The 48,791-nt window shown below is 71.8% G+C and carries 45 protein-coding genes and 1 tRNA gene; 29 read left to right on the top strand and 17 right to left on the bottom strand.

Annotated features, from left to right (window positions below; genetic code table 11):
- Nucleotides 1-61 precede the first annotated feature (61 nt).
- The 3 genes from BIV01_RS04505 to argG all read left to right on the top strand — a co-directional run bounded on the left by BIV01_RS04505 (nt 62) and on the right by argG (nt 2,786).
- A complete protein-coding gene (locus BIV01_RS04505) occupies nt 62-1,165 on the top strand; it encodes an epoxide hydrolase family protein (RefSeq protein ID WP_071302075.1) in 1,104 nt (367 codons plus the stop codon).
- A 13-nt stretch (nt 1,166-1,178) separates the two neighbouring features.
- Nucleotides 1,179-1,253, top strand: a tRNA-Arg gene (locus BIV01_RS04500).
- A 90-nt stretch (nt 1,254-1,343) separates the two neighbouring features.
- Nucleotides 1,344-2,786 carry an argininosuccinate synthase gene (gene argG / locus BIV01_RS04495; protein ID WP_070417830.1) on the top strand — a complete coding sequence of 481 codons (1,443 nt, stop codon included), beginning with the start codon at nt 1,344-1,346 and terminating at the stop codon, nt 2,784-2,786.
- A 193-nt stretch (nt 2,787-2,979) separates the two neighbouring features.
- Here argG and BIV01_RS04490 read toward each other — a convergent pair whose 3' ends face one another.
- Complete coding sequence (locus tag BIV01_RS04490; protein WP_071302074.1) at nt 2,980-4,119, bottom strand: AI-2E family transporter; 1,140 nt, start codon at nt 4,117-4,119, stop codon at nt 2,980-2,982.
- A 406-nt stretch (nt 4,120-4,525) separates the two neighbouring features.
- Here BIV01_RS04490 and BIV01_RS19655 point away from each other — a divergent pair, with 406 nt between their 5' ends.
- Nucleotides 4,526-4,693 carry a hypothetical protein gene (locus tag BIV01_RS19655; RefSeq protein WP_156794831.1) on the top strand — a complete coding sequence of 56 codons (168 nt, stop codon included), beginning with the start codon at nt 4,526-4,528 and terminating at the stop codon, nt 4,691-4,693.
- Nucleotides 4,694-4,802: 109 nt separating this feature from the next.
- On the opposite strand, the gene BIV01_RS04485 is transcribed toward BIV01_RS19655, so the two are convergent.
- The gene (locus BIV01_RS04485; protein ID WP_071302073.1) at nt 4,803-6,236 is read right to left on the bottom strand and encodes an MATE family efflux transporter; all 1,434 of its coding nucleotides are present in this window, start codon (nt 6,234-6,236) and stop codon (nt 4,803-4,805) included.
- Nucleotides 6,237-6,377: 141 nt separating this feature from the next.
- On the bottom strand, nt 6,378-6,821 hold the full coding sequence (locus BIV01_RS04480; protein ID WP_070417833.1) for a MarR family winged helix-turn-helix transcriptional regulator: 444 nt from the start codon (nt 6,819-6,821) through the stop codon (nt 6,378-6,380).
- Nucleotides 6,822-7,238: 417 nt separating this feature from the next.
- Between BIV01_RS04480 and BIV01_RS04475 the strand changes: the two genes are divergently transcribed.
- From BIV01_RS04475 to BIV01_RS04465, 4 genes are all read left to right on the top strand, one after another.
- The gene (locus BIV01_RS04475; RefSeq protein ID WP_071302072.1) at nt 7,239-9,335 is read left to right on the top strand and encodes a choice-of-anchor G family protein; all 2,097 of its coding nucleotides are present in this window, start codon (nt 7,239-7,241) and stop codon (nt 9,333-9,335) included.
- Between the two features lie 194 nt (nt 9,336-9,529).
- Nucleotides 9,530-9,709 (top strand): hypothetical protein, encoded by a 180-nt coding sequence (locus BIV01_RS19255; protein WP_070417835.1) that lies wholly within the window; start codon nt 9,530-9,532, stop codon nt 9,707-9,709.
- Between the two features lie 39 nt (nt 9,710-9,748).
- On the top strand, nt 9,749-10,576 hold the full coding sequence (gene nadE, locus BIV01_RS04470) for an ammonia-dependent NAD(+) synthetase (RefSeq protein ID WP_139199207.1): 828 nt from the start codon (nt 9,749-9,751) through the stop codon (nt 10,574-10,576).
- A gap of 145 nt (nt 10,577-10,721) precedes the next feature.
- On the top strand, nt 10,722-12,170 hold the full coding sequence (locus tag BIV01_RS04465) for an SPFH domain-containing protein (protein WP_070417837.1): 1,449 nt from the start codon (nt 10,722-10,724) through the stop codon (nt 12,168-12,170).
- Nucleotides 12,171-12,203: 33 nt separating this feature from the next.
- Here BIV01_RS04465 and BIV01_RS04460 read toward each other — a convergent pair whose 3' ends face one another.
- Both BIV01_RS04460 and BIV01_RS04455 read right to left on the bottom strand, forming a co-directional pair.
- Entirely contained in the window at nt 12,204-12,623 is a 420-nt protein-coding gene (locus BIV01_RS04460) for a hypothetical protein (protein WP_070417838.1), read from the bottom strand.
- A gap of 25 nt (nt 12,624-12,648) precedes the next feature.
- Nucleotides 12,649-13,629: a phosphotransferase gene (locus tag BIV01_RS04455; protein WP_083413759.1), complete on the bottom strand. Its 981-nt coding sequence runs from the start codon at nt 13,627-13,629 to the stop codon at nt 12,649-12,651.
- A 184-nt stretch (nt 13,630-13,813) separates the two neighbouring features.
- On the opposite strand from BIV01_RS04455, the gene BIV01_RS04450 reads away from it, so the two are divergent.
- The 9 genes from BIV01_RS04450 (at nt 13,814) to BIV01_RS04410 (ending at nt 24,105) form a co-directional block, all read left to right on the top strand.
- Nucleotides 13,814-15,874, top strand: a complete 2,061-nt coding sequence (locus tag BIV01_RS04450) for an MDR family MFS transporter (RefSeq protein ID WP_071302069.1) — start codon at nt 13,814-13,816, stop codon at nt 15,872-15,874.
- Nucleotides 15,875-15,933: 59 nt separating this feature from the next.
- Nucleotides 15,934-16,518 (top strand): TetR/AcrR family transcriptional regulator, encoded by a 585-nt coding sequence (locus BIV01_RS04445; protein WP_070417841.1) that lies wholly within the window; start codon nt 15,934-15,936, stop codon nt 16,516-16,518.
- 260 nt (nt 16,519-16,778) lie between these two features.
- The gene (locus BIV01_RS04440; RefSeq protein ID WP_071302068.1) at nt 16,779-18,113 is read left to right on the top strand and encodes an enolase C-terminal domain-like protein; all 1,335 of its coding nucleotides are present in this window, start codon (nt 16,779-16,781) and stop codon (nt 18,111-18,113) included.
- Nucleotides 18,114-18,242: 129 nt separating this feature from the next.
- Complete coding sequence (locus BIV01_RS04435) at nt 18,243-19,481, top strand: ABC transporter substrate-binding protein (RefSeq protein WP_229085756.1); 1,239 nt, start codon at nt 18,243-18,245, stop codon at nt 19,479-19,481.
- A gap of 105 nt (nt 19,482-19,586) precedes the next feature.
- Nucleotides 19,587-20,555: a carbohydrate ABC transporter permease gene (locus tag BIV01_RS04430; protein WP_070417844.1), complete on the top strand. Its 969-nt coding sequence runs from the start codon at nt 19,587-19,589 to the stop codon at nt 20,553-20,555.
- A complete protein-coding gene (locus BIV01_RS04425; protein WP_070417845.1) occupies nt 20,548-21,468 on the top strand; it encodes a carbohydrate ABC transporter permease in 921 nt (306 codons plus the stop codon). The genes BIV01_RS04430 and BIV01_RS04425 overlap by 8 nt, the downstream gene beginning before the upstream one ends.
- Nucleotides 21,469-21,500: 32 nt before the next feature.
- Nucleotides 21,501-22,826, top strand: a complete 1,326-nt coding sequence (locus BIV01_RS04420) for an alpha-L-fucosidase (RefSeq protein WP_071302066.1) — start codon at nt 21,501-21,503, stop codon at nt 22,824-22,826.
- Nucleotides 22,826-23,152: an L-rhamnose mutarotase gene (locus BIV01_RS04415; RefSeq protein WP_071302065.1), complete on the top strand. Its 327-nt coding sequence runs from the start codon at nt 22,826-22,828 to the stop codon at nt 23,150-23,152. Before BIV01_RS04420 ends, BIV01_RS04415 begins: the two co-directional genes overlap by 1 nt.
- Entirely contained in the window at nt 23,149-24,105 is a 957-nt protein-coding gene (locus BIV01_RS04410) for an aldo/keto reductase (RefSeq protein ID WP_071302064.1), read from the top strand. Before BIV01_RS04415 ends, BIV01_RS04410 begins: the two co-directional genes overlap by 4 nt.
- A 137-nt stretch (nt 24,106-24,242) precedes the next feature.
- On the opposite strand, the gene BIV01_RS04405 is transcribed toward BIV01_RS04410, so the two are convergent.
- From BIV01_RS04405 to BIV01_RS04380, 6 genes are all read right to left on the bottom strand, one after another.
- Nucleotides 24,243-24,521, bottom strand: coding sequence for a GlsB/YeaQ/YmgE family stress response membrane protein (locus BIV01_RS04405; protein WP_071295836.1), 279 nt, complete (start codon nt 24,519-24,521; stop codon nt 24,243-24,245).
- A 96-nt stretch (nt 24,522-24,617) separates the two neighbouring features.
- Complete coding sequence (locus BIV01_RS04400) at nt 24,618-25,253, bottom strand: FadR/GntR family transcriptional regulator (protein ID WP_070419373.1); 636 nt, start codon at nt 25,251-25,253, stop codon at nt 24,618-24,620.
- 114 nt (nt 25,254-25,367) lie between these two features.
- On the bottom strand, nt 25,368-26,114 hold the full coding sequence (locus BIV01_RS04395) for an SDR family NAD(P)-dependent oxidoreductase (RefSeq protein ID WP_071302063.1): 747 nt from the start codon (nt 26,112-26,114) through the stop codon (nt 25,368-25,370).
- On the bottom strand, nt 26,111-26,980 hold the full coding sequence (locus BIV01_RS04390; protein WP_071302062.1) for a fumarylacetoacetate hydrolase family protein: 870 nt from the start codon (nt 26,978-26,980) through the stop codon (nt 26,111-26,113). The genes BIV01_RS04395 and BIV01_RS04390 overlap by 4 nt, the downstream gene beginning before the upstream one ends.
- Nucleotides 26,981-27,021: 41 nt before the next feature.
- Entirely contained in the window at nt 27,022-27,861 is an 840-nt protein-coding gene (locus BIV01_RS04385; RefSeq protein WP_071302061.1) for an amidohydrolase family protein, read from the bottom strand.
- Between the two features lie 84 nt (nt 27,862-27,945).
- Nucleotides 27,946-28,209: a glutaredoxin family protein gene (locus tag BIV01_RS04380; protein ID WP_071302060.1), complete on the bottom strand. Its 264-nt coding sequence runs from the start codon at nt 28,207-28,209 to the stop codon at nt 27,946-27,948.
- Between the two features lie 73 nt (nt 28,210-28,282).
- Here BIV01_RS04380 and BIV01_RS04375 point away from each other — a divergent pair, with 73 nt between their 5' ends.
- The 7 genes from BIV01_RS04375 to BIV01_RS04345 all read left to right on the top strand — a co-directional run bounded on the left by BIV01_RS04375 (nt 28,283) and on the right by BIV01_RS04345 (nt 35,473).
- Nucleotides 28,283-29,275, top strand: a complete 993-nt coding sequence (locus BIV01_RS04375; RefSeq protein WP_071302059.1) for a PrsW family intramembrane metalloprotease — start codon at nt 28,283-28,285, stop codon at nt 29,273-29,275.
- 90 nt (nt 29,276-29,365) lie between these two features.
- A complete protein-coding gene (locus tag BIV01_RS04370) occupies nt 29,366-31,054 on the top strand; it encodes an adenosylhomocysteinase (RefSeq protein WP_071302058.1) in 1,689 nt (562 codons plus the stop codon).
- Entirely contained in the window at nt 31,051-32,421 is a 1,371-nt protein-coding gene (locus tag BIV01_RS04365; RefSeq protein WP_254791777.1) for an amidohydrolase family protein, read from the top strand. Before BIV01_RS04370 ends, BIV01_RS04365 begins: the two co-directional genes overlap by 4 nt.
- A complete protein-coding gene (locus BIV01_RS04360; RefSeq protein WP_254791776.1) occupies nt 32,418-32,915 on the top strand; it encodes a cupin domain-containing protein in 498 nt (165 codons plus the stop codon). The genes BIV01_RS04365 and BIV01_RS04360 overlap by 4 nt, the downstream gene beginning before the upstream one ends.
- An 83-nt stretch (nt 32,916-32,998) precedes the next feature.
- Nucleotides 32,999-33,823, top strand: a complete 825-nt coding sequence (locus tag BIV01_RS04355; RefSeq protein ID WP_071302057.1) for an ABC transporter substrate-binding protein — start codon at nt 32,999-33,001, stop codon at nt 33,821-33,823.
- A gap of 4 nt (nt 33,824-33,827) precedes the next feature.
- Complete coding sequence (locus BIV01_RS04350; protein WP_071302056.1) at nt 33,828-34,706, top strand: amino acid ABC transporter permease; 879 nt, start codon at nt 33,828-33,830, stop codon at nt 34,704-34,706.
- Nucleotides 34,703-35,473 carry an amino acid ABC transporter ATP-binding protein gene (locus BIV01_RS04345; protein ID WP_071302055.1) on the top strand — a complete coding sequence of 257 codons (771 nt, stop codon included), beginning with the start codon at nt 34,703-34,705 and terminating at the stop codon, nt 35,471-35,473. Before BIV01_RS04350 ends, BIV01_RS04345 begins: the two co-directional genes overlap by 4 nt.
- Nucleotides 35,474-35,512: 39 nt before the next feature.
- Here the strand turns inward: BIV01_RS04345 and BIV01_RS04340 are convergent, their stop codons facing one another.
- Nucleotides 35,513-36,955, bottom strand: coding sequence for a DHA2 family efflux MFS transporter permease subunit (locus BIV01_RS04340; RefSeq protein ID WP_083413758.1), 1,443 nt, complete (start codon nt 36,953-36,955; stop codon nt 35,513-35,515).
- Between the two features lie 80 nt (nt 36,956-37,035).
- On the opposite strand from BIV01_RS04340, the gene BIV01_RS04335 reads away from it, so the two are divergent.
- Nucleotides 37,036-37,707 (top strand): TetR/AcrR family transcriptional regulator, encoded by a 672-nt coding sequence (locus tag BIV01_RS04335; protein WP_083403387.1) that lies wholly within the window; start codon nt 37,036-37,038, stop codon nt 37,705-37,707.
- On the opposite strand, the gene BIV01_RS04330 is transcribed toward BIV01_RS04335, so the two are convergent.
- Complete coding sequence (locus BIV01_RS04330; RefSeq protein WP_071295825.1) at nt 37,704-38,669, bottom strand: NAD(P)H-quinone oxidoreductase; 966 nt, start codon at nt 38,667-38,669, stop codon at nt 37,704-37,706. The two genes, BIV01_RS04335 and BIV01_RS04330, sit on opposite strands and share 4 nt — an antisense overlap.
- 85 nt (nt 38,670-38,754) lie before the next feature.
- Here BIV01_RS04330 and BIV01_RS04325 point away from each other — a divergent pair, with 85 nt between their 5' ends.
- Entirely contained in the window at nt 38,755-39,651 is an 897-nt protein-coding gene (locus BIV01_RS04325; RefSeq protein ID WP_071295824.1) for a polysaccharide pyruvyl transferase family protein, read from the top strand.
- Nucleotides 39,652-39,759: 108 nt separating this feature from the next.
- Nucleotides 39,760-40,224 (top strand): hypothetical protein, encoded by a 465-nt coding sequence (locus tag BIV01_RS04320; protein ID WP_071302054.1) that lies wholly within the window; start codon nt 39,760-39,762, stop codon nt 40,222-40,224.
- Between the two features lie 65 nt (nt 40,225-40,289).
- Here BIV01_RS04320 and BIV01_RS04315 read toward each other — a convergent pair whose 3' ends face one another.
- Genes BIV01_RS04315 through BIV01_RS04300 form a run of 4 tightly spaced genes read right to left on the bottom strand, consistent with a single transcriptional unit; the run spans nt 40,290 to nt 43,865 of the window.
- Nucleotides 40,290-41,168, bottom strand: a complete 879-nt coding sequence (locus tag BIV01_RS04315; protein ID WP_070417861.1) for an aldo/keto reductase — start codon at nt 41,166-41,168, stop codon at nt 40,290-40,292.
- A gap of 40 nt (nt 41,169-41,208) precedes the next feature.
- On the bottom strand, nt 41,209-42,459 hold the full coding sequence (locus BIV01_RS04310) for an FAD-dependent oxidoreductase (protein ID WP_071302053.1): 1,251 nt from the start codon (nt 42,457-42,459) through the stop codon (nt 41,209-41,211).
- 34 nt (nt 42,460-42,493) lie between these two features.
- Complete coding sequence (locus tag BIV01_RS04305) at nt 42,494-42,964, bottom strand: DUF6264 family protein (protein WP_070417863.1); 471 nt, start codon at nt 42,962-42,964, stop codon at nt 42,494-42,496.
- Between the two features lie 10 nt (nt 42,965-42,974).
- Nucleotides 42,975-43,865: an HpcH/HpaI aldolase/citrate lyase family protein gene (locus BIV01_RS04300; RefSeq protein WP_229085773.1), complete on the bottom strand. Its 891-nt coding sequence runs from the start codon at nt 43,863-43,865 to the stop codon at nt 42,975-42,977.
- A 130-nt stretch (nt 43,866-43,995) separates the two neighbouring features.
- Here BIV01_RS04300 and BIV01_RS04295 point away from each other — a divergent pair, with 130 nt between their 5' ends.
- Together BIV01_RS04295 and BIV01_RS04285 are read left to right on the top strand one after the other, a co-directional pair.
- Nucleotides 43,996-47,862 (top strand): ATP-binding protein, encoded by a 3,867-nt coding sequence (locus tag BIV01_RS04295; protein ID WP_071295819.1) that lies wholly within the window; start codon nt 43,996-43,998, stop codon nt 47,860-47,862.
- A 315-nt stretch (nt 47,863-48,177) separates the two neighbouring features.
- Nucleotides 48,178-48,765, top strand: coding sequence for a CDP-alcohol phosphatidyltransferase family protein (locus tag BIV01_RS04285; RefSeq protein ID WP_071295818.1), 588 nt, complete (start codon nt 48,178-48,180; stop codon nt 48,763-48,765).
- The last annotated feature ends 26 nt before the right edge of the window (nt 48,766-48,791 follow it).

Raw genomic sequence — 48,791 nt, 5'->3', positions numbered from 1 at the left:
CGGACCAGGACCGTGTCGGCCGTGGCGACCGGCTGTCGGTGGGCGGGCGTAGCGTGCCGCAATGACGGAGACCCCCGAGATCGACGACGCGACGATCGACGACCTGCGTGCGCGCCTGCGCGCGACCCGCTGGCCGGACGCGCCCGCCGGGACCGGGTGGTCGCTCGGCATCGACGTCGACGAGCTGCGCCCGCTCGTCGAGTACTGGGCGGACGGGTTCGACTTCGACGCGCACCGGGCGGCACTCGCCGCACTGCCGTCCCGCCGGGTCGAGGTGGACGGCACCGGCATCCACGTGCTGCACGCCCGCGCGGCGACGCCGGGTGCGCTGCCCGTGCTGCTCGCGCACGGCTGGCCGGACTCCGGGTGGCGGTACCGCAAGGTGCTGCCGATGCTCGTCGACGCCGGGTTCGACGTGATCGTGCCGGACATGCCCGGCTACGGGTTCTCCGACGCACCGCCGCAGCCGATCGACGCACGGGCCGTCGCCGGGATGTGGGCGAGGCTGATGACCGACCTCGGGTACGAGCGGTTCGCGGTGTCCGGCGGGGACATCGGCACGCACGTCGTGCGGTACCTCGCGCTCGACCACCCCGAGCGGGTCGTCGCCGTGCACCGGATCGACGGCGGGCTCGCCTGGCCCGGGCTCGACCCGTCGACGCTGTCCGAGGCGGAGCGTGCCTTCGTCGCCGAGACCGAGCGGTGGCGCAACGACGAAGGCGCCTACGCGATGATGCACCGGACCAAGCCGCAGACCGCGGCGGTCGGCCTGAACGACTCTCCCGCCGGGCTCGCGGCGTGGATCGTCGAGAAGCTCCGCTCGTGGAGCGACTGCGACGGGGACCTCTGGTCGGTGTACACGCGGGACGAGGTCCTGGCGTTGCTCACCGAGTACTGGGCCACGGCGACGATCGGGTCGGCGATGCGGATGTACCACGCGAACGCGGCGGTTCCTGCAGCGCAGCTCGAGCGTCGGGTCGAGGTGCCGTCCGGGTTCTCGATCTTCCCAGGGGACCTCGTGCGGGCGCCGAAGGAGTGGCTCGAGCGGACGACGAACCTCGTGTACCACCACGAACTCGACCGGGGCGGGCACTTCGCGGCGTTCGAGCAGCCGGGGCTGTTCGTCGACGAGCTCCGGGCCTTCCTGGAGCCGTTCCGCCGCTAGAGTGGGAGGGCCAGCCTCTGTAGCTCAATGGAAGAGCAGTTCCGTCCTAAGGAAACGGTTGGGGGTTCGAGTCCCTCCAGGGGCACCAGCAGGTCGCAGGGGTTCGAGTCCCTGCGGCGCCGGCCAGGGGCACTTCTCACGTCGATGTACCGGCTGGACTCCCCGTACGATTGACGTCGTGTCCAAGGTCCTGAGCAGTCTCCCCGTCGGCGAACGAGTCGGCATCGCGTTCTCCGGAGGTCTCGACACCTCCTGCGCGGTCGCCTGGATGCGCGAGAAGGGAGCGGTGCCCTGCACGTACACGGCCGACATCGGCCAGTACGACGAGCCGGACATCGACGCCGTCCCCGGTCGTGCCCACGAGTACGGTGCCGAGATCGCCCGACTCGTCGACGCGAAGAGCGCCCTCGTGGAAGAGGGCCTCGTCGCCCTGCAGACCGGTGCCTTCCACATCCGCTCCGGCGGCAAGACCTACTTCAACACGACGCCCCTCGGTCGTGCCGTGACGGGCACGATGCTCGTCCGCGCCATGAAGGAGGACGGCGTCGACATCTGGGGCGACGGCTCCACGTACAAGGGCAACGACATCGAGCGGTTCTACCGCTACGGCCTGATGGCGAACCCGCGGCTGCGCGTCTACAAGCCGTGGCTCGACTCCGAGTTCGTCGAGGAGCTCGGCGGCCGCAAGGAGATGAGCGAGTGGCTCGTCGCCCGGGGCTTCCCGTACCGCGACTCCACCGAGAAGGCGTACTCGACCGACGCGAACATCTGGGGCGCCACGCACGAGGCGAAGAGCCTCGAGGAGCTCTCGAGCGGCCTGGACATCGTCGAGCCGATCATGGGTGTCGCCGCCTGGCGTGACGACGTCGAGGTCGCCACCGAGGTCGTGAGCGTCCGCTTCGAGGCCGGTCGCCCCGTCGCGATCAACGGTGTCGAGTACGCCGACGCCGTGGCGCTCGTCTACGAGGCGAACGCGATCGGTGGCCGCCACGGCCTCGGCGCGTCCGACCAGATCGAGAACCGCATCATCGAGGCGAAGAGCCGCGGCATCTACGAGGCGCCGGGCATGGCACTGTTGCACATCGCCTACGAGCGCCTGCTCAACGCGATCCACAACGAGGACACCGTCGCGTCGTACCACACCGAGGGTCGCCGTCTCGGTCGCCTCATGTACGAGGGTCGCTGGCTCGACCCGCAGTCCCTCATGCTGCGTGAGTCGCTGCAGCGCTGGGTCGCCTCGGCCGTCACCGGCGAGGTCACGCTGCGCCTGCGTCGTGGCGACGACTACACGATCCTCGACACCACGGGCCCGGCGCTGTCGTACCACCCGGACAAGCTCTCGATGGAGCGTGTCGGCGACGCTGCGTTCGGCCCGGACGACCGCATCGGCCAGCTGACCATGCGCAACCTCGACATCGCCGACTCGCGGGCACGCCTCGAGCAGTACGCCGCCGCCGGGCTCATCGGCGGGGCGACGGGCGACCTCGTCGGCGAGCTCGAGTCGGGTGAGTCGGAGGAGATCCTCGGCGGCGCGGTCGTCACCTCGGATGCCGATGACGCGCTCGGTCGTGCGACGGATCTCGCATCCGAGGGTGCGGCGTTCGACTCCGGCACCGACTGACGCCGGTCTGCACCACGACGAAGGGGGCCTCCGCCGCGTGCGGAGGCCCCCTTCTCTGCGACGTCACACGCGTCGATCGACACGTGGTTCGTCGGAGTGTGCGCGTGCATCGGATGCGCGTACATCGTCCGACATTCCGCCTGTCGATCGACTGGCGGAACGTCGAACACGCGGCGGAAAGCCGCCGCCCGCGTCAGCGCGCCTCGGCGGACTCCACGCGCTTCTGCCGCCACGGGCGCGCCGGCTTGTCGGGCCCGTCCCACACCTGCACGACGCCCCACGCGGCGGCGAGCAGCGGCACCGAGATGATCGCGCCGGTGATGCCCGCGAGCACCGTGCCGGCGGTCAGGCCGATCAGGATGACGAGGCCGTGCAGCTTGAGCGTCTTGCCCATCAGGACGGGCTGGAGCAGGTTGCCCTCGAGCTGGTTCACGAGGACGACGATGCCGACGACGATCAGCGCCTGGACAGGGCCGAGCGCGACGAGGGCGACGAGAGCGGCGAGGATGCCGGCCGCCGTCGCACCGACGATCGGGATGAACGCCGTGATGAACACGACGACGGCGAGGGGCAGTGCGAGCGGCACCCCGACGATCGTGATGCCGACGCCGATGCCGATCGCGTCCACCGCGGCGACGGTGGCGGTCCCGCGGACGTAGCCGCCGAGCGTCTGCACGACCCGGTCACCCACGCGGCGAGCACGGTCGTAGCGGGCACCGGGGAAGGGACGGAGGAGGAACTCCCAGATGGCCGGACCGTCCTTGAGGAAGAAGAACAGCACCACGATCATCAGCACGAGGCCGGTGAGGAAGTTCGCCGTGGCCGATGCCCCCGCGAGCGCGCCTGAGCCGAACTGCGAGCTGGTGACGAAGTCCTGGATGCCCTTCACGGCATCGTCGATCTGCGACTGGTCGATCGAGATCGGCAGCGTCGACGCGAAGTCCTGGAGCTGGTCGAACCCACTCAGGGCCGACTTCTGCAGGTCGGGCCACTGCGAGATGACGGCCACGACGATGAGCCAGCCGACGAGGCCGAGCACGACGAGCACGCCGATCAGGACCGCGAGGGTCGCGAGCACGGACGGCACCCGGTGCCGCCGCAGCCAGGACACGACGGGGTGCATGGCCGACGCGATGATGAGGGCGAGCAGCACCGGGATCGTGACGACGCTGAGCGTGGCGGCGGCGTAGACGATGCCGATCACGACGACGAGCACGACGATGATCTGCAGGCAGCGGGTGGCCAGAGCGCCGAACGAGTCGGACCACTGCTTCGCCACCTGGCTCGGCGGTGCGTCGGGGTGCGGGGGCTGCGGGGTGCCGAACAGGGGCATGGGGCTCCTCGGGGTACGGGTGTGCCCGCCCACCGTACCGGGGCGACGGCGATCCGGCCGGGGCGGCGTCGGTCACGGCTCCGCGTCGTCCGAGATCCGATGAGGACGTGGCGGCGGGCACCCGGTGCGCGTTCCGGACGGTTCTCGTGCCGACGGTGGCGCGACAGTACGCTGGGGGACATCGGACCGACTCAGGGTTCCGTCGCCTTTGATGCTCCTCGCGGTCTGCGGGGTCTGGCGCAACGGGACGGTCCGATCGGATCCGGAGTGCGCATCACTCCGACGAAGGGCTGGTCGACGTGACCGCCACTGTCCACGTGTTCTCGCACCCCGCCGAACTGTTCGTCGGTTCACCCCGCACCCCCCGCGGCCCGCTGGCCGTGTCCGTCGTCGAGCTGGTGCTCGCGTGACCGCCCGCCGCCAGGAGGACTGGCACCGCCACGGCATGCGCTCGCCCGAGGACATCGCCGGCCTGCTCGCCGCGCGCCTCGGCGGCGCGGACGAGACGCTCCGCGCGGTCGGGCCGACGTGGGACGAGCCGTCCTACGCGGACTTCCTCGGCGAGCAGCTCTGAACCGACCGCCGACGAGCCGGCCGGCCGGCGACGAGCTGTCGCGGCCACCTGACGGACGGGAGGCGCGGTGCCGGCCGGCACTGCGCCTCCCGTCCGTCGTGGCGTCCCGTCAGACCGCCGCCGCCTCCTCGAGCGCCGCGTCCGCCCGCTCCGGCGAGCCCTCGGCGAGGCCGCGGGCGATCCGCCCGCGCGACGCGAGCCAGAGCACCAGCGCCGCGACGAACACGAGCACCTCGGTCACGGTCAGTGCCCAGATGATCCCGGCGAGCCCGAACCAGAGGTTCCCGACGATCACGATCGGGATGAACAGCACGCCCTGCGCCATCGACAGCACCATGGCCGGCAGCACCATCCCGGTGGCCTGGAACAGCGAGGTCAGCAGCCCGGTGAACCCGTTCACGATCGTGGCGACGAGCTGCGCCGTGAGGATGGTCAGGCCGATCGCGAGCACCGAGTGGTCGCCGGAGAAGACCGTGAAGACCTGCTCGCGGAAGACGAACACCGTGCCGGAGAACAGCAGGACGATCGTCCCGACGGTGAACGCGGCCCCGCGGAGTGCGGCTCGGAGCCGAACGGCGTCGCCCTTGCCGAAGGCGTAGGCGAGCAGCGGCAGCACGCCGATGGTCACGCCCATCACGAGGAACTCCGGGACCTGGGCGATGCGGACGGCGACGCCCATGGCCGCGAGCGGGTCGTCCCCGTAGGCGGCCGCGAGGTTGTTCAGCACGAGGGTCGTCACGATGAGGAACCCGGATTGCAGCAGTTCGCTCGAGCCGATACCGAACACCGGCCCGAGGATGTCCGCCCGCAGCGTGAACCACCTCGGTGCGAAGCTCACGTTCGCGCTGTTCCGCTGGAGCCAGACGATCCAGTAGCCGATCGCCACGACGTTGCCGAGGCCGACGGCGAGTGCGGCACCGGCGACGCCCCAGTGCAGCACGAGGATGAAGAGCACGTCGAACACGAGGTTCCCGACGGTCGACAGGACGAGCCCGACCATGGCCTGCCGCGCCGCCCCCTCGGACCGGACGATCTGCTCCAGGGCGAACGACGCGGCGAGCACCGGCACGAACGCGAGCATGACCGAGACGTACGCGCTCGTGGCGGGCACCGCGGCGGCGTCGGCGCCGAGCACGGCGACGAGCGGGTGCAGGAACACCAGGCCGAGCAGGGCGAGGACCACACCGGTGACGACGGCTCCCCAGAGGGCGAAGGAGGCGACGCGCTTGATGTCCTCGGCCTTGGCGGGATCGTGTTCCGAGGCCCCGAGCATGCGCGACATGAGGGCACTGCCACCGACGCCGAACACGCCGCCGACGGCCATGATGATGCCGAGGAGCGGGGTACCGAACGTGATCGCGGCGAGCAGCGAGGTGTCGTGCTGCGATCCGATGAAGCCGGCGTTGATGACGTTGTAGACGGCGCTGACGACCATCGCGGCGGCCATCGGGACGCACAGGTGGACGAGCGCGCGACCGATCGGGGCGGCGGACAGGTACCAGCGGTTCTTCGCCGCGGCGGTGTCGGGTGCTGTGGTGCTCATGGCTGCCTCCTTCTGGGCAGGGCGGAGCGCGCGCCGACCGTCGGTCGGCGCCGCAGGGCATGACTGATGACGCGATCGGCGGGTGCCGACGCGTGGGGGGTGGGTCGCGCCTCCTGGACGGGCCTGGAGGCGCGGGTCAGGTCACCGGGTGGGTTCCGGCAGTTCCGCGGTCACCTTGTGCAGGAGCTCCTGCAGGGTGGCGCGCTCGTGGGCGTCGAGCGGCGCGAGCAGGACGTCGTCGAGGGCGATCATGGCGTCCTCGAAGCCGGCGATGAGGGCGATCCCCTCGTCGGTGGCGAAGACCCGTTTCGTCCGGGCGTTCTCGGCGTCCGCCCGGCGTTCGACGAGCCCGCGGCGCTCGAGTCCCTGCAGGAGACTCGAGACGCTGGCCGCACTCGTCCGGGTGATGTCGGCGATGTCGCGCTGGATCGCGCCGGGCGTGTGCTGCAGGTACCCGAGCACGAAGCTCTGCTCCTGGGTGAGGTCGCGTTCACGGACCCATTCCTCGGCCGCCTTGCGCTGCGCCCACCCGATCCAGCGCATCTGCTGGAGGGGCGTGTCGAACCGGGGTGCCTGCTGCGTCATGATCAGAACGCTAACCGTTCGATCCCTAACTGTCAACACTCGAACTGATCCGTTCACGGCGTGCCCCGAACGGGGGTATCGCCACGACGGGGGACCCCCCTTGTAGATTGCACAGGAAACGCGGTCTCACCAACCGCTCATCCTCAGCTCGACGACGCAGCCGAGCCCACCCGGGGGGATCAGGACATGGCACGAGGACGAACGATGCGCGCACGATCGATGCGCCCGTCCGTCGACGCTGCCTGCACCGCTCCCCGCCTCGCCGGGGGTGATCACCCCGGATAGCCGCGCCCGCGCGCAGCACGACGCGCACACGTGACTCCGGGCCGCCCCACCAGCGCGCCCGTCGGATCTCCCGCCCCACCAGCGGGGGATGGATCAGCAGGCGGACGACCTCCGCCTGGAGGAAGAGGCACCATGCCACGCACTGCAACACGCTTCGCGCTCCGCGCGGGCGCCACGGCCACCGTCGCGGCCGTGATCATCGGGGGAGCAGCCCTCCCCGCACACGCCGCTGCGACCGACGCGACCCAGGCCGAGGGTCGTCTGCTCTCCGGCAGCGGCTCCGTCGACCTCGACAGCGTCGCGGCGCTCGCCGGGTCCTTCGGCGCGACCGCTCCCGGCGGTGCGACCGCCGGGCAGTCCGACCCGCTCGACCTCTCGGTGCTGAACAGCATCGGGATCAACGTCCCCGGGGGCATCCAGCTGCTCGGCCAGAACGGTCTCGTGAACGTCGGCGTCGCCGGCCAGGTCGCGAGCACGGACACCACCTCGGCGGTCGCGGCCGCCGGAGCCGTCGGCGCGGACGGCGCGATCCAGGTCGGTCCGGGCACCCCCGGCACCGGCGCCACCGTGAACCTCACCCCGCTGCTCGGCGACCTCGACGTCGACGGCGTCGTGAGCGAGCTCTCGGTCGGGCTCGGCGCCCTGTCCGCCCGGGCCGAGGCGACGCGGACGTTCGGCACTCCGGACGTCACCACCGACTACCAGGTCGCCGGCGCGCAGGTCCGGCTCGTCAGCCCCGCCGTCCAGCAGCTCGTGACGTCGCTGGACACGACGCTCGGCACCACCGACGACACCGTGAACGCGGCGATCGGCGAGGACGGTCTCACCACCGACCTCACCGCGGCGCTGCTCGACCCGGTGACCGACGCCGTGAACACCCTCGGGCTCGGGGTCCTGACGCTCGACGACACCACCGCCCAGCTCACCGCCGACGTGGACCTGCAGGGTGCGCTCGCCACCGTGACGCAGCAGCCGCTCACCGACGGGCCGGTCACGATCGACCTGTCCACGGGCGTGGTCACGATCGACCTCGCGCAGCTCTACACGCTGAACGACCTGCCGGCGAACACCACGCTGCTCGACGACGCGACGATCAACGCGCAGATCACCGGCGCGATCTCGGACATCCTGACCGAGCAGCTGCCGGCACTCCTCACCACGACGCTCACGAACGCCCTGGACGTCGCCGACGTGCAGCTCGTCGTGGACACCGGCGTCGACCTGCTCGGAGCCGACGTGGCGGGGCTGACCCTCACGGTCGACACCACCGTCGGGGACCTGCTCGGCACCGGTGACGGCGCCACGCTCACGGTCGCCGGCGACGGGATCCTCGGCCCGGTGCTCGGCACGCTCGACCCACTACTGCAGCCGCTGCTCGGCTCGACCATCGTCCCGGCGCTGACCGGCATCCTCGGTGACGTGCTCGGCGGGGACTTCGTGGCGGACACCGTGCAGACCCTGCTCACCACCATCACGTCGACCGTCACGGCGCTCGACCCGCTGCTCGACGTGGTGAACCAGCTCGTCTCCGTCACGATCAACTCGCAGACCGCCCCGGCGTTCACCGAGCCGACCGCCGACGACACCGGGGCCACCACGGTCCGGGCCGTCCGCGTGCAGCTCCTGCCGGCGGCGGACCTGGCGACCGTCGACCTCGCGACGGCGACCGTGCAGGCGGACCCGTTCGCGGGCATCGCCATCACCTCGCCCGAGGACGGGACGGACTACACGGTCCCGGCGGACGACGACACCACCTCGGTGCCGGTCACGGGTACCGCGGAGCCGGGCGCTGACGTCGACGTCACGCTCGACGGTGACGACGAGGGCACGCAGTCGACCGTCGCGGACGAGGACGGCACGTGGACGGTCACGTTCCCCGGGGTCGCCGTCGGTGACCACGAGGCCGAGGCGGTCGAGACGATCGGCACGCTCGTGAGCGACCCCGCCGCGGTGACCTTCGCGGTCGCAGCAGCACCGGTCGACCCGACCGACCCGGGCACGCCGGGTACGCCCGGTACGCCCGGCACGCCGGGGACCCCCGGAGGCGCAGGCGGCCCCGGCGGCGCAGGCGGCGCGGGCGGTGCCGGTGCCGGTGCGGTCGGCAACGGCACGGGTGCCGGGAGCCTCGCCTACACCGGTGCCGAGCTCCTGCCGCTGCTGCTCCTCGCGGGGCTGCTCCTCGCGGCCGGCGGCGGCACGCTCGTCGCGCGGCGCATGCGTCGAGCCTGACCCGGACGGGCGCCGGCGGGTACCGGCGCCCGTCTCCCGGGTCCGCGGCGCGTTCGGGTCGCCGCGGTCCCGCCGGTGCGGTGGTGGTTCGGGCCACCGCCGCACCGGCACCCCTCGTCCGCCGGCCGGCGCCTCCCGGCCGGACGCACTCGATCCACCGCTTCCGACCGCTACCGACCGCTTCCGACCGCGACGTGAGGACCACCGTGCACGACCACGACACCCACCCGCTCGACCGCCACGTCGGGCCCCCGCACGTCGAACGCTTCGTGCTCACCCGGGCGCAGGAGACCATCGGCGTCGTCTGCACCTGCGCGATCGGGGCCGACCACGACAACACCATCCGTCCGGTCGGCGCGGATCGCGTCCACTGAACCCTGTGCACGCGGCGGATGCAGCGGGATACTGGGGTGGTGCGTGAACTCCAAGCCGCCATCGCAGCGGACCTCAACGTCCAGCCGACCATCGACCCGGAGCAGGAGATCGCCCGTCGCGTCGGGTTCCTCCGGGACTACCTGCTCACCACCGGTGCCAAGGGCTACCTGCTCGCGATCAGCGGCGGCCAGGACTCGACGCTCGCCGGGCGCCTGACCCAGCTCGCCGTCGAGTCGCTCCGCGCCGAGGGGCACCCCGCCGAGTTCACCACCGTCCGCATGCCGTACCGCGTGCAGGCCGACGAGGACGACGCCCAGCTCGCGCTGCAGTTCATCGCGGCCGACCCGGGCATCACCGTCAACATCGAGCACGGTGTCGACGGGGTCGTGCAGGACACCGCGGCCTCAGGCGTGGAGCTGAGCGACTTCGTGAAGGGCAACGTCAAGGCCCGGATGCGGATGGTCGCGCAGTACGCCGTCGCCGGGCAGCGGGGGCTCCTCGTCGTCGGGACCGACCACGCGGCCGAGGCCGTGACCGGCTTCTTCACGAAGTACGGCGACGGCGGTGTCGACCTCACCCCGCTCACCGGGCTGTCGAAGAGCCAGGGCCGGCAGCTGCTCGAGCACCTCGGCGCCCCGGCCCGCCTGTACGAGAAGGCCCCCACCGCCGACCTGCTCGACGAGACGCCCGGCCAGACGGACGAGGCGAACCTCGGGCTGTCGTACGCCGAGATCGACGCGTACCTGCAGGGCCACGACGTGCCGATCGAGGTCGCCGAGGCGATCGAGTCGCGCTACCGGGCGACGGAGCACAAGCGCCAGGTCCCGGCGACGCCCTTCGACGACTGGTGGCGTGCGGGCGCGTAGGCGCTGACGCGACCCCGTCCAGGAGGCGCGGTGCGGGTCCGTCCCGCACCGCGCCTCCTGTCTGTCCGTGCGTTCTCCTACGATGGGAGCCAACGGAACAACAGATGCGGAATCCAGGCTGCGGCCTGTTCCACGAGGGGGAGTCATGGAAGTCCTGTTCGCGCTCGGAGCCGTCCCGCTGATCGTCGTGGGGGTCGTCGTCCTGGCGGTCATCGTGCTGATCTACGCGAAGCTCGTCTACCGCAACGCCGGCGCCGACGAAGCGCTCATCATCACCGGCAAGCGCTCCCGCAAGGTGAAGAACCCCGACGGCACCGAGACGGTCGAGTCCGGCATCAAGGTCGTCCTCGGCGCCGGTGTCCTGGTCCGACCGTTCTTCGAGCGCGTCGCCAAGATCTCGCTGAGCTCGCGCGCGATCGACATCAACGTGAACGCACAGGACTCCCGCGGCGTGACCATCGACGTCGAGGCCGTGGCGCTCGTCAAGGTGGGCGAGGCCGACGCGTCGATCCGCGCCGCCGCGCAGCGGTTCCTCGGCCAGGAGAAGAAGATCGACGACTTCGCGCGCGAGGTCCTGTCCGGTTCCCTCCGTGCCTCGATCGGTGCGACCGACGTGTCGACCATCATCCGCAACCGCGACCAGCTCACCGTCGCCGTGCTCGACGTCGCGAAGGACGCCCTGCACAGCCAGGGACTCGACGTCGACTCGTTCGAGATCAAGGGCATCTCCGACCGCAACGACTACATCAGTGACCTCGGACGTGCCGAGCGCGCGCGGGTCCGGCTCGAGGCCGAGAACGCCGAGGCCCAGGCCGACCGCGAAGCGCGTGAAGCCCGTGCCACGGCCGACCAGGCCATCGCCGAGGCGGAGAACACCCTCGCGATCCGTCGGGCCGCCCTGCAGCTCGATGCCGACCGTGCCTCCGCCGAAGCCGCTGCCGCCGGCCCGCTCGCCCAGGCCCGCGCGGCGCAGGGCGTCGTCGAGCAGGAGCAGCTGACCGCGCAGAAGCGTGCCGAACTCCGCCGTGCCGAGCTCGAGTCCGAGGTCTCCGCGGTGGCCGAGGCGCAGGCGCGCAAGACCCGCGTCGAGGCCGAGGCGGCTGCCGCTGCCCAGGTCGAGACCGCCCGTGCCCAGGCCGAGGCCCGACGCATCTCGGCCGAGGCGATCGCCGCCGAGGCCCAGGCCGAGTCCGAGGCGCGCAAGCTCGCGGCCGACGCCTCCCGCGCCGAGGGTGAAGCTGCCGCCGACGCGATCCGCGCCAAGGGCCAGGCCGAGGCCGACGCCACGAAGGCACAGGCGGACGCACTCGCCCAGCACTCCGAGGCCGTCCTCCGGGTGAAGGCGATCGAGACGCTGCCGAGCATCGCCCGCGAGCTCGCGGCCCCGATGGGCAACATCGACAAGCTGACCGTCGTGTCCTCCGACGGAGCCGGAGCGCTCTCGAAGAGCGTGGTCAGTCAGTTCAGCGAAGTCGACGCCCTGCTCGGGACGACGGCCGGCTTCACGCTGAGCGACATCGTCAAGAGCACCACGACGGGGCAGGCCGCAGCCCGCGCCGTCGTGCGTGAGCAGGAGTCCGCGGCGGCCGAGTAGCCGAACCGTCGTCCGGCGCGGGCGCGGCGGGGGTCAGTCCTCGTCGCGCCCGTCGTCGTCGCGGCGGTCGCGCTGCTGCCCGCCGGCGTCCTCGCGCTCACCGGCGCCGTCGTGTCCGTCCCGGCGCTGGTCCGCCAGGCGCTGCTGCCAGACGACGCTGCGGGCGGCTCCCTCGAGGATGTCGTCGACGCTCCGGCCGGTCTGCGCGGCGAGGGCACCGCTGAGACCCGCGGTGAGCGTGCCCCCGGCCGACGCCAGTCGTTCGACCACCTGCTCCTGCCGTTCGGTCAACGGTTCGTCGATCATCTCGTCGATGGTGTCGCGGATGTTCTGCTCGCTCGCGTCCAGGGCCGCCTCGTCGCCCGAGTGCAGTGCTGCTGCCTCGCCGACGACGACGAGTCCGAGCCGCGCAGCGTCGTCTTCCGGACGCTGGCCTTCGTGCTCGTCAGTCATGGGCGGGACGGTACGCTCGACCGGATCACGCTTCCTGGACAGCGGGGTACGTGGGCGCTTCCCCCGGCGGCAGTCCTCCCCACCGTCGCAGCAGCCACTCGGCGGCCGCCAGCCCCTCGCGTCGCTGGAAGTCCCGGAGCGTCGGCATGTGCGGGATCGCCGGGCGTGACGCCTTCTCGAAGAACGTCCCGGCGAGCCCGGCGAGGACCGCGTCCACGCTCGACGCCGGCACCCCCGCGAACACCCGGTGGGTGGCGAGGTGGTGCTCGACGTCGGCGTCCTCGCCGCGCACCAGTACGTCGAGCAGGTAGGTGAGCGGGTCGAGCCAGTGCGCGCCGACGGCCGCCCACGGCCAGTCGATGACCCAGACGACACCGTCCGCGTCGACGAGCAGGTTGTCGGCGCGGCAGTCGACGTGCGCCAGGGAACCTCCGTCGACGGCCGCCGCGGCGCCGCGTGCCGCCCGCGCCATCGCGGGCGCAGCGGCGACCACGTGCGCCGGGACGACGTCGGGGACGCCTGCGGCGGCCATCCGGTCCCAGGCGCCGAAGTCCTCGACGAGGTCGTCCGCGACGCGCGGGAGCTGTGCGAGCGTCCCGGTGGCGGTCGGCAGCGTGTCGAGTGCGTCGAGCACGGCGGTGACGTCGGACCCGTCGCCCGCCGTGCCGGGGTGGTGTCCGTCCACGTCCTCGATGACGAGGGCGATCCAATCGTCGCCGTCGACGGTCCCGCGCACGGTGTCGATCAGCCGAGGCGCCTGCACCGAACCGGGCAGGTGGCCCATGACCTCGGCCTCACGCTCGTGCATCCCGAAGCCGTCCGGGTTCCGCGACCGAGAGAGCGTCTTCACGAACGCTCGTCGACCGTCCGCGGTGACCACCCGGTCGGCGCCACCGGGGGAGTACCCGCCCGCCTGTGACTCGGCCTGTGCCACCGCAACCCCGAGCACCGTCTCGATGCGCTCCCGCAGGACTGCCGGCACATCGGTCCACGTCGTCCGCCCCATGCGGCCCACGGTACCTGAGGAGGCGTTCACAAACATGCACAATGGGAAAGATTGCGTATGTAGCAAAGGTGCTCATAGTGTAAAGTTGCAGCGTCTGCAAGGTTGACCCGCCGTCAACGGCCCGCCACGACGCCCCGGCGTCCCTCGCGACCACGACCACCACACGCACCCCTGAAGGACCCCCATGTCTACTGCCACCGCACCCGTCGAGGTGTCGCGCGGACGACAGAGCTCCCCGGCCGGCCAGCCGGGGAAGCCGATCATGTCGCACCGCCAGATCCTCCTCGTCATCTACGGCCTCATGGCCGGCATGTTCCTCTCGTCGCTCGACCAGACGATCGTCGGCACGGCCATCCGCACCATCGGCGACGACCTGCACGGTCTCGACCAGCAGGCCTGGGTCACCACGGCCTACCTGATCGCGTCGACGATCACCACGCCGATCTACGGCAAGCTCTCCGACGTCTTCGGCCGTCGTCCCCTCTACATCTTCGGCATCGCGGTCTTCATCATCGGCTCGCTGCTCTCGACCATGTCGACGTCGATGATCATGCTCGCCGCGTTCCGTGCCTTCCAGGGCATCGGTGCCGGTGCGCTGATGTCGCTGCCGCTCGCGATCATGGGCGACATCCTCGCTCCCCGCGAGCGCGCGAAGTACCAGGGGTACTTCCTGGCCGTCTTCGGCATCTCCTCGGTCATCGGTCCGCTCATCGGCGGGCTCTTCTCCGGCGCGTCGACCATCCTCGGCGTCACCGGCTGGCGCTGGGTCTTCCTGATCAACGTCCCGATCGGCATCGCGGCGCTCCTCATGGTCATCGCGTTCCTGCACCTGCCGAAGTTCGGCGACGCCAAGGCGAAGCCGCGCATCGACTGGTGGGGCGCGACCTCGGTCATCGTGACCCTCGTCCCGCTCCTGCTCGTGGCCGAACAGGGCCGCACCTGGGGCTGGGGCTCGGCCGCCGCGATCGCCTGCTACGTCATCGGTGCCCTCGGCCTGGTCGCCTTCCTCGTCATCGAGACGCTCATGAAGGACGACGCGATCATCCCGCTGAAGCTCTTCCGCTCGGGCGTCTTCTCGATGGCCACGATCCTCGGCTTCCTCGTGGGCTTCGCGATGTTCGGCGCCATGCTGACCATCCCGCTGTACCTGCAGATCGTCACGGGGCTCACCCCGACCGAGTCGGGCTTCGCGACCCTGCCGATGATCGGTGGGCTGATGATCGCCTCGATCGCCTCCGGCCAGATCGTCGCCCGCACCGGCAAGTACCGGATCTTCCCGGTGATCGGCACCGCGCTCGTCTCGCTCGGCTACGTCGTCCTGACGTTCATGACCATCGACAAGCCGCTCTGGTTCCTGATGATCGGCATGTTCCTCATCGGGCTCGGCCTCGGCCAGCTCATGCAGTCGCTCACCCTCGCCTCGCAGAACTCCGTGCAGCCGCGTGACATGGGTGTGGCGACCAGTTCGGCGACGTTCTTCCGCCAGATCGGCGGAACGCTCGGCACCGCGGTGCTCCTGAGCGTCCTGTTCTCGATCATGCCGGCGAACATCCTGCACGCGACGGCCGACCAGAAGAACCTGACCGGTGCACTCGACGCGGCGCTCAACCCGACGGTCGCCAGTGCCAAGGCGAACCAGGGCGTCATGGACCAGATCTGGAACCCGATCGTCACCCCGATCAAGCAGCAGGTCCAGTCCGGGCTCGACCAGGCCACCGCGCAGGTGACCCAGGCCACGGCCGGCGCTCCCGAGGCCGTGCAGCAGCAGGCACTCACCGCCGCCGCCGACAAGGCCCACGCGTCCGTGCAGGACGGCAAGCTCGTCGTCGACTGGTCCGACTCGGCCCAGCGCACGTACTGGGTGGACGACCTCGCCCCGGCACTGTCGAAGCAGATCGACAAGGGCACGAGCGACAAGGGCGCGTCGAGCAGCGAGACGAGCGACACCTCCTACCTGAACGGTGCGGACGCCGCGCTCACCAGGCCCTTCATGACCGGGTTCAACTCGTCGGCCGTCACGGTCTACTGGGTCGGCTTCGCGGTCATCCTGCTCGCCTTCGTCCTGAGCTGGTTCTTCAAGGCGCCGCCGCTCCGCAAGAGCTCGGCCCTGCAGGAGCAGGCGGACAACGAGGGCACGGCTGACGACCTCGAGGTCCAGGCGGTCAAGGCCGCCGACACCATGGGCTCGCCGACCGCTCCCGTCACCGGTTCGATCCCCGTCCAGCGGGGCGCGTCGGACCGCTAGGCCGCACGGGGCCTCCCGCCACCGCGGGAGGCCCCGTCGTCCGTCCGAGGAGCCACCACGTGACCACCACCGAAGCACCCGCCCCCGGCGACAGCGGCCTGCGGGAGCGGAAGAAGCAGCAGACCCGGGCCGCCATCCACCGGTCCGCGCTCGAGCTCGTCACCGATCGCGGGCTCGCCGGCGTCACGGTCGAGGAGATCTGCGCCGCCGCCGGCGTCTCGCCCCGCACGTTCTTCAACTACTTCCCGTCCAAGGGCAACGCCGCCCTCGGCCTCCCCGCGACCACCGTCCCGGACCCCGCCCGCGCGACCTTCCTCGCCGGTGCGGGCACGCTCGTGTCCGACCTCTGCGACCTCGTCGCGCAGACCGTGACCCTGCCCGAGGACCGCCGCCGGATGAAGTCGCTCGTGCAGGCGCGGCCCGAGATGGTCCCGACGATGCTGCAGTGGATGGCCGAGGCCCGGTCGGCGATCGTCGAGGTCGCCGCCGAGCGCACCGACGCCGAGGCGGCACGGACCGCCGTCACACTCGTCATGGCCGCCGTCATCGAGGTCGCGCACCGGTTCTCGGTCGCGTCCCGCGACGAGCTGGCGGACCGGCTCCGCGGCGTGGTCGCGGAGATGGGGCGGCTCGCCGCCGTCTGAGCAGCGCGACCACGTCCAGGAGGTGGGCCCCACCGGCCGGTTCCGGCGCGACGCGCCAGCGGCGTGGCGGCCGCGCCCGGAGGGACGGTGCGGGTCCGACCCGCACCGCGCCTCCTGTCTGCCTGCCGTCGCGTGCTGTCATCCGATCACTCACCGCGCATCGTGGCTGAAACATCCAGAAATTGAACCTTGACAGCAGAGACATCGGATGTTTCGATGAGTCCGTTCGGTCGACGGAGACCGAACGGGTAGGAGACACGATGAGCCGCATCACCGGTCTGCGCGTCCGCGACGTCCGGTTCCCGACCTCCCGGGACCACGACGGATCCGACGCCATGAACCCGGCGCCCGACTACTCCGCCGCCTACGTCGAGATCGCGACCGACGCCCTGGACGGCCACGTCGGCACCGCCTTCGTCTTCACGATCGGCCGCGGCAACGAGGTGCAGGAAGCGGCGATCGCGGCCCTCCGCGAGCACGTCGTCGGCGCGGACGCCGAATCGGTCCTCGCGGACATGGGCGGGACGTGGCGCACACTCGTCCACGACTCGCAGCTCCGGTGGCTCGGGCCCGAGAAGGGCGTCATGCACATGGCGATCGGCGCCGTGGTGAACGCCCTTTGGGACCTCCGGGCGAAGCGCGCCGGGCAGCCGCTCTGGGCGCTGCTCGCCGACCTCAGCCCGGACGAGCTCGTCGACCTGGTGGACTTCCGGTACCTCTCCGACGCCATCACCCCGGCCGACGCACGGGAGCTGTTCGAGGCCGCCGTACCGCTCCGTGCCGAGCGCCGACGCCGCCTCGAGCACGAGGGCTACCCCGCGTACACCACCACGCCCGGCTGGCTCGGCTACGACGACGAGAAGCTCGCCCGCCTCTGCCGCGAGGCCGTCGACGAGGGCTTCACCCAGATCAAGCTCAAGGTCGGCGGGGACATCGACGAGGACGTCCGACGGCTCGGGATCGCCCGCGCCACGGTCGGTCCGGACATCCGGATCGCGATCGACGCCAACCAGCGCTGGGACGTCGACGAGGCGGTCACGTGGATCGAGCGGCTCCGTCCGTTCGACATCGCGTGGGTCGAGGAACCCACGAGCCCCGACGACGTCCTCGGACACGCCGAGATCGCCCGCCGCATCGCACCGATCCCGGTGGCGACGGGGGAGCACATGGCGAACCGGGTGATCGCGAAGCAGCTCATCCAGGCGGACGCGATGTCGGTGCTCCAGATCGACGCCACGCGGGTCGCCGGGGTGAACGAGAACCTCGCGATCCTGCTCCTCGCCGCCAAGTACGGCGTCCGCGTCTGCCCGCACGCCGGCGGGGTCGGCCTGTGCGAGGCGGTGCAGCACCTCTCGATGTTCGACGCCGTCGCGCTCACCGGCGACCTCGACACCCGCTGCATCGAGTTCGTCGACCACCTGCACGAGCACTTCGTGACACCGGTCGACGTCCACGACGGCCGCTACTGGCCGCCCACCGCTCCCGGCGCGGGCACCGAGATGCATGCCGCCACGCTCGAGGACCACGCGTTCCCCGACGGCCCGGTCTGGGCCGCCGTCAACGCGAGCGTCCCGGACGCCGTCCGCGTCGCCTGACGCACACCGACCACGTCCGCGTCGCCTGACGCACCCCGATCGCGACGTCCGACGCCCCTGACCCGCACCACGTTCCTCCCGAACCGACCCCCCCCCCACCCTGATCACCACGACGAAGTGGAGACTCCGATGCACCGACGCCGAATCGTCGCGGGGCTGGCGGCAGCCGCCGCCACCGCGCTCGTCCTCGCTGGTTGTTCCTCCGGCAGCAGTGCCGGCGGCAGCCAGTCCAAGGACGCCATGACCTGGTCCATGTGGATCGCCGGGAAGGAGGACAAGGCTGCCTGGCAGAAGGTCGCCGACACCGTGAAGAGCGAGGACGGCATCACCCTGACGATCCAGGGCGCCCCGTTCGAGAACTACTTCACGAAGCTCAGCACGCAGCTCAGCGCCGGCAGCGCCCAGTGCATCGTGAGCATGCAGTCGCTCCGCGCGGCGAACTACACGTCATCGCTCCTGTCGCTCGACGACCTCGCGAAGAAAGACGGCCTCGACCTGTCGGCGTACGACAGCACGGCACTCGACGGCATGAAGGTCGACGGCAAGCTCTACGGTCTGCCGTACGACACCGGGCCCATCCTGATGTTCTACAACAAGGACCTCTTCAAGCAGGCCGGCGTGGCCGACCCCGAGCCCGGGTGGACCACCGACGACTTCGAGCAGGCCGGCGAGGCGCTCAAGGCGAAGGGCATCACCGAGTTCGGCTCGACCGTGGGCGACCTCAACCTCGAGTCGATGATCTACGGCTACAACGGCGGCCGGGTGATCACGAAGGCCGGCAAGATCGACGCCACCGACACGAAGTTCGCGGACGGCCTGGACTGGCTCGCGAGCCTGGTGAAGAAGGGCTACGCGACCCAGGCGTCGTCGGACACCTCGACGCCCGGCAACGACTTCGCCGCCGGCAAGGTCGCGATGTACACGGACGGTCCGTGGTCGCTGATCAGCCAGAAGGCCAAGGTGAAGTTCGACCTCGGCGTCACGACGCTGCCGGCCGGGACCTCGGGCCCGTCGACCTTCGCCGCCGGTTCCGGCTTCGGTGTCTCGAAGCAGTGCAAGTACCCGGAGCAGGCGTTCAAGGCCGTCCAGACGATGACGAGCGAGAAGGTCCTGACGTCCCTCGCCGAGCAGGGGCGTGCCTTCCCGGCCCGGACCGCGGCGCAGGACGCGTGGTACTCCAGCGCCGGCATCGACGGGGCCGAGACCGCGCTCAAGGCGGCCCTCGCCAAGTCCTCGCCGCTCCCGGGCAACAAGCAGAGCGACCAGCTGGGCCAGCTCTTCACGCAGTACGCGCTCCAGGCGGTCAACGGACAGACGTCCGGCAAGGACACGATGTCCTCGATCGCCGGCCAGCTCGGCACGCAGTGACCGACGCGACCGACTGACGGACTGGAGGCGCGGGTCGACCCCGCCCCGCGCCTCCAGTCCGCCACCCCGACAGCAAGCACCCGCGAACGACGAGGAGGTCGTCGCATGACCACCATCCAGGATCCACCGGCGGTCCCCGCCGTCGCGACCGCGGTCGCGACGGGCACCGCGACGCCCCGGCCCAAGGGCGGTGACGCCGACGGCGTCGTCGGTCGGCGCTCGTGGTGGGGCGCCGCCTTCGCCGCGCCGCACTCCATCGGGCTGGTCGTCTTCACGGCGTTCCCGATCATCGCCTCCCTCGTCGTCAGCTTCATGAACTGGCCGATGCTCGGCGAGCGCAGCTTCGCCGGCATCGAGAACTACGCCAGGCTCTTCGCCGACCCGGTGTTCCGGACGGTGACGCTCAACACGGCCCTGTTCGTCGTGCTGTACGTGCCGCTCAACCTCGTCGTGTCGCTCGGGCTCGCCGCCTGGCTGACGCCGCGGATCGCCGGTCGACACGTCTTCCGTGTGCTGTTCTTCATCCCGACCATCACGCCGATCGTCGCGAACGTCGTGGTGTGGCGGATGCTCTACCAGCCGGGCGGCGCGATCGACGCCTCCCTGCAGTCGACGGTCGGCGTGCACGCGCCGAACTTCCTCGCCGACGAGCACTGGGCGATGCTCGCCATCGTCGCGATGAGCGTCTGGCAGGGCTTCGGGTACAACATGCTCATCTTCTCGGCGGCGCTCGACGCCGTGCCCGAGAACCAGATCGAGGCGTCGCAGCTCGACGGCGCGAACGCGTGGCAGACGTTCTGGGCGATCAAGTTCCCGCTCATCTCGCCGTCGGTGTTCTTCGCCACGATGATGACGCTGATCACCTCGTTCCAGGTGTTCGTGCAGCCGTTCGTCCTCACCAAGGGCGGACCGGGCACGGCGACGGAGACCCTCGTGCAGTACATCTACAACACGGGCTTCCAGAACCAGCAGCTCGGGCTGGCCTCCGCCGGTGCCTGGGTGCTGTTCGTCATCATCCTCGGGATCACGGCCGTCCAGTTCCTCGGGCAGAAGCGGTGGGTGCACTATGAGTGAGCTGACCAAGCCCCGCACGAGCGGGTTCACGACGTCGAACCGCACGGTCAACCCGCGGTCCGTGCCCCGGACCGCCTCGGCGCCCCGGCCCGGACGGCTCCGGCACGCGATCGGCTACGCGCTGCTCTGCCTCGTCGCGCTGCTCTTCGTCTCGCCGCTCATCTACATGGTGGCGACGAGCCTCAAGCCGGCGGACCAGGTGTTCACCACGCCGCCGACGCTCTGGGGACGCTCGCTCGAGTGGGACAACTACGTCCAGGCGTTCACCTACCTGCCGTTCGCCCGCTTCATCCTGAACGGGATCTTCGTGGCGGCCGCCGGCACCGTGATCAACGTCGTCGTGGCCGTGCTCTCCGGGTACGCGTTCTCGCGGCTGCGCTGGCGGGGACGGAACACCGTGTTCCTGCTCTTCCTCGTGACGCTGATGATCCCGCAGGACGTCCTCGTCATCCCGATGTACGTGATGATGCAGGGCTTCGGGTGGGTGGACACCTTCCAGGCGCTCATCGTCCCGTGGGCGTTCACGGCGCTCGGCGCGTTCCTGATCCGGCAGTTCTTCCTGACCGTGCCGCAGGAGCTCGACGACGCAGCACGCGTCGACGGCGCCGGCGCCATCCGGACCTTCGTCTCGGTGATGCTGCCGCTCGCCCGGCCGACGATGGCCGTGCTCGCGGTCTTCTCGTTCATCTCCTACTGGAACTCGTTCCTCTGGCCGCTCGTCGTGGTCAACGACGTCGAGGCCCACGGCACGATCCCGCTCGGCCTGCAGCAGTTCTTCGGGCAGCAGGGGTCCGAGTGGAACCTCGTGATGGCGGCCTCGGTGATCTCGATGCTCCCCACCGTGATCCTCCTCGTCCTGCTGCAGAAGCACCTCGTCAAGGGCATCGTCACCAGCGGCCTCGGCGGCCGGTGACGTGCTGTACTCGTGAAAGGAACACTGGCCACATGACCATCACCGCACCTGCAGAGCCGCAGACCGCGACCGATCCCTCCGGCCTGCCCGCGTGGTTCACCCACGACCGGTTCGGCATGTTCATCCACTGGGGGCTCTACGCCCTGCCGGCACGGCACGAGTGGGTGAAGAATCGCGAGCGGATCACCGACGCCGACTACCAGAAGTACTTCGACCACTTCGACCCGGACCTGTTCGACGCCGCCGACTGGGCGCGACGAGCACGTGAGGCGGGCATGAAGTACGTCGTCCTCACCACGAAGCACCACGAGGGCTTCGCACTCTGGGACAGCGCACTGACCGACTACAAGTCGACGAACACCCCGTTCGGCCGCGACATCGTGCGCGAGTTCGTCGACGCCGTCCGCGCCGAGGGACTGCGGGTCGGGTTCTACCACTCGCTCATCGACTGGCACCACCCGGACTTCACGATCGACGGCGTGCACCCGAGGCGGGACGACGGCGACGAGGCGATCGCCGCGCTGAACGACGGCCGGGACATGGCGCGCTACCGGGACTACCTGCACGGGCAGGTGACGGAGCTGTTGTCCGACTACGGGCGGATCGACTACCTGTTCTACGACTTCTCGTACCGCGACAACGACCACGAGGACATCTGGGGCGGCAAGGGCCGCGACGACTGGGGCTCCGAGGAGCTGTTGGCGCTGACCAGGCGGCTCCAGCCCGGCATCATCGTCAACGACCGGCTCGACCTGCCCGGGGACATCGTCACGCCGGAGCAGTACCAGCCGGACAAGCCGATGGAGGTCGACGGCGTCCAGGTGCCGTGGGAGGCCTGCCAGACCCTCAACGGCTCGTGGGGGTACGACCGCGACAACCTGAACGTCAAGAGCACCGACCTGCTCGTGCGCATGCTCGTCGACGGGGTCTCGAACAACGGCAACATGCTCCTCAACGTCGGGCCGACCGGTCGTGGCGAGTTCGACGGGGTCGCCCGGACGGCGCTCGCCGGGATCGGCACGTGGATGCACCAGCACGCGCGGTCGGTGTACGGCGCCGGGCCGTCGTCGTTCCGGGCGCCGGCGGGCGCCGTCTACACGCAGAACGGGAACCGGCTGTACCTGCACCTCTTCACGTGGCCGTTCGAGCACGTGCACCTCGCCGACCTCGCCGGCCGGGTCGAGTACGCCCAGCTCCTGAACGACGCGTCGGAGATCCACTACCGCGAGATCGCGCCCGGCACCCGGGCGCAGAACACCGGCCTCGGCGGGCAGCCCGCGGGGACGCTGACGCTCACCCTGCCGATCGTCCGGCCGGACGTGGCGGTGCCCGTGGTCGAGCTCTTCCTGCGCGACTGATGCAGCGCATCCTGACGAGGACCCGGCTGCGGGCGGGGAGCGAGGCGGCGTACGAACGCGTGCACGCCGCGGTCCCGCCCGCGCTGGCGGCACGGCTCCGCGCGGCCGGGGTGCAGGACTGGACGATCTGGCGGGACGGGCAGGACCTCGTGCACCTCGTCGAGGTCGAGGACTACCGGGCGATGCGGAAGGCGCTCGCCGACGACCCCGTGAACGCCGAGTGGCAGGCGGTCGTGAACCCGCTGCTCGAGGCGGACGACGACTACTCCGGCGGCGACGACGGCATCCCCCGGGTGTGGTCGCTCGCGGACCAGGTGGACGCGTGACGGCCCCGGACCTCGACCGCGGACCGTTCTGGTTCGGTGGTGCGGGGATCGGCAACCTCCTGCGCGAGGTGTCCGACGACGAGGCGCGGGCCACGGTCGACGCCGCGTGGGAGGCCGGGGTCCGCGGGTTCGACACCGCGCCGCACTACGGGCTCGGGCTGTCCGAGCGGCGGCTCGGAGCGGCACTCGCCGAGCGGCCGCGGTCCGACTACCTGGTGTCGACGAAGGTCGGACGCCTGCTCGTGCCCGGGCGGGGCGCGGGGGACGACCTGGACTCCGGCGGGTTCGCGGTGCCGGACGACCTGGTCCGCCAGTGGGATCCCTCCCCGTCGGGCGTGCGGCGGTCCCTCGACGAGTCTGTCGGGCGGCTCGGGCTCGACCACGTGGACGTCGCCTACCTGCACGACCCGGACGTGTACTCGCTGCGGGACGGGCTGACGCAGGCGCTGCCGACGCTCGTCGAGCTCCGGGACGAGGGGGTCGTCCGAGCGGTCGGCGTCGGGTCGAACTCCGTCGAGGCCCTCGAGGCAGCGGTCTCCACCGGCATGTGCGACGTGGTCATGCTCGCCGGCCGGTACACGCTGCTCGAGCAGCCAGCGGCGGCGCTGGTCGCACGGTGCGCGGACCTCGGGGTCGCCGTGGTCGCGGTCGGCGTCTACAACTCGGGGCTGCTCGGACGGGACCGGCCGGACGCCTCGGCGACGTACGACTACGCGGTGGCGCCGGCGTCGCTCGTCGAACGGGCGAACGCGATCGCCGACGTTTGCGAGCGGCACGGCGTCACGCTGCCGGAGGCCGCGCTCGCGTTCCCGCGCCGGGCGGCTGCCGTCCGGGCGATCGCCCTCGGTGCGCAGTCGGCGGAGCAGGTGCGCTCGAACGTCGCTCGGGCGGCCGCGACGGTGCCCGAGGCGCTGTGGGACGACCTGCGCACGGCGGGCCTGCTCGCCGCCTGACGCGGGCGCCGCGCCGCGCGGCGGCCGGGCGCCCCGGCGCCGATCGTCGGCGCACAACGAAAGTCACCCCGAACCACGCGGATGCGCGGTTCGGGGTGACTTCGGTTGTGCGCCGGGTCGTGCCCGGCCACGTCCGACTAGCGGGTGCGGGCGCTCCGGCCGGCGAAGCGCGTGTAGATGAACAGCACGATGACGGCGCCGATGATCGAGCCGATGATGCCGGCGGGCTGGAAGAAGCCGTCCATCGGGTCGTGCTGGAAGATCAGGAACCCGAGGAACCCGCCCACGAACGACCCGATGATGCCGAGCAGGATGGTCATGGGGATCGAGATGTGCTGCTTGCCGGGGACGATGAGCCGCGCGAGGGCGCCGGCGATGAGTCCGATGATGATCAAGCTGATGATGAGACCGATCACGGTTTCCTCCTCGTGGGTGCGGTTGCCGCGGCATGGTTGCCGGAGTCAGGGCCGACAACCGACCCAACTCGCACCTGCCTGGGAGGACTGCCGGGTTCAGTCGAGCGAGCGCCGCAGCCAGCGCTCCACACCCTCGACGTGCGCCACGACGAGCGCCTGCACGAGCTGCGGGTCGCGACGACGGATGGCGTCCACGATCGCCGCGTGTTCGTCGAGCGTGCGCTGCACGGAGCCGTTCTGCGTCAGGCCGCGCCAGACCCGCACCCGGACGGTCTTGCTCGACAGGGCGTCGAGCAGGCCGGACAGGTACTGGTTGCCGCCGATGCCCGCGATCGTCGAGTGGAACTGCAGGTCGTGGGCGACGAGGTCTTCGACGCCGGTGTCCTCGCCGACGGACTGCATGAGCGCGTGCAGGTCGTCGATCTGCTGCTCCGAGGCGCGGGCGGTCGCGAGGACGGCGGACGCGGGCTCGAGGATCCGTCGGACCTCGAGCAGGTCCACGAGCGAGCGGTCGTGGTGCATGTCGACGACGAAGGAGACCGCCTCGAGCAGGACGGTCGGCTCGAGCGACGTCACGTACGTGCCGTCGCCGCGCCGGACGTCGAGCACGCGGATGAGTTCGAGGGCCTTCACCGCTTCGCGGAGGCTGTTCCGCGACAGCCCGAGGGACTCGCTGAGCTCCTTCTCGGGCGGGAGGCGCTGCCCGGGTTGGAGCTCGCCGCTCACGATCATCTGCTGGATGCGTGCGATCGCATCATCCGTCAGCGACGCCACGTCACCACCTCCTGCTCGGCCACTCGCCCACGCGAGCCGACACGACGACGATAGTCGCGCCTCCAGGGCCCATCAGGCGGGCCGGAGCCGGAGCGCCTGCATCCCGCCGTCGACCGCGAGGTCGACACCCGTCGTCGACCGGGCGAGCGGGCTGGTGAGGTAGGCGATGGCCTCGGCCACCTCCTCGGGGGCGACGAGGCGTCCGTGCGGTTGGCGCGCCTCCAGGGCCGCCCGTTCCGCTGCCGGGTCGTCGGCGCGCTCGAGCAGCCGCGCGACCCAGGGGGTGTCCGCGGTGCCGGGGTTGACGGCGTTGACGCGGATGCCCTCCCGGAGGTGGTCGGCCGCCATGGCGCGGGTGAGGGCGGCGATCGCGCCCTTCGTCGCCGAGTACAGCGCGCGCTGGGGCAGCCCCGCGGTGGCGGCGATCGAGCAGGTGTTCACGATGCTCGCGGCGTCGGAGTCGCGGAGGTGCGGCAGGCACGCGCGCGAGAGCCGGACCGCGCCGAGCACGTTCACCTCGTACACGCGGCGCCACTCGTCGTCGGGGTTGTCCTCGACGGTGCCCTGTGCGCCGATGCCGGCGTTGTTGACCAGGACGTCGAGGCCGCCGAGCTGCTCGACGGCGTCGGCGACCGCTGCCCGGACGGACGTGTCGTCACCGACGTCGCAGCGGAACGACAGGGCGTCGTCCGCGGGCTGCAGGTCGAGCACCGCGACGGTCGCACCTCGGTCACGGAGCGCGGCGACGATCGCGGCGCCGATGCCCGATGCACCCCCGGTGACGACGGCCCGCAGGCCCTCGTGGGTCCCGGCGGTCATGCTGCGCCCATCGTCTGGCGCTGCGAGCCGAGGCCCTCGGCGGTGAGTTCGACGACGTCCCCGGCCTGCAGGTACGGCGCACCGCTGCCGAGGGCGACCCCCGCGGGTGTGCCGGTGCTGATCACGTCGCCCGGGTACAGGACCATGAACTGCGACAGGTACCGGACGATCTCGGCCGGCCGGAAGATCATGTCCCGGGTGCTGCCGTCCTGCCGGAGCTCGCCGTTCACCCGGAGCTGCAGCGACAGGGCGTTCGGGTCGAGACCGTCCGCCTCGAGCGCGGACGGCGTGACGAGCCACGGGCCGAGCGGGTTGAACGTCTCGCAGGACTTCCCCTTGTCCCACTGCCCGCCGCGTTCGAGCTGGAACGCGCGCTCCGAGACGTCGTTGGCGATGGCGTAGCCGGCGATGTGCGTCGCGGCCTCGTCCTCGGACGCGCAGTAGCGCGCGGTGGTGCCGATCACGATCGCGAGCTCGATCTCCCAGTCGGTCTTCGTGCTGCCGCGGGGGACGAGGACCTCGTCGTCGGGTCCGATCACCGTCATCGGGTCCTTCATGAACACGATCGGCTCGGTGGGGATGTCGGCACCGGTCTCGGCGGCGTGGTCGCGGTAGTTCAGGCCGATGCAGACGACCTTGCCGGGGCGGGCGACGGGCGACCCACGCCGGAGACCGTCGGCCCGGTCGACCACGGGAAGGTCGCCGGCGGCACGGGCGTGCCGCACGAGGGCGTCGGGGCCGGGGTCGGACGCCAGGAAGCCACCGCTGATGTCACCGGTGAGGCTCCGGAGGTCGAGCACCTCGCCGTCGTCGTCGATCGCGACGGGGATCTCGTCGCCCGCCGGGCCAAGTCGTGCGAACCGCATCGTTCCTCGCTCTCCTGCTGCGCCGGTGCAGCGGAAACATCCTATGTCTGAGTCGAGGCTCCGGCAAGGTAGATCCGCTCGGCCGTCCCGCGCAGGACAGCGTCGCGCTCGGTCGACGACAGGTCGGCGAGGGCATCGCTCGTCGTGTGCAGGACCTCGGCGTAGTCGGCCGCGAGCGTCGACACCGGCCAGTCGGAGCCGAACAGCGAGCGCTCCGGGCCGAAGTGCTCGACGACCGCGCGGGCGTACCGGGCGACGGGGCGCTCCCGCCAGTCGGCACCCGCCTCGGTGAGCAGCCCGGAGACCTTGCACGCCACGTTCGGCCTGACGGCGAGGTCCCGCATCCGGTCCGGCCACGAGGGGTCCCCGGTGTCGATCGACGGCTTGCCGGCGTGGTCGAGGACGAACGACGCCTCGGGCACGGCGTCGACGAGGGCGAGGGCAGCGTCGTGCTCCCGGGCCCGCACGAGCAGGTCGAACACGAGGCCGGCACGCGCGACGACACGGACGCCGCGGACGACCTCCGGCCGGGCGAGCCACCCGGGGTCGGGCTCGTCCTGTGCCTGGTGGCGGATGCCGACGAGCCGCTCGCCGCCCGGACCGGTCGACGCCGACGCCACGCGCTCGGCCACGTCGGGCGCTGTCAGGTCCACCCAGCCGACGACGCCCGCGACCGGCGCGGGTTGCGCGAGGAGCCAGGCGGTCTCGCCCGCGTCGTGCACCGCCTGCACCGCGATCGTCCGCGTGACGGAGGTCCCGGTGGTCGCCGCACGCAGGTCGTCCACGTCGAACCGTCGCCGGATCGGGGCGACCGAGTCGTCCATCCAGGGGTAGGGACGGTCTGCGGGATCCCAGAGGTGGTGGTGAGCGTCGATGATCACGCCGCCATCATGCCCGATTCATCCGATGTCCGGGCGGGGGAGGCGGCGCGAGCGCGCCCGAGCGCGCCCGAGCGCGCCCGGGCGTCAGACGACGCCGGCGGCCTCGAGCTCCGAGCGCAGTTCGGCGTCCGACGGCTCGACGAAGTGCTTCCCGTTCGGCAGCACGACGACGGGGATGTTCTTCCGCCCGCTGATCTCCTCGGCGCGGTCCGCCGCGGTCAGGTCCGCCTCCACGTCGACGTACTCGTAGTCCACCCCGAGGGTGTCGAGCAGCGCCTTGGAACGGCGGCAGTCGCGGCACCAGTCCGCACCGAACATCATGACCTTGTCGAAGGATGCATCGCTCATGCCCAGAGAGTACGTCCGACGAGCCCCGCGCATTCCCGTGACCCCCGGCGCGGCCGCGGAGCACCATGGCTCCATGAGCCTGTCCACGGACGTCCGCGCCGCTCACCCGCACCACCGTCACGGCTGGTGGTGGAAGACCCTCCTCGTCGGGTTCCTGCTCTGGGCGGTCACGATCGTCGTCACGATCACGACGCTGAACACGAACCTGGTCCCGACGATCATCCTGCTCGGCAGCTTCCTCGTGCCCTTCACGGTGGTGCTGTTCGTCATCGAGCGGGTGACCGGAACGGTGAGCACGATGCAGCTCATCGTCGCGTTCTTCGTCGGCGGGATCCTCGGCGTCCTCGGGGCGTCCCTGCTCGAGGCGAACCTGCAGCAGGACGCCCTCGTGTACATCGTCGTCGGGTTCGTCGAGGAGTTCGTCAAGGGCGTCCTGCTGCTGTTCGTCGGGTGGCGGGTCCGCCCGAAGACGGCTCGGCAGGGAGCACTCCTCGGGGCGACGGTCGGTGCCGGCTTCGCCGCGTTCGAGTCGGCGGGGTACGCGTTCAACGCGGCGATCACCGCGCGGGGCATCGACCTGGTGTCCCTGCTGCAGACCGAGGTCGTCCGTGCGGTGCTGTCCCCGGTCGGGCACGTGCTGTGGACGTCGATCCTCGGAGCCGTCCTGTTCGGCGCCGCCCGTGGTCGCGACCGGTTCCGGTGGTCGTGGGCCCCGATCGTCGCCTACGTCGGGGTCTCCCTGCTGCACGGGCTGTGGGACTCGAACTCGACGATCTCGACCCTGCTGGCGTTCGTCGTGACGGGGACGCCGTTCTCGGCGGCGCGGAACGGGGTCGTCCCGGCGTCGATCGCCGGCGTCGCGACGACCCTGTACGTGATCGGGCTCGCGATCGTGTCGGCCGTGGGGGTCGTGGTCCTCGTCACGGTGCTGCGCCGGCACCGGCGGCTCGACCGGAGCGCGAACGCGCTCGTCGGCTGGCCGGCACCCTGGTCGTCGTCGTCGTCGTCGCCGTCGCCGTCCGGCTACGGATGGGATGGCACGCCCCCGCCGCACGTCCCGCGCTGACGAGGCCCCCGGCCACCCGCCGGACACGGGCGCGCCACCCGGCCACCCGCCGGACACGGGCGCGCCACCCGCTCGCCCTACGATTGGGGCATGCCGCCAGGAGCCGACCCCGAGACCCGCGCCTGGGCCTCGGCGGCCGTCCGGCGCTTCGCGGGCGCGACGAACCTCCTCGTCGCCGCGCGCCGCTTCCGCATCGTCGGGGGCGACCCCCGCGACACCGCGGCGCTGCGCTCCCTGCTGACGGGGCTCGGCGCCCGCGAGGCGCTGCCCCACGAACCCGTCGACCAGCTCTGGTGCGCCGGTTCGCCGGAGGACTCCACGCCGGTCATCGAGCGCGAAGCCGACCGTCCCCGGGGTGCGACCCTCGTCGTGGTCGACGCCGGACGACACCTCCCCGCCGTCGACGAGGACGCCTTCGGCCCGGTCGCGATCGCCCGCCCCGGGGTCCTCGCGGTGCCGATGACCTCGGACGACGTCTTCCTCGTCTCCACCGGCCGCGATCCCGAGGACGACCCCGCCGCCGAGGCCCGCCTGCGCTGGGCCCGCCGGTCGATGCCCGTGTCGCGAGCGGTCGCCGCCGAGCTCCGCGACGGGGGACTCCTCCGTGGCACCCGGATCGGCGTCGCGATGTTCCTCGAGCCGAAGACCGCCGTGCTGAGCCTGCTCCTCCGTGACGCCGGCGCCGAGGTCGTCGTCTACGCCCACGCCGACGAGACCGACGACGCCGTGGCCGACGCGCTCCGAGCAGCCGGGCTGACCGTGTACGCGAGCAGTGCCGCCTCGCTCCCCGAGCAGCGGACCCTCGCCCTCGCGATGCTCGACACCCGGCCGCACATCCTGCTCGACGACGGCTCGCACGTGATCCGTCTCGCGCACCAGGAGCGCCCGGACCTGGTGCCCACGATGCTCGGCGCGGCAGAGGAGACGACGAGCGGCCTCCGCCCGCTCCGCACCATGGCGGCGCGCGGCGAGCTCGGCATCCCCGTCGTCGCGGTGAACGACGCCCGCACCAAGACCTTCTTCGACAACCGGTACGGCACCGGGCAGTCGACGGTGTTCGCGGTGCTCGACCTGCTCGACCGGCTCCCGTCCGGTACGCACCGCGTGCTCCCGGGAGGCACGGCGGTCGTCGCCGGGTTCGGCCACGTCGGCGAGGGGGTCGCCCTGGTGCTCACGGCGCTCGGTCTGCGGGTGACGGTCGCCGAGACGGACCCGGTCCGCGCCCTGCAGGCGCTCTTCGCCGGCTACGCCGTCGCACCCCTCGCCGAGGCGGTGCAGGACGCCGACCTCGTGATGAGCGCCACGGGGGTCGCCGACACGATCGACCTCCGCGCGCTGCGGTCGTGCGCGGACGGCACGGTCGTCGCGGTCGCGGGCGGCGTCGACCACGAGGTGGCGCTCGACGACGCCCGAGCAGCCGGCGCCGAGCGGGTCCCGGTGGGTCCGAAGGCCGAGCGACTCGTGTTCCCCGGTGCGGACGGCGGCCCGATCGTGCTCGACGGCGGCGGCTGCATCAACATCACCGCTGCCGAGGGCAACCCGATCGAGATCATGGACCTGTCCTTCGCCGCACAGCTCGGTGCCGTCCGGATGCTCCTCGAACGGGGCGACGAACTCGACCGTGCCGTCGTGCCGATCGACCCCGCGGTGGACGAGGCGACCGCCCGCGCGGCGCTCGCCGCCTTCGGAGCGCCAGCCGCGCCTCCTGGACCGCTCGCCGAGCACCCCGCCGACCGTGAGCCCGACGTCCGGACCCGCCGTTTCGGAGACCCGTCGTGACCGCCGGGCACCCCGTCACCGTCCACTCGGCGCGCATCGTCGTGCCGATGACCGCGCCGCCCATCGCCGACGGCGCCGTCGCGGTGCAGGACGGCCGCATCCTGCATGTCGGCGACCGGTCGTGGGTCGTCGACCAGCTCGCCAGCTCGGGCGTGCCCTTCACCGAACGGCCGTGGCGAGGTGCCCTCCTCCCCGGTCTCGTGAACGCGCACTCGCACCTGCAGTACACCGGCATGGCCAGTGTCGGGCAGCGGCAGTACAGCGGTTTCGAGGACTGGGCCCGCGCGTTCAACGAGGACTACGCCGAGCCGCACGACTGGCACGCCGAGGCGGCAGCCGGCGCGACGTCGTCGATCCTCGCCGGTGTGACGAGCATCGCCGACGTCGTCACGGACATCGAGGCGTCGACCGTGCTCGCCGAAGCGGGCCTCGGGGGCATCGCCTACTGGGAGGTCATGGACTGGGAGAACGCGGCCTGGCAGTCCCACGGCCGCGACCAGGTCCTCGCCGAACTCGAGCGGATCCCGACGGACCCGGGCGCCGGGCTCTCCCCGCACGCGCCGTACTCGCTCGACGTCGCCCCGCTGCTCGAACTCCCCGACATCGTGCGCCAGCGCGGTCTCCGGCTGCACCTGCACCTCGGCGAGGCAGCGTTCGAGGGCGAGCGCGTCGCCCTCGGGCCGGTGCCCGGGCTCGAGGGAGTCGACGGCGTCGGCCACGGCAACGACTGGCACCTGGCGAACGTGCCGTCGTTCCGGGCCATGCGCGCGCTGGGCTTCGGTGCGAGCGCGACCGCGTTCGTCGACCGGCTGGGCGTGCTCGGCCCCGACTGCCACATCGCGCACGGTGTGTACATGACCGCCGCCGACCGGGCACTGCTGCGCGCGCGGGGGACCGCCGTCGCGCTCTGCCCGCGCTCGAACGCCGTCATCGGGCTCGATCCGCCACCCGTCGCCGACTACCTGCGCGAGGGCAGCCCGATCGCGATCGGCACGGACTCGCTGTCGTCGTCGCCGTCCCTCGACCTGATGGCCGACGTCACCGCGCTGCACCGGATCGCCCGGTCGCAGGGCTACGGGCACCGCGACCTGCACGAACGACTGCTCGCCGCGGCGACCCTCGGCGGCGCGCACGCCATGGGGCTCGCCGTCGGGCCGGACCGGATCGGGCACCTCGCCGTCGGGGCACGCGCCGACCTGGCCGTCTTCGACGTCGACGCCCGGACCGTGCCGGACGCCCTCGCCGAACTCGTCGAGGACGGTGCCGGCCGTGCCGTCGCGACCGTGGTCCGCGGTGACGTCCGGGCCGTCGACGGTGCGCTGACCGGCCCGCCCGCCCCATCTGATCGTTCCCTGGAGGAATCATGACCGAGACCGCACCCCGCCCGGGCATGGCCGCCCGTCGCACCGTCGACGGAACCCTGATCGAGTGGCTCGACGTGCCGAAGCGTGCCGTCGCCCTCGGCATGGAGCCGCACCCCGAGGGCGGCTGGTACGTCCGCACCTGGACCTCGCCCGCGACGGTGTCGACGCCGGCGGGCGACCGGCCCGCCGCGACCCTGATCCACTTCCTGCTGCCCCCTGGTGAGGCCTCGGCCTGGCACCGGGTCACGAGCGACGAGATCTGGATGTGGCACGGGCCGGACAGCGTCGACCTGCAGCTCGGCGGCGACGGCGAGCAGCCCGAGCCCGGTGCGACGATCACGCTCGGCCCGGACGCCGGGCGCGACCGGGTGAACGACGCGCAGGCGTTCGTGCGCGGCGGCGTGTGGCAGCGGACCCTGCCGGGCGACGGCGAGGTGCTGCTGAGCTGCCTGGTGTCGCCCGGGTTCTCGTTCGACGACTTCACGCTCGCCGAGTAGTCGCGAGACATCCGTTTCGCGTTGGTATCCCAGCGCGAAGTACACTTCGTCCTGCCCCCACCCCCTCGCACGAAGGCCCGACCGTGACCCGATCCCTCCGTCTCACCATCGCCGTCGCGACCGCTGCGGTCGCCGCACTCGCGCTCTCGTCCTGCTCGGCGGGCGGCAGCGGCAACGCCGACGGCACCGTCACCGACGGCAAGCTCACCATCGCGACCGGGCAGCCCGCGTACTCGCCCTGGGTCGAGGACAACAAGCCGCAGTCCGGCAAGGGCTTCGAGGCCGCCGTGGCCTACGCCGTCGCGAAGGAGATGGGCTACGACGAGTCCGACGTCGTGTGGAAGCGGAGCACCTTCGACAGCGCCATCGCTCCCGGCCCGAAGGACTGGGACCTCAACGTCCAGCAGTTCTCGATCGACGCCAAGCGCAAGAAGGCCGTCGACATGTCGAGCGCGTACTACACGACGACCCAGGCGGTCGTGACGACGCAGTCCTCGAAGGCCGCCGACGACACCACCATCGCCGCGCTGAAGCGGGACGCGATCGGTGTCGCGACCGGGTCGACGAGCATCCAGAGCGTCAAGGACGTCCTCGGGGTCACCCCGCAGGTCTTCAACTCGAACGACGACGCCGTCCTCGCGCTCAAGTCGGGCCAGATCGACGCGATCGTGACCGACCTGCCGACCGCCTTCTACATGTCCGGCGCGCAGCTCGACGGCAAGGGCACGGTCTCGGCGCAGTTCCCGTCCGACGGCACGGGCGACCAGTTCGGCTTCGTGCTGCCGAAGGACTCCGAACTGACGAGCAAGGTCGACAAGGCACTCAAGTCGCTCAAGGCGGACGGCACGCTCCAGGACCTGCAGACCAAGTGGCTCTCCTCGGAGACCGACACCCCCGTCCTGAAGTAGCCGCATGACCGTTCCAGCAGGCGCCGGCACCCCGGTGGCCGCAGCCGCGCCGAGCCAGGTCGAGCTGGAGCGTCGGCTCTACCGTCGGCAGCGCGGACGCCGGTCGATCGTGGTGTCCGTCGCGTCGACGCTCGTCGTGATCGCCGTCGTCTACTTCGGCGTCGTGAACACCCCCGGCTGGGCCGCGGTCCAGCAGTCGTTCTTCGACCCGCAGACCGCGATCGACTCGTTCCCGTCGATCCTCGAGGGCCTCTGGCTGAACATCCGGATCCTGTTCTTCAGCGCCATCGGCGTCGCGGTGTTCGGCACGCTGCTGGCGGTCGTCCGGGGCCTGCGGAGCCCGGTGTTCTTCCCCCTGCGGATGCTCGCCACCGGCTACACCGACCTGTTCCGCGGCCTGCCGCTCATCATCGTGCTGTACCTGGTGGGCTACGGGATCCCCGGGCTCGGGGTCTTCCCGCGCCTCCCCGCCGAGGTCTGGGGCACCATCGCGATCGTCCTGACCTACTCGTCGTACATCGCCGAGGTGCTCCGCGCCGGCATGGAGGCCGTGCACCCCTCGCAGCGCCTCGCCGCCCGGTCGCTCGGGCTGTCGCACGCGAAGACCCTGCGCCTCGTCGTGCTGCCGCAGGCGATCCGCAAGGTCACGCCCGCGCTCATGAACGACTTCGTGTCGATGCAGAAGGACGTCGGTCTCGTGTCGATCCTCGGCGCGGTGGACGCGGTCCGTTCCGCGCAGATCGCCCAGGCGGAGTCTTACAACTTCACGCCCTACTTCGTCGCCGGACTGCTCTTCGTCGTGATCAGCCTGCCGCTGATCCGCGTCACGGACGCGATCGCGCGTCGCCAGCAGCGGCGCGAGCAGATCGGAGGGACCGTATGACGGACCAGGAGGCGCGGCTCACCCCCGACACGTCGGCCGCCGTCCTCGAGCTGCGCGGGTTGCGCAAGGCGTTCGGCGAGCACGAGGTCCTGCGCGGGATCGACCTGACGGTGCACCGCCACGAGGTCATCTGCGTCATCGGGGCCTCGGGCTCCGGCAAGTCGACGCTCCTCAAGACGGTGAACCTGCTCGAGGGCATCGACGACGGCGAGATCCTGCTGCAGGGCACGGACATCGCCGATCCCCGCATCGACGTCGACGCCACCCGGGCCCGGATCGGCGTCGTGTTCCAGCAGTTCAACCTGTTCCCGCACATGAGCGTGCTCGACAACGTGACGCTCGCCTCCCGGCAGGTGCACGGCGTCGGCAGGGCGCAGGCGGAGGAGACCGCCCGGCGGCTCCTCGGGCGGATCGGCCTCGCGGACTTCGCCGGTGCCTACCCGGACCGGCTCTCCGGCGGGCAGCAGCAGCGCGTGGCGATCGTCCGGGCGATCGCGTCCGACCCCGAGCTCCTGCTGCTCGACGAGGTCACGAGTGCCCTCGACCCGCAGCTCGTCGGCGAGGTTCTGGACCTGGTGACCGAGCTGAAGCGGCAGGGCTCGACGATCCTGATGACCACGCACGAGATGCACTTCGCGCGGAACGTGGCCGACCGGATCGTGTTCCTGCACCAGGGCGAGGTCGTCGAGCAGGGTGCCCCGGCCGAGGTCCTCGACGCCCCGCAGCACCCCGCGCTCGTCGAGTTCCTCGCCCGCGTCCACGCCTGACGCGCCCGCCCGGGTGCTGCGCGCTGCGAGCGCGACCACCTACGCGACGGGGGCCGGCGCGGCGGGGGTGAGCCGCGCCTCCAGGCCGTCGTCGGCGACCGTCTCGGGGACGTGCGCCGAGCGGCCAGCGGGCAGGAACGCCGCGACGACCGCGCTGACCGCGACCACGGCGGCACCGACCAGCACGGCGGGCTGGGCCGCGTCGACGTAACCGGTGGGGGTGAGCTCGCCGCCGGCCCCGGTGAAGACGGCGGTCAGGACGGCGATCCCGAGCGCGACGCCGATCTCGCGCAGCGTCGAGTTCGCGCCGGAGGCCTTCGCGTGGTCGTGCTGCGGCATCCGCGCGAGCACCGCCGTCGAGATCGGACCGAACACGGCACCCATCCCGATGCCCGCGAGCAGGAAGCCGGGCAGCAGCGTCGTGAAGGTGACGTCGGCGGCCATCGTCCCGGCGATCCAGAACAGCCCGGCGGAGAGGAACACCATGCCGCCGGTGATGAGCAGCCGCGTGCCGACCCGAGGTGCCACGATGCCCGCGAGCGGGGCGACGACCATCGGCGCGAGGGTCCAGGGCATCGTCCAGACGCCGGCCTCGAGCGGGGTCCGACCCTGCACGACCTGCAGGAACTGGATGAGGATGAACACCGAACCGAACGCGCCGAACGAGAACGTCATCGCGACGACGTTGGCGAGGGCGAAGCTCCGGTCGCGGAAGAACCGGAGGGGCAGGAGCGGTGCGGTGGTGCGGGCCTGCCAGAGCACGAACGCGACGAGCAGGACACCGCCGCCGACCAGGCCGGTGAGCACCTCGCCGCTCGTCCAGCCGGCGTCGTTGCCGCGGACGACCCCGAAGACGACGCCGAGCACGCCGAGGCCGGCGAGCAGCACGCCCACGACGTCGGCGCGGACACGGGCTCCGCGGGTGTTCGGCAGGGCGAAGAGGGCCAGCGGGATCGCGACGATGCCGACCGGGACGTTGAGCCAGAAGATGGCCTCCCAGCTCCAGCCCTCGACGACGGCGCCCCCGATGAGCGGGCCGAGGGCGACGCCGAGGCCGGAGATGCCGCCCCAGACGCCGATGCCGACGGTGCGGAGCCGGTCGGGCACGCTCCCGACGAGCAGGGTGAGGGAGAGCGGCATGATCGCGGCGGCGCCGGCGCCCTCGATCGCACGCCAGACGATGAGCGAGGTCGGGTCGGTGCTCACGGCGGCGAACGCGGAGGAGACGGTGAAGACGGCGATGCCGGCGACGAACAGGTGCCGGCGGCCGAGCCGGTCGCCGAGGCCGACGGCCAGGAGCATCAGCGCGGCGAACGCGAGCGTGTAGGCGTTGGTGATCCACTGCAGCTCCTCGACGGAGGCACCGAGGTCGGCGTGCACGGCGGGCAGCGCGCTGGTGACGACGAGGTTGTCGAGCGTCGCCATGAACATCGGGAGGGATGCGGCTGCGATGGCGAGCCAGACCGGGATGCGTCGTTCCATGGTGGGGATCCGTTCCGTTTGGTAATCGGATGATTACTTATGAAGGGCGACTGTAGTAATCGACTGATAACCTGTCAACCATGACTTCCCCGGCATCTGCACCGGCACCGGCGACGGCCGTCCGCATGCCCGCTGCGCAGCGTCGCGCGATGATCCTCGAAGCGGCACGCGGGCTCTTCGGCAGCCAGGGCTACAACGGCACGACGACCGACCAGATCGCGGCGGCAGCCGGCATCAGCCAGCCGTACGTCGTGCGGATGTTCGGCTCGAAGGAGGCGCTCTTCCTCGAGGTGTTCCGCGACACCCTCGACATCCTGCTCGACGCCTGGCGCGAGACCCTCGCCCACCTCGGGCCCGACGACACCCCGGCGCACGTCATCGGCGAACAGTTCGTCGACCTCGCCGCCGAGCGCGGACTGCACACGCTCCTGCTGCAGGGCTTCGTCTCCGGGGCCGAACCGGCGATCGGTGCCGCGGCCCGGGCCGGGTTCCTCGAGATCTACCGGTTCCTGCGCGACGAGGCCGGGATCGCCGACGACCAGGTCCAGGGGTTCCTCGGCAGCGGCATGATCTTCGCGATCATGCTGGCGATCGACATGCCCTCGCGGTTCGACGAGGACCCGGACGCGGCCGACCTGCTCCGCGCGACGTTCGGCGCGAAGTGCGGGCAGGTGCTCGACCTCGTCCGGGGCCAGCGGGCCGGGGCCGGGGGCGCGGGCGCTGCGGGCGCCGCGGGCGCCGCGCGCGCCTAGGGCGTCAGCAGCACCTTCCCGACGACCTCGCCGTCCCGGACCCGCCGGTGCGCCTCGGCGGCCTCGGCGAGCGGCAGGACCGAGTCGATGACCGGGCGCACCCGACCGTCCGCGACGAACGGCCAGACGTTGTACCGGACGGCCTCGACGATCGCGGCCTTCTCGTCGAGCGGCCGGGCACGCAGGGTCGTCGCACTGATCGTCGCCCGCTTCCGCATCATCGCGCCGAGGTCGAGCTCGCCGGTGCGGCCGCTGCCCGAGGCGATCACGGCGATGTGCCCGTTCGGCGCGAGGACCTCGATGTTCCGCGCCAGGTAGTCCGGCCCGACGACGTCGAGCACCACGTCCACGCCACGGCCCCCGGTGAACTCGAGCGCCCGTGCGACGAAGTCCTCCGAGCGGTGGTCGACCACGAGGTCCGCGCCGAGCTCCCGGGAGGCCTGCACCTTCCGCTCGCCCCCGGACGTCGCGATCACCGTCGCTCCGAGCGCCTTCGCCCAGAGCACCGCGTGCGACCCCATGCCGCCGGTGCCGCCGTGCACGAGCAGGGTCTGTCCGGGTCGGAGCCCGGCGAGCATGCCGACGTTCGAGTACACCGTGCACGCGGCTTCCGGCAGCCCCGCGGCCTCGACGAGGTCGATCCCCTCCGGCACCGGCAGCACCTGGGTCTCCGGGGCGACGACGAGTGCCGCGTAGCCGCCGCCGGACAGCAGTGCGCAGACCCGGTCACCGACGGCGAACCCCTCGACGCCGTCGCCGAGTGCGCGGACGGTGCCGGAGACCTCGAGGCCGAGGACGTCCGACGCCCCGGGAGGCGGCGGGTAGTTGCCGGCCGCCTGCTGCAGGTCGGCGTTGTTCACCCCGGCGGCCGCGACCTCGATGAGGACCTCGCCGGCTCCGGGGACCGGGTCGGGGAGGTCGTGCAGGTCGAGGGTGCCGTTCTCGGAGGTGATCGCTCGCATGCCCCGACGCTACGCGTCACGAGCAGGGCGAGGAACCTCTAGCATGTGATATTCTTATGTCACACCTGCGTGGAAGAGAGAGCACATGACGACACCGATCAACGCCTTCTGGTGGTCTCCCCGTCGGGATCTCCGCACGCTGGCGCACGAACTCCGTGACCACGCCCCCGCGTGGTCCAGGCTCGCCCTCGGGCGCGGGCGCGCGTTCACGAACCACGGGGACGAGCTCTCGGAGCTCGTCCTCACAGAGGCCCTCGGACGGCGCGTCCGCTGGGCGCCACTCGGCCGTGAGGACGTCGTCGCGATCGGCAGCGCGATCGTGCCGTACCTCACGCGCGGTGGCGTCGGCCAGATCTGGGGGACCGGCCTGCACACGCCGGACATCCCCGCAGACCGTGCGGCTGCCGTCCGCGACCGCGTCCTCGCGATCCGCGGACCGCTCGCGCGGGCGGCGCTCGGCCTGCCGGAGTCCACCCAGATCGGCGACCCGGGACTCCTCGTCCGGTCGCTCCGTCCGGGCCTGCCCCGGGATCGCCGTCGCGGCACAGTGCTCGTCACGCACTTCACGTCCCACATGACCGCGATCGAGCGGCGGACGATCTCCGCGATCTGCTCGACCGGGGTGCGCCTCCTCCCGGCGACCCTGACGCCCGCCGACATGCTCGCCGAGCTCGGTGCGGCGGAGCACGTGATGAGCTCCGGCATGCACGGCGTGATCCTCGCGCACGCGCTGCGGACGCCCGCGACCCTCGTCTCGCTGAAGTCTCCCGCCGCCACCGAAGCGGCCTTCAAGTACCGCGACTACCACCAGTCCGTCGGCCTCGACGTCCACCCGACCCCGTGGACGAGCGTCCTGGACGCCGACGGGCGTCACGCTGCGAGGGAACGTGGCGAACGAGACCTCGCGATCGCCGACGCCCGGATCGACGAACTCGTCGAGGGGCTCTTCCGTTCGGCCGCGCCGCTCCGCAGCGGGCACTGAGCGACTGCACCGGGAACGCGGCCCACCTGTGGATCTCCCATGTAGCCTCGACGCGGATCCGCACCCCGTCCCGGGGTCGCGGGCACGACTCCGGGGGGACCCACCACCATGCGCACCAAGCTCGTCTCGCTCACCACGGCCGCCATCGCCGTCGCACTCCTCGCCGGCTGCTCCGCCGGCGGCTCCGGCTCGGACGCCACGACGGCCGCCAAGTCGACGCCGACCCCGACGCAGACCAAGGCCGAGGCCTGCAAGCTGTTCACGAACGAGGTCACCGACGCCACGAAGGGCATGCAGATGCAGCTCACCGAGCTGCAGAGCGACCCGGAGGCCGCGATGGCGAAGCTCGACGAGTTCGACGCCACGCTCGAGGACAGCGCCGACAAGGTGACCAACACCGAGGTGAAGCCGAAGACCGACGCGTTCGCGGGCGCCTTCTCGGACTTCGTCGGCATGACGAAGGACCTCGCGGCGTCGAAGGACCCGTCCGCGCTGTCCAGCTCCGGCTTCACCGAGGGGCTCCAGAAGCTGGAGACGACGGGCAAGGACTTCCAGGAGGTCTGCCAGTCCTGACGCGCGCCGACGCGTGATCGCGACCCGCGCCTCCAGGGCAGTCCAGGAGGCGCGGGTCGCGTCGTCTACGCCGCCGCCGGTTGCGACGCGTCCAGTCGGGCCACGTCCTCGGGACGGAGCTTGACGGTCGCGGCCGTCACGGAGTCGAGGATCGACTGCGGGCGCGATGCCCCGGGGATGGGGACGACGACGTCGCTCTTCTGCAGCTCCCACGCCAGCGCGACGACCTGCGGGCTGACGCCGCGGTCGCGGGCGATGTACGCGAAGTCCTCGTACGCGGTGCCGAGTTCCGCGGCGTTCGCGATGCCGCCGAGGGGGCTCCACGGCAGGAACGCGATCCCGAGCTCGTCGCACAGCGCGAGTTCCGGTTCGCTCGAGCGGAACTTCGGCGAGAACTGGTTCTGCACCGAGGCGAGTCGGCCGTCGAGGACCTCGTTCGCCGTCCGGATCTGGTCGGGGTCGGCGTTCGAGATGCCGGCCATCCGGATGACGCCCTCGTCGAGGAGCTCGGCGAGCGCACCGATCGAGTCCGCGTACGGCACGGCCGGGTCGGGACGGTGGAACTGGTAGAGCCCGACGGCGTCCACGCCGAGGCGCTTCGCGGATGCCTTCGCCGCTTCCTTGAGGTACTCCGGACGGCCGTTCTGCGCCCACGGGCCGGGCTCGGGCCGGAGGTGCCCGCCCTTCGTGGCGATCAGGACGTCCGAGGTGTCGCCGTGGAACTCCCGCACGGCCTTCGCGATGAGCGACTCGTTGTGCCCCACCTCGTCGTGGGCGGCCAGGTGGTACGCGTCGGCGGTGTCGATGAGCGTGACGCCGGCCTCGAGCGCGGCGTGGATCGTCGCGATGGACTGTCGCTCGTCCGGACGCCCCTCGATGGACATGGGCATCCCGCCGAGTCCGATGGCACTGACCGACACGTCTCCGATGACTCGTTGCTTCATGTCCCCAGCATGCGCCGGCAGGGACGGGCCGTGTCCAGGGTCAGCGCCGTGCCCATGCGGGGGCGTGCTCGGGGAGCGGTCCGAAGGCGATCCCGCGCGCGTAGAGGCCGCGGACGGGCGGCACGTACCGGGCGAGCAGGACGGGGAGCCGCGGCGGGCCGGCCTGCAGGGCCCCGGCGAAGGCCCGCTCGAACACCACGCGGTGCAGGAACGCCTGGGCGGTCTGGACGACCACGGCCGGCGGGGTGCGCCGCCGCTGCACCGCGGCGAGGGCACGGTCGAGGTCCGCGCCGCGGAGCCCCCGTCCGAGCGCCGGCGCCAGGATCGCAGCCGTCGCGACCGCGTCCTGCACCGCCAGGTTGATGCCGACGCCGCCCGCCGGGGACATGGCGTGCGCCGCGTCGCCGATGCAGAGCAGCCCCGGACGCCACCACCGGGTGAGCCGGTCCATCCGGACGTCGAGCACGTGCACGTCGTCGATCGACGCGATCGAGTCCACGCGGCCCGCGAAGTCCGGTCGGAGCCGCGCGACCCGGGCCCGGAAGGCCTCCACCCCGGCGGCGCGGAGGGCCGCGTCCGACCCCTTCGGCGCGAAGTACGCGACCTGGTGGTAGTCGGGCCGCGGGAAGCTGAGCAGGACGTCGGTGCCGGAGAACGCCGGGACGAGCGCGGTCGTCGCGTCGCCGGGCTCGCGGGGGAGCCGGAACCACCACGTGTCGAACGGCACCGGGAACGACCGCGGGTGCAGGCCGGCGGCGCTGCGCAGCACCGAGTCGCGGCCGTCGCAGGCGATGACGACGTCGGCGCGGAGTTCCTCGGTGCCGCCGTCCGGATCGCTGTACGGCGCCAGGTGCACGCCCGCCACGACGCCGTTCTCCTCGATCGTGCCGATGGCCGCGAGACCCATCGTGATCTCGAACGAGGGCTCCTCGCGGGCGGCGGTGACGAGCAGGTCGAGCAGGTCCCACTGCGGCACCATCGCCACGTGGTCGTACGGCGGGCGCAGGCGCGAGAAGTCGCCGAGGAGCGCACGCGAGCCGTCCGGCAGCGGCAGGGAGAAGTCGTCGAGGCGCGACTGCGGCAGGGCGGCGAACCGCTCCCCGAGCCCGAGCTCGTCGAGCAGCCGGATCGTCGAGGCGTGCACGGTGTCACCGCGGAAGTCCCGGTTGAAGTCGTCGTGCTTCTCGACGACCCGGACCGCGATGCCGGCACGGGCGAGGAGCAGACCGAGGACGACCCCGGCGGGGCCGCCACCGACCACCGCGACCGTCGTCCGCGAGACCGTCACCATGCCCCGGACGCTACCCCGGTCCGGGCCGCAGGCGTCAGGCGGTGGGGGAGACCGACGAGGACGCCGAGCCGCCGTCCGCAGCTCCCGCGAAGACGACGCCGCCCCACGTGATGACCACGATCGCGAGCACGAAGCCGATCGCGGCGATCCACCACGACGTCCGACGGCGGATCCACGCGCCGATCGACAAGACGATCGTGGCGACGCCGATCACGAACGCACCGCCGACCGCGATCGCGGTCCCACCGATGTAGCCACCCGGGGTGCAGCCGGTGGCGGCGTCGCACGTGGCCGTCGCCGAGATGACGGCGATGATCCCGACGACCGCGGTGACGACCGTCATGACGGCGCCGAACGCCAGGAGCAGCACGGTCGAGATCCGGTCGGCGAGCTTCCCCGGCGGGAACAGCGTCGAGCCGCCCTGCTCCCACGTGGCCCGCTGGGCACCGGTGGGGTCGGACGGTGAGGATTGCGGCGGACCGCCGGGCACGTTGGACCAGGTCATGGGTGCAGTCCTACCGCGCCTCGACGCCGAACGCCTGTGCGAGGCGCTGGATCTTCTGCGCGCGACCGAGTCGGGGCAGGTCGGAGCCGTCGCGGATGACCCGGCCGCGGGCCTCGAAGTCGTCGAGGAAGTCCTGCGCCCAGGCGACGTCGGTCGGCGTGGGGGAGATGACCTCGTTGATGACGGGCAGCTGCTCGGTGTCGAGGCACAGCTTGCCGGTGAGCCCGAGCGAGACGGCGACCTGCGACTGCTCGCGGAGGATCGGGTGCGACGACCCCACCGTCGGGCCGTCGATCGGGCCGGGCAGGTCGCCCACGCGGGACGCCACGACGAGCTTCGACCGCGGGTACGCCATCGCGAGCGTGTCCGCGCTCGTCCCGGTGTCCCGCCGGTAGTCGCCCGAGCCGAACGCCAGCCGGAACGCCCCCTGCGCCTTCGCGATCGAGACCGACTCCTCGATGCCCAGGGCCGACTCGACCAGGGCGATCACTGGGGTCTGGCCGCCGAGTCGGTGCCACGTGTCGGTGACCTGCGCCGGGGACTCGGTCTTCGCGAGCATGACGCCCTGCAGCCCGGGCAGGCCGCGGAGCTCCTCGACGTCGTCCGCCCAGAAGTCCGTCGTCACGTCGTTGATCCGCACCCAGGCCTCGCCGCCGCCGGCCAGCCACGCGGCGACGCCCTGGCGGGCCGACGGCTTGGCGGCGGGGTCCACCGCGTCCTCGATGTCCAGGATGATCTGGTCGGCACGGGACCGCTGCGACTTCTCGAACCGGTCGGTCGCGGTGCCGGAGACGAGGAGCCACGAACGGGAGATCTCGGCGGGGACCGATCGACGCCGGTTCGGTGCGGGAGCGGACTCCGGCGCGGGGGTGGGGGGAGCGGTGCGGTCGTCGATGGCCATGCCCCGTTGGTACCACACCGGCGCGCCCGGTCGCGCATCGGCGGGGGCCGGAAAGTCCGAAACCTCGGTTCATTGCCAGAGTGCCAGCCCGCTTCCGCCTACAGTGTCGGATGTGTGGCGAGCGGACAGGGTGACCGACGGCGAGGACGACGTGAACGACGACGTCCCCGTCGAGGGCGCCGACGCGCCCGCGGACGGGCGTGACGGACAGCAGGACGGGCGCGACGGACAGCAGGGGGAGCAGGACCGACGGGGGCAGCAGGAAGAGACCGCCGTGACGGACGAACCCGACCGCACCCTGCGCCCGGAACTGCAGCTCACGAGTCCGCAGGCGATCAGCCTGGGTGATCCGCGCCTCCAGGCCGGCAACGCCGCCGAGCCCGCCTGGGACGTCTGGCGCAAGCAGCTGACCGGCGTCGGCGGCACCAGCCCCCTCACGCACTTCGCCGACCACCCCCGGGCCCGCATCGAGCTCTCGACGACGCACCCGGGCGGCCTCGCGCAGTTCATCACCGGCAAGACGACCCTGCTGTCGAGCCTGATCCGTGACGAGGTGGCGCTCCGGGCCGCCCGCATCGCTGCCGGTCACGTCGAGGCCAAGGGCACCGAGCTGTCCACCGTGCGCGGCATCGACGCCGTGAAGCTCGGCATCGGCATGGCCGACTGGCAGCACGGCGACGAGCAGTTCCGCGGCCCGGTGCTGCTGCGCCCGCTCGCGATCCGTCGGCACGGCCGCGACTTCGAGGTCCGCCTGCTCGGCGAGCCCGTCCTCAACCCCGGCCTCGCCGACGCGCTGCACGAGCAGTTCGGCGTCATCCTCGACGCCCAGTCCTTCGTGGCGCTCGCGCAGCAGGACGGCTCGTTCACGCCGAACCCGGTGATCGACCGGCTCCGCGGGCTCACCGCGCACATCCCGGGCTTCTCGGTGCACGCACGCCTGGTCGTGTCCACGTTCGCCGAGGTCGCGACCGGGATGGTCGAGGACACCGAGGACCTGTCCCACCCCGTGCTCGACGCCCTCGCCGGCAACCCGAGCGCCAAGTGGCAGGTCGAGCAGTCGTACCACCCGGTCGAGCAGACCCCGTCGGACGAGCGGAGCCCGGAGACCGACACGCTCCTGCTCGACGCCGACGACGAGCAGGAGAACGTGATCGCGCAGATCACGGCCGGCAACTCGATCGTGGTGAAGACCCTCCCGGGCACGGGTGGCACGCAGACGATCGTGAACGCGCTCGGCGGCCTCGTCGCGGCGAACAAGCGCGTCCTCGTGGTGAGCCCGCGCCGTGCGACCCTGCGCGGCATCGCGGCGCGGTTCTCCGAGGTGCAGCTCCCCGGCGTCGCCGTGACCCCGGGCACCCTCCGTCGTGACGTCGTCCGTGCGATCGCCCGCAATGAGAAGGCCTCGCGTCCGAACCTGCGCGAGGTCGACGACGCCCTGGTCCGGCTCCGCAAGGTCCTCAAGGACTACCGCGGGTCGCTGACGCGCGTCGACCCCGACTTCCGCGTCTCGGTGCTCGACTGCCTCGTCGAGCTGTCGCGCCTGTCGCTGCTGCCCGTCCCGCCGTCGACGACCGCGCGGCTGTCGAAGACCTCGGTGACGAGCATGGTCGAGGGGCGCTCGCGCGTCGCCGAGACGATGGTCAGCGCCGCGAACCTCGGCGAGTTCCGCTACGGCCCGGACGACTCGCCCTGGTACGGCGCGAAGTTCTCCTCGAGCGACGGTGCCCAGCGCGCCCACCGGATCGCGAAGGACCTCGACGCCGACGGCCTGCCGACCCTGCTCCGGCGTGCCCACGACCTGGTCGCGACGACCCACATGCGGCAGTTCACGACGATCAACGAGCTCGGCATCTACCTGCGCCTGCTCACCGAGATCCGCGACACCCTCGACCGCTTCCTGCCCGTCGTCTTCGACCGCTCGGTGTCCGAGCTCGTGGCCGCCACCGCCCCGCGCGGCGAGGGTGCGCCGATGTCGAGCACGAACCGGCGCCGGCTGAAGAAGCTCGCCCGCGAGTACGTCCGCCCCGGTGTGCACGTGTCCGACCTGCACGAGGCGCTGACCCGCGTCCAGCAGCAGCGCGTCCTCTGGCAGCGCTACGTCGCCGCCGGCGTGAACCCCGAGGTGCCCACCGGCATCGCGGACGTCCAGGTCCTGTTCTCGAACGTCGTCGAGGACCTCGCGCGCCTCGACGAGCCGCTGGGACGCACCGCCCGCGAGACCCAGCTGGCGAACGTCCCGATCGACGAGCTCGTCCCGACGATCGCCCGCCTCGCCGAGGAGTCCGACGTCCTGCACAACCTGCAGGAGCGGACCGAGCTCATGCAGACCCTGCGCGACCTGCAGCTCGAACCGCTCATCACGGACCTGGCGAACCGGCACGTGCCGGACACCCACGTCCCCGCCGAGCTCGAGCTCGCGTGGTGGCAGTCCGCCCTCGAGACGATGCTCGAGTCCGACCGGGCCCTGCTCGGCGCGAACACCGACATGCTCGACCGGGTCGAGGCCGACTTCCGGCTCGTCGACGACGCGCACGCCGCCGGGGTCTCCCAGGGCCTGGCGTGGCAGCTGGCCGAGAACTGGAAGGTCGGACTCGTCGACTGGCCGGACGAGGCCACCGCGCTGAAGACCCAGCTGCGGGACGGCGCGATCACCTCGCGTCTGCTGCAGGACTCCGCGCCGCACCTGTCCCGGTCGATCGCACCGGTGTGGCTCGCGTCGCCGTACGAGGTCTCGCAGATCGCCGACACGATGCCCTTCGACACCGTGATCCTCGTCGACGCGGGCGCCGTCACCATCGCCGAGACCGTCGGGGCCGTCCGCCGTGCCCGTCAGACCGTCGTGTTCGGCGACCCGGTCACGCAGACCCCGTCGCCGTTCCGGATCGCGGTCGACCCGGCGCACCGCGCGCTGCAGGTCGACGAGGGCACGCTCGACGCCTTCCACGCCGACTCCGCGCTCGCGAAGCTCTCCACGCTGCTGCCGACCCTGTCGCTCACCCGCTCGTACCGCGCCGGCGGCGAGGACCTCGCCGAGCTCGTCAACCGTCGCTTCTACGGCGGACGCATCGAGTCGCTGCCCTGGGCCGGCTCGTTCCTCGGGCACGGCTCGATCGCGCTCGACTACGTCAGCGACGGCAAGGCCGTGCCGGACCCCGAGTCGGGGGCGGTCGAGAGCGTCGACGCCGAGGTGGACCGCGTCGTCCGGCTCGTCATGGACCACGCCCGCACCCGTCCGACCGAGTCGCTCATGGTCATCACCGCCTCGGCGAAGCACGCCGTCCGCGTCGAGCAGGCCGTGCTCACCGCGGCCCAGGGGCACAAGGACCTCACCGAGTTCGTCATCGGCGACCGGGCCGAGCCGTTCATCGTCGCGACGCTCGAGCAGTCCGTCGCCCAGAGCCGCGACCGCGTCGTGTTCTCGATCGGCTACGGCCGCACCCCGCACGGCCGTGTCCTGCGCGACTTCGGTCCGCTCGGCAAGCCCGGTGGGGAGCGCCTGCTCGCCGTCGCGATGACCCGGGCACGTCGCTCGATGGTCATCGTCACCTGCTTCCAGCCGTCCGACATCGAGGCCGAGCGGATGGGCCACGGCACCGTCGCCCTCGCCGAGATCCTCGCCGAGGTCCGTGCGCGCACCACGGCCGAGTACGTCCCGGACGACTCCGATCCGCTGCTCGTCGACCTCGCCCGTCGCCTCGAGATGCGCGGCATCCCCGTCGCACTCGGCCACCGCGGCAAGCTCGGCCTGGTCGCCGCGCACGGTGGGGTGTGCGTCACGATCGAGACCGACGCGACGCTCGTGAAGGGGTCGCTCCGCGAGTCGCTCCGGCTCCGACCCGAGGTGCTCCGCCGACTCGGTTGGCACTACGTGCGCGTGCACGCGTTCCAGCTCTTCTCGGACCCGGACCGTGTCGCGAACACCGTCGCCGCGGTGCTCGGTGTCGACCGTGGTGCCACGCAGGAGATCTCGATCCCCCCGATCCCCGCACGCCGGTGACTCCTCGGCCGAGCCGGCGGGCCTCCCGGCCGGCCGGTCCGGTGACGCCCGAGACGGACCAGCTGGTGGGCACGTGGACGCGGGCCGACGACGCGTCGTCAGCCGCGCCTCCCGTCCCGTCGGCGACGGACGACGGTGAGGCGCATGCGCAGCCGGGAGGCGCGGTGCGGCGCCGCAGGCGCGTCACCACCCAGCCGGTGCCGGGCTACGACCCGGTGGCGCCACCGGAACCGGCCCGCCACCGCGACGGGGAGAACGACGACCAGCTCCGGCGCGACGTCCCGCCGCACTGGTGAGCAGGTAGCCTGTCCTGCGATGACTGACACCGTGCGGGAGCGCCCCGACTGGCAGACCTGGCCGAACCTGATCTCGCTGTTCCGGCTGCTGCTGATCCCGGTGTTCGTGTGGCTCGTCGTCGCCGGACACCCCGGCTGGGCGCTCGTCGCGCTCGTCGTCATCGGGGTGAGCGACTGGGCGGACGGCTTCATCGCGCGCAAGTTCGACCAGGGCTCGAAGCTCGGCAAGGCGATCGACCCCGTCGCCGACCGACTCGCGATCATCGCGATCGTGCTGTCGCTCGTGCTGACCGGGCTGCTGCCGTGGTGGGTCGTCGCCGTCGTGGTGCTCGTCGACCTGGTGCTCGTCGTGCTCTCGAGCGTGCTGTTCCACGGCAACCCGGACCTCGACGTCACGTGGACCGGCAAGATCCGGTCGGCGCTGCTCTTCGTCGGGCTGCCGGTGCTGCTGTTCTCCGCGGTGCACACCGTCGACGAGAACGCGCCGTGGGTCCGCGTCGTCGCCCTCGTGTTCGTCTACCTCGGGACCGTCGGGCACGTGCTGGCGGGCGTCCAGTACGCGATCGCGATGTTCGCGAAGCGGCGCGAGGTGTCGGCCGCGCGCTGACGCCTGGCCGCGCGCTCGCGCCGGCC

Source organism: Curtobacterium sp. MCBA15_013 (genome assembly GCF_001865095.1).
Lineage (GTDB): Bacteria > Actinomycetota > Actinomycetes > Actinomycetales > Microbacteriaceae > Curtobacterium.
The sequence above is the reverse complement of the archived record's forward strand: the minus strand, read 5'-3'. Positions and strand labels throughout refer to the sequence as shown.

Excerpts from the sequence above, each read along its gene's own strand:
- BIV01_RS04455 (WP_083413759.1), bottom strand. The coding sequence starts at position 13,629 with ATGGGGCGGACGACGTGGACCGATGTGCCGGCAGTCCTGCGGGAGCGC.
- BIV01_RS04310 (WP_071302053.1), bottom strand. The coding sequence starts at position 42,459 with ATGGTGACGGTCTCGCGGACGACGGTCGCGGTGGTCGGTGGCGGCCCC.
- BIV01_RS04350 (WP_071302056.1), top strand. The coding sequence starts at position 33,828 with ATGACCGTTCCAGCAGGCGCCGGCACCCCGGTGGCCGCAGCCGCGCCG.
- BIV01_RS04370 (WP_071302058.1), top strand. The coding sequence starts at position 29,366 with ATGCCGCCAGGAGCCGACCCCGAGACCCGCGCCTGGGCCTCGGCGGCC.
- BIV01_RS04285 (WP_071295818.1), top strand. The coding sequence starts at position 48,178 with ATGACTGACACCGTGCGGGAGCGCCCCGACTGGCAGACCTGGCCGAAC.
- BIV01_RS04320 (WP_071302054.1), top strand. The coding sequence starts at position 39,760 with ATGCGCACCAAGCTCGTCTCGCTCACCACGGCCGCCATCGCCGTCGCA.
- BIV01_RS04440 (WP_071302068.1), top strand. The coding sequence starts at position 16,779 with ATGAGCCGCATCACCGGTCTGCGCGTCCGCGACGTCCGGTTCCCGACC.
- BIV01_RS04460 (WP_070417838.1), bottom strand. The coding sequence starts at position 12,623 with ATGACTGACGAGCACGAAGGCCAGCGTCCGGAAGACGACGCTGCGCGG.
- BIV01_RS04425 (WP_070417845.1), top strand. The coding sequence starts at position 20,548 with ATGAGTGAGCTGACCAAGCCCCGCACGAGCGGGTTCACGACGTCGAAC.
- BIV01_RS04430 (WP_070417844.1), top strand. The coding sequence starts at position 19,587 with ATGACCACCATCCAGGATCCACCGGCGGTCCCCGCCGTCGCGACCGCG.
- BIV01_RS04435 (WP_229085756.1), top strand. The coding sequence starts at position 18,243 with ATGCACCGACGCCGAATCGTCGCGGGGCTGGCGGCAGCCGCCGCCACC.
- BIV01_RS04345 (WP_071302055.1), top strand. The coding sequence starts at position 34,703 with ATGACGGACCAGGAGGCGCGGCTCACCCCCGACACGTCGGCCGCCGTC.
- BIV01_RS04380 (WP_071302060.1), bottom strand. The coding sequence starts at position 28,209 with ATGAGCGATGCATCCTTCGACAAGGTCATGATGTTCGGTGCGGACTGG.
- BIV01_RS04420 (WP_071302066.1), top strand. The coding sequence starts at position 21,501 with ATGACCATCACCGCACCTGCAGAGCCGCAGACCGCGACCGATCCCTCC.
- BIV01_RS04325 (WP_071295824.1), top strand. The coding sequence starts at position 38,755 with ATGACGACACCGATCAACGCCTTCTGGTGGTCTCCCCGTCGGGATCTC.
- BIV01_RS04360 (WP_254791776.1), top strand. The coding sequence starts at position 32,418 with ATGACCGAGACCGCACCCCGCCCGGGCATGGCCGCCCGTCGCACCGTC.
- BIV01_RS04505 (WP_071302075.1), top strand. The coding sequence starts at position 62 with ATGACGGAGACCCCCGAGATCGACGACGCGACGATCGACGACCTGCGT.
- BIV01_RS04305 (WP_070417863.1), bottom strand. The coding sequence starts at position 42,964 with ATGACCTGGTCCAACGTGCCCGGCGGTCCGCCGCAATCCTCACCGTCC.
- BIV01_RS04330 (WP_071295825.1), bottom strand. The coding sequence starts at position 38,669 with ATGCGAGCGATCACCTCCGAGAACGGCACCCTCGACCTGCACGACCTC.
- BIV01_RS04375 (WP_071302059.1), top strand. The coding sequence starts at position 28,283 with ATGAGCCTGTCCACGGACGTCCGCGCCGCTCACCCGCACCACCGTCAC.
- BIV01_RS04335 (WP_083403387.1), top strand. The coding sequence starts at position 37,036 with ATGACTTCCCCGGCATCTGCACCGGCACCGGCGACGGCCGTCCGCATG.
- BIV01_RS04395 (WP_071302063.1), bottom strand. The coding sequence starts at position 26,114 with ATGACCGCCGGGACCCACGAGGGCCTGCGGGCCGTCGTCACCGGGGGT.
- BIV01_RS04300 (WP_229085773.1), bottom strand. The coding sequence starts at position 43,865 with ATGGCCATCGACGACCGCACCGCTCCCCCCACCCCCGCGCCGGAGTCC.
- BIV01_RS04475 (WP_071302072.1), top strand. The coding sequence starts at position 7,239 with ATGCCACGCACTGCAACACGCTTCGCGCTCCGCGCGGGCGCCACGGCC.
- BIV01_RS04490 (WP_071302074.1), bottom strand. The coding sequence starts at position 4,119 with ATGCCCCTGTTCGGCACCCCGCAGCCCCCGCACCCCGACGCACCGCCG.
- BIV01_RS04415 (WP_071302065.1), top strand. The coding sequence starts at position 22,826 with ATGCAGCGCATCCTGACGAGGACCCGGCTGCGGGCGGGGAGCGAGGCG.
- BIV01_RS04315 (WP_070417861.1), bottom strand. The coding sequence starts at position 41,168 with ATGAAGCAACGAGTCATCGGAGACGTGTCGGTCAGTGCCATCGGACTC.
- BIV01_RS04465 (WP_070417837.1), top strand. The coding sequence starts at position 10,722 with ATGGAAGTCCTGTTCGCGCTCGGAGCCGTCCCGCTGATCGTCGTGGGG.
- BIV01_RS04390 (WP_071302062.1), bottom strand. The coding sequence starts at position 26,980 with ATGCGGTTCGCACGACTTGGCCCGGCGGGCGACGAGATCCCCGTCGCG.
- BIV01_RS04400 (WP_070419373.1), bottom strand. The coding sequence starts at position 25,253 with ATGATCGTGAGCGGCGAGCTCCAACCCGGGCAGCGCCTCCCGCCCGAG.
- BIV01_RS04480 (WP_070417833.1), bottom strand. The coding sequence starts at position 6,821 with ATGACGCAGCAGGCACCCCGGTTCGACACGCCCCTCCAGCAGATGCGC.
- BIV01_RS04485 (WP_071302073.1), bottom strand. The coding sequence starts at position 6,236 with ATGAGCACCACAGCACCCGACACCGCCGCGGCGAAGAACCGCTGGTAC.
- BIV01_RS04450 (WP_071302069.1), top strand. The coding sequence starts at position 13,814 with ATGTCTACTGCCACCGCACCCGTCGAGGTGTCGCGCGGACGACAGAGC.
- BIV01_RS04340 (WP_083413758.1), bottom strand. The coding sequence starts at position 36,955 with ATGGAACGACGCATCCCGGTCTGGCTCGCCATCGCAGCCGCATCCCTC.